48 protein-coding genes, 17 tRNA genes, 3 rRNA genes and 1 riboswitch (1 of these 69 cut by a window edge) are annotated in these 57,564 nt (G+C 42.9%); of the genes, 11 read left to right on the top strand and 57 right to left on the bottom strand.

Annotated features, from left to right (window positions below; all coding sequences use genetic code 11):
* Together MKY20_RS27560 and proC are read right to left on the bottom strand one after the other, a co-directional pair.
* The coding region (locus MKY20_RS27560; RefSeq protein ID WP_341004434.1) for an L-cystine transporter at positions 1-1,382 on the bottom strand (1,382 nt) is incomplete at its 3' end.
* 219 nt (positions 1,383-1,601) lie between these two features.
* Positions 1,602-2,417 carry a pyrroline-5-carboxylate reductase gene (gene proC / locus MKY20_RS27555; protein WP_009331542.1) on the bottom strand — a complete coding sequence of 272 codons (816 nt, stop codon included), beginning with the start codon at positions 2,415-2,417 and terminating at the stop codon, positions 1,602-1,604.
* A gap of 132 nt (positions 2,418-2,549) precedes the next feature.
* Here proC and MKY20_RS27550 point away from each other — a divergent pair, with 132 nt between their 5' ends.
* Complete coding sequence (locus MKY20_RS27550; protein ID WP_019381371.1) at positions 2,550-3,155, top strand: DNA-3-methyladenine glycosylase; 606 nt, start codon at positions 2,550-2,552, stop codon at positions 3,153-3,155.
* A gap of 77 nt (positions 3,156-3,232) precedes the next feature.
* On the opposite strand, the gene MKY20_RS27545 is transcribed toward MKY20_RS27550, so the two are convergent.
* Positions 3,233-4,375: a cation:proton antiporter gene (locus MKY20_RS27545; protein WP_019381370.1), complete on the bottom strand. Its 1,143-nt coding sequence runs from the start codon at positions 4,373-4,375 to the stop codon at positions 3,233-3,235.
* 293 nt (positions 4,376-4,668) lie between these two features.
* Here MKY20_RS27545 and MKY20_RS27540 point away from each other — a divergent pair, with 293 nt between their 5' ends.
* Entirely contained in the window at positions 4,669-4,902 is a 234-nt protein-coding gene (locus MKY20_RS27540; protein WP_019381369.1) for a hypothetical protein, read from the top strand.
* A 406-nt stretch (positions 4,903-5,308) separates the two neighbouring features.
* Here the strand turns inward: MKY20_RS27540 and MKY20_RS27535 are convergent, their stop codons facing one another.
* Complete coding sequence (locus MKY20_RS27535; RefSeq protein ID WP_009331550.1) at positions 5,309-6,523, bottom strand: homoserine dehydrogenase; 1,215 nt, start codon at positions 6,521-6,523, stop codon at positions 5,309-5,311.
* Between the two features lie 112 nt (positions 6,524-6,635).
* Positions 6,636-6,737, bottom strand: a riboswitch (SAM riboswitch).
* A gap of 75 nt (positions 6,738-6,812) precedes the next feature.
* Entirely contained in the window at positions 6,813-7,451 is a 639-nt protein-coding gene (locus tag MKY20_RS27530) for an NUDIX hydrolase (protein WP_019381367.1), read from the bottom strand.
* Between the two features lie 203 nt (positions 7,452-7,654).
* On the opposite strand from MKY20_RS27530, the gene MKY20_RS27525 reads away from it, so the two are divergent.
* Positions 7,655-8,269, top strand: a complete 615-nt coding sequence (locus MKY20_RS27525; protein ID WP_019381366.1) for a general stress protein — start codon at positions 7,655-7,657, stop codon at positions 8,267-8,269.
* A 58-nt stretch (positions 8,270-8,327) separates the two neighbouring features.
* On the opposite strand, the gene yhbH is transcribed toward MKY20_RS27525, so the two are convergent.
* Positions 8,328-9,500 (bottom strand): sporulation protein YhbH, encoded by a 1,173-nt coding sequence (gene yhbH, locus MKY20_RS27520; protein ID WP_019381365.1) that lies wholly within the window; start codon positions 9,498-9,500, stop codon positions 8,328-8,330.
* Positions 9,501-9,804: 304 nt separating this feature from the next.
* A complete protein-coding gene (locus MKY20_RS27515) occupies positions 9,805-9,990 on the bottom strand; it encodes a hypothetical protein (protein ID WP_009331558.1) in 186 nt (61 codons plus the stop codon).
* 118 nt (positions 9,991-10,108) lie between these two features.
* Between MKY20_RS27515 and MKY20_RS27510 the strand changes: the two genes are divergently transcribed.
* Positions 10,109-10,249 carry a hypothetical protein gene (locus MKY20_RS27510; protein ID WP_019381364.1) on the top strand — a complete coding sequence of 47 codons (141 nt, stop codon included), beginning with the start codon at positions 10,109-10,111 and terminating at the stop codon, positions 10,247-10,249.
* 401 nt (positions 10,250-10,650) lie between these two features.
* On the opposite strand, the gene MKY20_RS27505 is transcribed toward MKY20_RS27510, so the two are convergent.
* The 5 genes from MKY20_RS27505 to queG all read right to left on the bottom strand — a co-directional run bounded on the left by MKY20_RS27505 (position 10,651) and on the right by queG (position 16,551).
* Complete coding sequence (locus tag MKY20_RS27505; RefSeq protein WP_009331560.1) at positions 10,651-12,546, bottom strand: PrkA family serine protein kinase; 1,896 nt, start codon at positions 12,544-12,546, stop codon at positions 10,651-10,653.
* Between the two features lie 409 nt (positions 12,547-12,955).
* Entirely contained in the window at positions 12,956-13,705 is a 750-nt protein-coding gene (gene nfsA, locus MKY20_RS27500) for an oxygen-insensitive NADPH nitroreductase (protein ID WP_019381360.1), read from the bottom strand.
* Between the two features lie 97 nt (positions 13,706-13,802).
* Positions 13,803-14,276 (bottom strand): tRNA (uridine(34)/cytosine(34)/5-carboxymethylaminomethyluridine(34)-2'-O)-methyltransferase TrmL, encoded by a 474-nt coding sequence (trmL, locus tag MKY20_RS27495; protein ID WP_019381359.1) that lies wholly within the window; start codon positions 14,274-14,276, stop codon positions 13,803-13,805.
* 62 nt (positions 14,277-14,338) lie between these two features.
* On the bottom strand, positions 14,339-15,217 hold the full coding sequence (locus tag MKY20_RS27490; protein WP_019381358.1) for an amidase domain-containing protein: 879 nt from the start codon (positions 15,215-15,217) through the stop codon (positions 14,339-14,341).
* A gap of 200 nt (positions 15,218-15,417) precedes the next feature.
* Complete coding sequence (queG, locus tag MKY20_RS27485) at positions 15,418-16,551, bottom strand: tRNA epoxyqueuosine(34) reductase QueG (RefSeq protein ID WP_019381357.1); 1,134 nt, start codon at positions 16,549-16,551, stop codon at positions 15,418-15,420.
* A 107-nt stretch (positions 16,552-16,658) separates the two neighbouring features.
* Between queG and MKY20_RS27480 the strand changes: the two genes are divergently transcribed.
* Positions 16,659-17,327 carry a B3/B4 domain-containing protein gene (locus MKY20_RS27480; protein ID WP_019381356.1) on the top strand — a complete coding sequence of 223 codons (669 nt, stop codon included), beginning with the start codon at positions 16,659-16,661 and terminating at the stop codon, positions 17,325-17,327.
* Between the two features lie 124 nt (positions 17,328-17,451).
* Here the strand turns inward: MKY20_RS27480 and MKY20_RS27475 are convergent.
* The 10 genes from MKY20_RS27475 to MKY20_RS27430 all read right to left on the bottom strand — a co-directional run bounded on the left by MKY20_RS27475 (position 17,452) and on the right by MKY20_RS27430 (position 27,490).
* Positions 17,452-17,525: transfer RNA gene (locus MKY20_RS27475), tRNA-Gly, on the bottom strand.
* A 347-nt stretch (positions 17,526-17,872) separates the two neighbouring features.
* Positions 17,873-18,841, bottom strand: coding sequence for a sugar phosphate isomerase/epimerase family protein (locus MKY20_RS27470; protein WP_019381355.1), 969 nt, complete (start codon positions 18,839-18,841; stop codon positions 17,873-17,875).
* 18 nt (positions 18,842-18,859) lie between these two features.
* Positions 18,860-19,897 carry a Gfo/Idh/MocA family protein gene (locus MKY20_RS27465; RefSeq protein ID WP_251157548.1) on the bottom strand — a complete coding sequence of 346 codons (1,038 nt, stop codon included), beginning with the start codon at positions 19,895-19,897 and terminating at the stop codon, positions 18,860-18,862.
* A 13-nt stretch (positions 19,898-19,910) separates the two neighbouring features.
* Entirely contained in the window at positions 19,911-20,939 is a 1,029-nt protein-coding gene (locus MKY20_RS27460; RefSeq protein ID WP_251157549.1) for a Gfo/Idh/MocA family protein, read from the bottom strand.
* A gap of 1 nt (position 20,940) precedes the next feature.
* Positions 20,941-21,681: a ThuA domain-containing protein gene (locus MKY20_RS27455; RefSeq protein WP_251157550.1), complete on the bottom strand. Its 741-nt coding sequence runs from the start codon at positions 21,679-21,681 to the stop codon at positions 20,941-20,943.
* A 16-nt stretch (positions 21,682-21,697) separates the two neighbouring features.
* Positions 21,698-22,426, bottom strand: a complete 729-nt coding sequence (locus tag MKY20_RS27450) for a response regulator transcription factor (protein WP_009331570.1) — start codon at positions 22,424-22,426, stop codon at positions 21,698-21,700.
* Between the two features lies 1 nt (position 22,427).
* Positions 22,428-24,218 carry a sensor histidine kinase gene (locus MKY20_RS27445; protein ID WP_251157551.1) on the bottom strand — a complete coding sequence of 597 codons (1,791 nt, stop codon included), beginning with the start codon at positions 24,216-24,218 and terminating at the stop codon, positions 22,428-22,430.
* A 147-nt stretch (positions 24,219-24,365) separates the two neighbouring features.
* Complete coding sequence (locus tag MKY20_RS27440; protein ID WP_009331572.1) at positions 24,366-25,652, bottom strand: ABC transporter substrate-binding protein; 1,287 nt, start codon at positions 25,650-25,652, stop codon at positions 24,366-24,368.
* 69 nt (positions 25,653-25,721) lie between these two features.
* Positions 25,722-26,549, bottom strand: coding sequence for a carbohydrate ABC transporter permease (locus MKY20_RS27435; RefSeq protein ID WP_019381349.1), 828 nt, complete (start codon positions 26,547-26,549; stop codon positions 25,722-25,724).
* Positions 26,549-27,490 (bottom strand): carbohydrate ABC transporter permease, encoded by a 942-nt coding sequence (locus MKY20_RS27430; protein ID WP_009331574.1) that lies wholly within the window; start codon positions 27,488-27,490, stop codon positions 26,549-26,551. The genes MKY20_RS27435 and MKY20_RS27430 overlap by 1 nt, the downstream gene beginning before the upstream one ends.
* Positions 27,491-27,674: 184 nt before the next feature.
* On the opposite strand from MKY20_RS27430, the gene MKY20_RS27425 reads away from it, so the two are divergent.
* A complete protein-coding gene (locus MKY20_RS27425) occupies positions 27,675-28,583 on the top strand; it encodes a nuclease-related domain-containing protein (protein WP_341004433.1) in 909 nt (302 codons plus the stop codon).
* 721 nt (positions 28,584-29,304) lie between these two features.
* Here MKY20_RS27425 and MKY20_RS27420 read toward each other — a convergent pair.
* The 20 genes from MKY20_RS27420 to MKY20_RS27325 form a co-directional block, all read right to left on the bottom strand.
* A tRNA-Leu gene (locus MKY20_RS27420) sits at positions 29,305-29,386 on the bottom strand.
* A gap of 23 nt (positions 29,387-29,409) precedes the next feature.
* A tRNA-Leu gene (locus tag MKY20_RS27415) sits at positions 29,410-29,498 on the bottom strand.
* Positions 29,499-29,526: 28 nt separating this feature from the next.
* Positions 29,527-29,600 (bottom strand) — tRNA-Cys (locus MKY20_RS27410).
* A gap of 18 nt (positions 29,601-29,618) precedes the next feature.
* Positions 29,619-29,693 (bottom strand) — tRNA-Gly (locus MKY20_RS27405).
* 4 nt (positions 29,694-29,697) lie between these two features.
* Positions 29,698-29,772: transfer RNA gene (locus MKY20_RS27400), tRNA-Gln, on the bottom strand.
* A gap of 58 nt (positions 29,773-29,830) precedes the next feature.
* Positions 29,831-29,906, bottom strand: a tRNA-His gene (locus MKY20_RS27395).
* Between the two features lie 11 nt (positions 29,907-29,917).
* A tRNA-Trp gene (locus tag MKY20_RS27390) sits at positions 29,918-29,991 on the bottom strand.
* 7 nt (positions 29,992-29,998) lie between these two features.
* Positions 29,999-30,082 (bottom strand) — tRNA-Tyr (locus MKY20_RS27385).
* A gap of 17 nt (positions 30,083-30,099) precedes the next feature.
* Positions 30,100-30,175 (bottom strand) — tRNA-Thr (locus MKY20_RS27380).
* A gap of 18 nt (positions 30,176-30,193) precedes the next feature.
* Positions 30,194-30,266 (bottom strand) — tRNA-Phe (locus MKY20_RS27375).
* 23 nt (positions 30,267-30,289) lie between these two features.
* Positions 30,290-30,366: transfer RNA gene (locus MKY20_RS27370), tRNA-Asp, on the bottom strand.
* A 3-nt stretch (positions 30,367-30,369) separates the two neighbouring features.
* Positions 30,370-30,443, bottom strand: a tRNA-Met gene (locus tag MKY20_RS27365).
* A gap of 9 nt (positions 30,444-30,452) precedes the next feature.
* Positions 30,453-30,528: transfer RNA gene (locus MKY20_RS27360), tRNA-Val, on the bottom strand.
* 4 nt (positions 30,529-30,532) lie between these two features.
* Positions 30,533-30,607: transfer RNA gene (locus tag MKY20_RS27355), tRNA-Glu, on the bottom strand.
* Between the two features lie 16 nt (positions 30,608-30,623).
* Positions 30,624-30,714 (bottom strand) — tRNA-Ser (locus MKY20_RS27350).
* Between the two features lie 3 nt (positions 30,715-30,717).
* A tRNA-Asn gene (locus tag MKY20_RS27345) sits at positions 30,718-30,792 on the bottom strand.
* 20 nt (positions 30,793-30,812) lie between these two features.
* Positions 30,813-30,929, bottom strand: a 5S ribosomal RNA gene (rrf, locus tag MKY20_RS27340).
* Between the two features lie 186 nt (positions 30,930-31,115).
* Positions 31,116-34,051 (bottom strand): 23S ribosomal RNA (locus MKY20_RS27335).
* Positions 34,052-34,352: 301 nt separating this feature from the next.
* Positions 34,353-35,902: ribosomal RNA gene (locus tag MKY20_RS27330) — 16S ribosomal RNA — on the bottom strand.
* The 16S, 23S and 5S rRNA genes sit together here with 16 tRNA genes alongside, the layout of an rRNA operon.
* A gap of 277 nt (positions 35,903-36,179) precedes the next feature.
* Positions 36,180-37,055, bottom strand: coding sequence for a nucleotidyltransferase-like protein (locus MKY20_RS27325; RefSeq protein WP_019383518.1), 876 nt, complete (start codon positions 37,053-37,055; stop codon positions 36,180-36,182).
* Between the two features lie 150 nt (positions 37,056-37,205).
* On the opposite strand from MKY20_RS27325, the gene MKY20_RS27320 reads away from it, so the two are divergent.
* Positions 37,206-37,562 (top strand): YgzB family protein, encoded by a 357-nt coding sequence (locus tag MKY20_RS27320; protein ID WP_009335859.1) that lies wholly within the window; start codon positions 37,206-37,208, stop codon positions 37,560-37,562.
* Between the two features lie 113 nt (positions 37,563-37,675).
* Here the strand turns inward: MKY20_RS27320 and perR are convergent, their stop codons facing one another.
* The 3 genes from perR to MKY20_RS27305 all read right to left on the bottom strand — a co-directional run bounded on the left by perR (position 37,676) and on the right by MKY20_RS27305 (position 39,068).
* Positions 37,676-38,113 (bottom strand): peroxide-responsive transcriptional repressor PerR, encoded by a 438-nt coding sequence (perR, locus tag MKY20_RS27315; protein ID WP_162272000.1) that lies wholly within the window; start codon positions 38,111-38,113, stop codon positions 37,676-37,678.
* Between the two features lie 108 nt (positions 38,114-38,221).
* Positions 38,222-38,779 (bottom strand): cob(I)yrinic acid a,c-diamide adenosyltransferase, encoded by a 558-nt coding sequence (locus MKY20_RS27310; RefSeq protein ID WP_217025724.1) that lies wholly within the window; start codon positions 38,777-38,779, stop codon positions 38,222-38,224.
* A 118-nt stretch (positions 38,780-38,897) separates the two neighbouring features.
* A complete protein-coding gene (locus MKY20_RS27305; RefSeq protein ID WP_009335856.1) occupies positions 38,898-39,068 on the bottom strand; it encodes a hypothetical protein in 171 nt (56 codons plus the stop codon).
* A 97-nt stretch (positions 39,069-39,165) separates the two neighbouring features.
* Between MKY20_RS27305 and MKY20_RS27300 the strand changes: the two genes are divergently transcribed.
* Positions 39,166-39,366 carry a hypothetical protein gene (locus MKY20_RS27300; protein ID WP_139266800.1) on the top strand — a complete coding sequence of 67 codons (201 nt, stop codon included), beginning with the start codon at positions 39,166-39,168 and terminating at the stop codon, positions 39,364-39,366.
* A 22-nt stretch (positions 39,367-39,388) separates the two neighbouring features.
* Here the strand turns inward: MKY20_RS27300 and bcp are convergent, their stop codons facing one another.
* From bcp to MKY20_RS27275, 5 genes are all read right to left on the bottom strand, one after another.
* Positions 39,389-39,859 (bottom strand): thioredoxin-dependent thiol peroxidase, encoded by a 471-nt coding sequence (gene bcp / locus MKY20_RS27295; protein WP_019383514.1) that lies wholly within the window; start codon positions 39,857-39,859, stop codon positions 39,389-39,391.
* A gap of 73 nt (positions 39,860-39,932) precedes the next feature.
* Positions 39,933-40,346, bottom strand: a complete 414-nt coding sequence (locus tag MKY20_RS27290) for a potassium channel family protein (RefSeq protein WP_009335854.1) — start codon at positions 40,344-40,346, stop codon at positions 39,933-39,935.
* A gap of 139 nt (positions 40,347-40,485) precedes the next feature.
* Positions 40,486-41,271: an ABC transporter permease gene (locus tag MKY20_RS27285; RefSeq protein ID WP_009335853.1), complete on the bottom strand. Its 786-nt coding sequence runs from the start codon at positions 41,269-41,271 to the stop codon at positions 40,486-40,488.
* Positions 41,272-41,274: 3 nt separating this feature from the next.
* Positions 41,275-42,066: an ABC transporter permease gene (locus MKY20_RS27280; protein WP_341004432.1), complete on the bottom strand. Its 792-nt coding sequence runs from the start codon at positions 42,064-42,066 to the stop codon at positions 41,275-41,277.
* Between the two features lie 33 nt (positions 42,067-42,099).
* Positions 42,100-43,107 (bottom strand): ABC transporter ATP-binding protein, encoded by a 1,008-nt coding sequence (locus tag MKY20_RS27275; RefSeq protein ID WP_009335851.1) that lies wholly within the window; start codon positions 43,105-43,107, stop codon positions 42,100-42,102.
* A 193-nt stretch (positions 43,108-43,300) separates the two neighbouring features.
* On the opposite strand from MKY20_RS27275, the gene MKY20_RS27270 reads away from it, so the two are divergent.
* Both MKY20_RS27270 and MKY20_RS27265 read left to right on the top strand, forming a co-directional pair.
* Entirely contained in the window at positions 43,301-44,593 is a 1,293-nt protein-coding gene (locus MKY20_RS27270) for a glutamate-1-semialdehyde 2,1-aminomutase (protein ID WP_284951415.1), read from the top strand.
* 414 nt (positions 44,594-45,007) lie between these two features.
* The gene (locus MKY20_RS27265; RefSeq protein ID WP_341004431.1) at positions 45,008-49,480 is read left to right on the top strand and encodes a glutamate synthase-related protein; all 4,473 of its coding nucleotides are present in this window, start codon (positions 45,008-45,010) and stop codon (positions 49,478-49,480) included.
* Positions 49,481-49,599: 119 nt separating this feature from the next.
* On the opposite strand, the gene MKY20_RS27260 is transcribed toward MKY20_RS27265, so the two are convergent.
* Positions 49,600-49,776 carry a hypothetical protein gene (locus MKY20_RS27260; RefSeq protein ID WP_009335848.1) on the bottom strand — a complete coding sequence of 59 codons (177 nt, stop codon included), beginning with the start codon at positions 49,774-49,776 and terminating at the stop codon, positions 49,600-49,602.
* Positions 49,777-49,994: 218 nt separating this feature from the next.
* On the opposite strand from MKY20_RS27260, the gene MKY20_RS27255 reads away from it, so the two are divergent.
* On the top strand, positions 49,995-51,074 hold the full coding sequence (locus MKY20_RS27255; protein WP_009335847.1) for an FUSC family protein: 1,080 nt from the start codon (positions 49,995-49,997) through the stop codon (positions 51,072-51,074).
* Between the two features lie 59 nt (positions 51,075-51,133).
* Here MKY20_RS27255 and nikC read toward each other — a convergent pair whose 3' ends face one another.
* The 6 genes from nikC to MKY20_RS27225 form a co-directional block, all read right to left on the bottom strand.
* Positions 51,134-51,994, bottom strand: a complete 861-nt coding sequence (gene nikC / locus MKY20_RS27250) for a nickel transporter permease (protein ID WP_050807843.1) — start codon at positions 51,992-51,994, stop codon at positions 51,134-51,136.
* Between the two features lie 54 nt (positions 51,995-52,048).
* A complete protein-coding gene (locus MKY20_RS27245) occupies positions 52,049-53,053 on the bottom strand; it encodes an ABC transporter permease (RefSeq protein ID WP_009335845.1) in 1,005 nt (334 codons plus the stop codon).
* Positions 53,054-53,172: 119 nt separating this feature from the next.
* Positions 53,173-54,783 carry an ABC transporter substrate-binding protein gene (locus tag MKY20_RS27240; RefSeq protein WP_341004430.1) on the bottom strand — a complete coding sequence of 537 codons (1,611 nt, stop codon included), beginning with the start codon at positions 54,781-54,783 and terminating at the stop codon, positions 53,173-53,175.
* A 78-nt stretch (positions 54,784-54,861) separates the two neighbouring features.
* A complete protein-coding gene (locus tag MKY20_RS27235; protein ID WP_009335843.1) occupies positions 54,862-55,830 on the bottom strand; it encodes an ABC transporter ATP-binding protein in 969 nt (322 codons plus the stop codon).
* Positions 55,805-56,821: an ABC transporter ATP-binding protein gene (locus MKY20_RS27230; protein WP_009335842.1), complete on the bottom strand. Its 1,017-nt coding sequence runs from the start codon at positions 56,819-56,821 to the stop codon at positions 55,805-55,807. Before MKY20_RS27230 ends, MKY20_RS27235 begins: the two co-directional genes overlap by 26 nt.
* A gap of 320 nt (positions 56,822-57,141) precedes the next feature.
* Positions 57,142-57,564, bottom strand: partial view of an ABC transporter ATP-binding protein gene (locus MKY20_RS27225; protein WP_009335841.1) — the final stretch only. The gene runs 1,326 nt beyond the window's last position; 423 of the gene's 1,749 nt are visible here — the last part of the coding sequence; the start codon falls outside the window, past its right edge; it ends in the stop codon at positions 57,142-57,144.

Genomic DNA, 57,564 nt, shown 5'->3' with positions numbered 1-57,564 from the left:
TCTGCTTCTATTTTTTCATTCATGTCGCTATAAAGATTTCCATCAATTTCACCGGTGATACGGCTCGTTAAGATGCCGGAGGTCATGGATCCGCTGACGTTAACAGCTGTGCGTCCCATGTCTATCAGCGGTTCAATTGAGATCAGCAAGCCGGCCAGTGCAACTGGCAGGTCAAGGGCAGATAATACCAGGATCGCTGCGAACGTCGCACCGCCGCCGACCCCTGCCACACCAAAGGAGCTGATCGCTACAATGAGAATGACGGTAAAAATAAATCCTGGTGACAGCGGGTTAATGCCCACAGTTGGAGCAATCATTACCGCCAGCATTGCCGGATAGATTCCAGCACATCCATTTTGGCCGATGGAAAGACCAAATGACCCTGCAAAGTTGGCAATTCCTTCAGGAACACCCAGTGACTTTTGTGTTTTAATGTTCAATGGCAATGCACCGGCACTTGTTCTAGATGTAAAGGCAAATGTTAATACAGGAAATGCTTTTTTCATATAGGTAATTGGATTTAAACCGCTCAATGTTAAAAGCAGCAGGTGAATCAGGAACATAATGGCAAGTGCCACATAAGAAGCTATAACAAATTTCCCTAAGTTTAAAATGGAGTCGAAATCACTCATGGCCACTGTTTTCGTCATGATGGCCAACACTCCGTACGGAGTCAAGCGCAGAATTAATGTTACAACACGCATAATAATTGCATAGAACGCATCCACAATTTTTGCGAAAAGCTCAGCCTGCTCGGGTGATTTCCGTCTGACACCCAGGTATGCAATTCCTAAAAAGGCTGCAAATATTACAACTGAAATGGTGGATGTAGGTCTTGCTCCTGTAAAATCAAGAAATGGGTTTGCCGGAAGAAGATCAAGCATCTGCTGTGGGAATGTTCTTCCTTCAATACCCTGATAGGTTTCTTCCAGCTGTTCGCCGCGGGCTGTCTCTGCATCGCCTCCGCTGATTTGGACTGCCTCCAAGTCGAAACCGACAGCTGTTGCAATCCCTATAGCGGCAGCAACTGCAGTTGTACCTACAAGCAGACCAAGGATAAGCACACTGATTTTCCCTATATTATTTGTTAATTTAAGCTTAGTAAAAGCTCCTAAAATGGAAATGAAGACTAATGGCATTACGATCATTTGCAGGAATTTGACATAACCCCCGCCTATTAAATTGAACCAGTCTGCAGATTTGGCAATGATCTCAGCACCCGGTCCGTAAATCAGCTGAAGGGCGAAACCAAACAAAATCCCTAATCCAAGCGCTGTAAACACACGCTTTGAGAATGAAATATGCTTTTTTTGCATAAAGAATAATACGCCTACAAGCAGAAGCATAATGGCAATATTTAAAACTAATAGTCCTGTACTCATCGGACTGAATCCTCCCCAAAAGATGTTCTCATAATGACTTACTATAATACATGTATTCCTATGAGTCAAGTCGGAATTAAAATTTAAATTTTCTTATTATATATTCCATTCTGCCATGAAATGTTCAGTATTTTTCCTTTTGATTTGCGCCTAAATTTCACGAACCATTAGATAACCCGGCAGTTGTATAACTGCCGGGTTTAGGTTAATAAATCTTGTTTAATTGTTTTTCCCTGAAAGAGCCTTTGTTTTTTCAAAACATTGATCCATTGCACTCATTACCGCTGCACGGAACCCTTTTCTCTCCAGCTCGGCAACTGCTTCAATCGTTGCCCCACCTGGAGTACAGACCTCATCCTTTAATTCCGCTGGATGCAGACCTGTTTCCAGCACCATCTTGGCAGCCCCCAAAACAGCCTGTGCTGCGAGCTGATAAGACTGTTCACGGGGCAATCCTGCTTTTACACCGCCATCTGCCAATGCTTCAATGAACATATAGACGTAAGCTGGAGAAGAACCGCTTATAGCAGGAATCGCATCCATCATCTTTTCTTCCATAAAAGCTGCTCTTCCAATGCATGAAAATATTTTTTCCACTTCCTCCATATCATCTGGAGATACTGATTCATTAGCTGAAAGGACGCTCATTCCTTCTCCTACTAATGATGGCGTATTAGGCATGATTCGAATTGCTCTAACTTTCCGGCCAAATGACTGTTCCAGAAAGGTTAGACTAATGCCGGCCGCAATGGTTATAATGATGGCATCGGAACGGACGCTATCTTTAATCTCATCAATAACTTCCCCATGTGCATCAGGCTCAATAGCCAAAAACACTATATCCGCTTCTTCCGCTGCTCCAATATTGGAAAGGCGTGTTTGTATATTCCACCTGCTTTTTACATCGTCAAGCGTCTTCTCCGTTCTTGCTGAAGCAATAATCTGGCTTGGATTTACCAGATTGGATTTGAGTATTCCTCCAATTATGGCCTGAGCCATTTTTCCACATCCGATAAAACCGATATTTTTATTCATCAATGCCCACATCCTGTATAGTATTTCCCTTTGCTATTATACTGCAGGTATGGTTATGAAAAAATAGCAGAGGGTAAAAACATAAGACACGATGCTGCAACACTAATAACATACTGTTTGGAGAGATTGATCTTGAAAGATATAAAACCATATGCCCCACTGCCAGAAGACTTCTTTCAGCAGCCGACACTACTATTGGCGGAAGCACTGCTGGGCTGCTTATTGATCAAAGAAACGGAAGAGGGCATCGCCTCAGGCTATATCGTTGAGACAGAAGCATATATGGGCCCGGAAGACAGGGCAGCTCACAGCTTTGGGAACAGGAGAACAAAGCGGACCGAAATCATGTTCAATGAACCCGGATTTGTCTACACGTATGTGATTCATACCCATTGTTTGGTTAATGTTGTGAGCGGCCCAAAGGAAAAGCCTGAAGCTGTATTGATCAGGGGAATTGAACCTGTAGACGGCCTTGATTTAATGAAGAAAAGACGAAAAATGGATGATCTTAAGAACCTAACTAATGGACCTGGTAAATTAACCAAAGCTCTCAATATTACAATAGATGATTATGGGCGGCGTTTTACAAGCCCTCCTCTTATGATTGCTAAAGGAATTCCTCCCGGGAAAGTCACACGCGGAAAACGAATCGGAATTGATAATTCCGGTGATGCGCGGAATTATCCCTGGAGATTTTGGATTGCTGAAAATCCTTATGTTTCACGGAACAGGAAGTAAGAGGAAGGAAGAAATTAATAAACAGCAAACCGGAAAAACTCTTCAAAAGAAGAGATTTTCCGGAAATTTTTATGCTATTAACCGGAATTCTTCTGCACCCGTGAATGGATCCAGGATGATAACTGAAACAGCAACATGCCGACCAAAGCTGCAATCAGGATATAAGCCCCTGCAAATACTTTAAGGCCTCCTGTGGCCAATCCGGCAATAATTACAGAGAATTCTCCCCTTGATGATAATGATAATCCCGCCTTTAGAGCTTCCTGTTTCGATAGGCCATACCATTGCCCTCCAAAATATCCTGCAGCAAGCTTGTGAATGATGGACCAGGTAACAATAATAACCAGAAGACCCAGAGAAGGAATTTCTTCATTAAACTCAAGCGAAAGCCCGAAATTCAAGAAGAAAAATGGGAGAAACAGATTCCTGACGGGAAGTACAACTTCCTCTGTTTTTTCTTTCACCTCCGTTCCGGCAAGTATGATGCCGGCAAGAAATGCGCCAATAACCTCTGATAGCCCCAGAAATACTGCAAATCCTCCATAGGTAATCGCAACTCCAAGAACAAGAATCAAAAAGGAATCTTCATGAGCAACTTTCTTCATCCAATGCTGGGCTTTATGAAGAACTATTCTGCTCATCCAAACTGCAGCGCCAGCAAGGAGAGATACCTTCAGAAAAATAAACAGAAAGTCTGCAGCGGAGAAACTATTTCCACCGCTCAGCCCAATCAGAACGGTCACAAGAATCGGGGCAGCGAGGTCTTCAAAAATCAGAAGAGATAGAATATATTCAGAGTCTTTATCTTCAAGGCGATTCTTTGATTCCAGCAGCTTAACAGTAATTGAAGAACTGGTTGCATATACGATTCCGCCTATCAATAAAGAGACAAACATATTTTGACCTGCTGCATAGGCAATTCCCGCAGTCACTCCCACTCCCAAAAAAACATCCAATAGCCCGGATTTCCAGACCTTCCTTCCGTTATTCCTTAATTCTCGCACAGAGAATTTTGTGCCAAGCAGAAAGAATAGCAGAATTAAGCCAATTTCACCTGCAGCTTCAATTACTTTCGCCTCTTTGTAAAATCCAAAAATACCGATGCCTGCTCCTAAAATAATATAAATAACGATATCGGGAATTCTTAAGATTTTAATCCCGATTATTGCAGTTATATAAAGGGCAATAAAAATGAGCCCAATTGCAAGAGGCATATTCATATTCCGTTATTCATCCTTTTCTGAAACTGTATTTTTACGGACTATTAATACCCTCTTTGTCTGAATTTCACTCCTGTCAGTTAGATCCAAAATCGGATAGCACAAATTGTTTTATTCCCTCCATGGATTGTTTTTTAGGCTGTATTTAATTTCGGAAATGAATACTTAATTATTTATATAAAGAAAATTCGACAGGTACCTGGCACCAATAAAATTTGTCGATAAAAAAACGAGCTATATTACTGGACTTTTTTTATTAAAGCGTTTATTTTACTATAAAAAGGCAATATTCTATGTATAAGTTCAATAAAACCGAATGGGATGGTGTTACGATGGCAGATAAGAAAAATGTTAAAACTCCCAACAAAGATCTAAATATTGGTGCAAATGTTTCACTAAACGGCCTGGTAACAGCTGTTTTTGATAATATGGTCCATGTCCAGATTGGCGCTAAGATTGTAACGGTCCATGTAAAAGACCTTTATTCTGGATTAAATAATCCTTTGTTAAAAAACCAGCAGGCATAAAGTGAAACTTCAATCAGCGGGGGGGCTTTATAGCCCACTGATTGTAAGTTGAGGCCCACAGGACAAGGAAGGCTTCGTCTGCATGAGCATCGCACGACCAAATGCGACAGCTTTTGGGCGGAAGTATGTTACAAAGACATTGCCACAGGACAAGAAAAGCGACGGCAGCGATACATCGCACGACCGAAAGCGCAGCTTTTGGGAGGACGTGGCGTTTTTAGTCTTTGTTCTGCTGTCGGGCCTTTATGGGCAGTGGACTCCCACTTATCCTCTTTCGATTCCTCTGAGTCTTGAAGAAGGAGGCTTACTGCCCCTTAGACTGCGATAACATCCACCATCTCTAAACATACTTCAGGAGGGGCAGCTCATAAGCTTGCCCCTCCTGTTTTTTCATTATGTTTTCAGGTTATACCGTCTGTACTTGTTTATTTTCCTTTACAGCCGGAGCATAGTCTCCAAGCACCTGATAAGCTTTCAAATCTGATGTATCTAATAATGACACAGCTTCCAATGATGCCTTAAAGATGAAGACATCTTTTGACACTTTACTGATTATTTCACATCCCTCAGGCAATCCTGCATTAGCATCACCCCAAATAATCCAAACTGGCTCGTCAAGAACAGTCCATTCCGACTTGCCTTCCTCAAAGACTGAAGGAATATCTGTTCTGCCTACATGAATCAAATCTTCAATAATTGCGCTGGCTGTCGGAAACATGCCGGCTCCAGGACCCTGCAGGCTGATATTCCCGACTATATCCGCATCAATTGAAACTGCATTTTGCACTCCTTCTACTCTGTACAAGGGATGTGCCTCCGCTGTCAGGACCGGTTTTACAGTACAGCGGATAGCATCTTTTTCCCTCTCAATCGATGCTACATGTTTAAATTTCAGTCCCAGGGAGTCAGCCATACGGATTTGTTCAATTGTAATGTCAGTAATGCCTTCTCTAACAGATGTTTCCTGCGCCGGTGCTTTCCCGAACACCAGCTCACTCAGAACAACCGCTTTGAAAAAAGCGTCATATCCCTCGATATCGTTTTTGGGATCGGCTTCTGCATATCCTTTTTCCTGAGCTATTTTCAGTGCTTCTTCAAATGATAAGTTCTCTTCGCGCATACTTGTCAAAATGAAATTGGACGTGCCATTTAATATACCTTCGATCCGTTCAATCTTGTTCGCATTCAGCAGCTGCTTGATAGTCTGAATTATTGGGATTCCGCCTCCGACTGTTGCTTCAAATCCTAATGATACATTATGTTCTTTTGCGAGCCTCGCAAGCTCACTTCCATGGAATGCAAACATCTCCTTATTTGCAGTAATGACATGGCATCCTCTCAATATTGCCTGGCGCAAATACGTATAGCCTGGCTCCCTGCCAACAATGGCATCAATTACGACATCAAGCTTGGGAAGCTCAATAATTTCTTGAAAATCATCAGTTAAAAGCACGTCATCATCAGGCACAGAATGCTTACTCACATTTTTGACAAGGATGGCGGAGACCTTCACTTCTTTCCCGAATATCGCCTGAAGCCTTCCCTGATGTTTGCTGATCGTTTCATACACTCCTTTTCCAACTGTTCCAAACCCCAATAGCCCAATCGTTAACGCTGACATTTCTCATTCCCCCTGGTTAATATTTAAAGAGCAGATACCTATAAAAACAAAAAACCCCTTCCGTCTATTACAGACAAGAAGGGGTTTGAATTTACATTCCGTTCATTCCGCCTTCTTATCTTCGGAAAATGTATTCCTCTGAATTTGGCACCGTGCATAAATGCTGGTTGCCGAGGCTTCATAGGGTCAGTCCCTCCGCCTCTCTTGATAAGAAGTTTCTAAGTATTCAATTTATATGAATCATAAACATTTATAAGGACTTCGTCAACCTTTTTTGAAATTTTTTTCTTCAACCGCTTTCATTTTCCTCGAAATCTTCAATAATGATTTCAAGAAAATGCTTAAGAATTCTGGCAGTGAGCCCCCAAATAACCTTATCCTCAAAAAAGTAAAATACTTCTTCTACTTTCCTTGTCTGCCAATTGTAATTTTCACCTCCGGCAATCAAGTCAAAAGGAAAATTTTCTTCGGGCTCTACTTTAAAATTCACGTGATACGTTTCCGGCTTTACTCTTTTTAGAAAGGAAAGAGGCACGGTAAAAACTTCTTCTACTTCGTCAGGGTTTGGCACGATCTGGTCAGGATTATGGATAATGCCTGCATAAGGGTAAATAATTTGTCCGAAGGAAATCATGTAATCCAGCGGGGACACATCTGTGATGCTGTCTTCGTTTACACCAAGTTCCTCTGAGGTCTCACGGATAGCCGTATGCTCCTCATCCCTGTCTTCCGGATCTATTCTTCCCCCGGGGAAACAGACCTCCCCAGGCTGCCTTCTCATTGTAAGTGAACGCACCTCAAAAAGGACATGTGTTTCCTTATTTATCTCAACAAGCGGAAGCAAAATAGCGAATTTCGAAAATCGCTCACTCCCTAAAATGACTGGGGTCCTGTTACTTAACCTTTTAGCCAGTTTTTCAATCTCCATATACCCCCACCTCCAGCAGAAATTCCAATTTATTGGCTACATCTTTATCATACTGTATTTACTGTGTTTTATTAATTCATACGGCTTGTACCATGTAATGATACAGGACAGTCTAACTGTCCGCCCTTCAAAAGAAAAAGAAAGTTTCTCCTCCTGCAAATCAGGGGAAATAGAAAATATAATATGACATGAGGAGTGAAAATATGAAGAAAAATATATTAATAGGCGGGTATGCTACACAGGAAGAGCTACGAGAAGCTATTGAAGGGGCAGAGTCAAACGGGTATCAGAAAGACAACCTGGTGATTGTTTCAAAAGATGGAGCGAATCTTGAAAGCTTTGCAGACAATCATGGAGTGAACTTACGAATAGTCGGATCCCAGGAGCTCGGCAATCAGCGCTTTCTTGATTCAGTGAAAGCCCTTTTTATGGGAGAAGATCCAGCCACAAGTTCAGGAATGGATCCTGATAAAAAAGATGGTATACGGTTTGATGAACATGACCTGGATAAATACGCAAGTATGGTGTTTGATGGAAAATATGTCTTAATCGCGGATTACTACGGAAACTATCCCACTACCCAGAAAGGCAATCAGAGGGTCAGTGCTGAAGACTCAGAAGGGTACCTCGAAAGCGCTTCAGCACGGGAAGTTGTCCATGAAACAGATATCAAAACACTGGCAGATAAATCCGGTAGCTCATGTGCTGCCGATAATCAGGAATTTACTCGTGTTCATGTTTCACCAAAGTCTGAAGTTGTGAAAACCAGTGCTGAATTAAACTGGGATAATCGGCTTACAAAGGAAAGGCACAAATAGCAAAGGGCCCCCCGTGTGGGGTCTTTTTTCCCGAATAAAAAAGAGAGGTTCCCCTCTCTTAAGCATACTTCTTCTTATCTTCCTCCTGTTTGAAGAAACTCTTCATCGCATGGAATACATCTGCTTTTTGCTTAAGGATATAATAGCGGAAATCCTCATTTTTAATATTTTTATAGGCTGACATCAAGGTCGAGTGGCGGTTATACTGGTTGACCTCACCGTACCCGAACATATTGGACACCTTCATAAGATCTTCCACCAGCTTAACACAGCGGGCATTGTCAGAGGTCAGGTTATCACCGTCTGAGAAGTGGAAAGGGTAAATGTTATATTTGCGCGGGTCGTATTTGACATCAATCAGTTCAAGCGCTTTACGGTAGGCAGATGAACAAATGGTTCCCCCGCTTTCTCCTTTTGAGAAGAAGTCCTCTTCTGAGACCACCTTTGCTTCAGTATGATGGGCAATAAATTCTATCTCGACTGTCTCATATTTGGTCCTCAGGAACCGGGTCATCCAGAAGAAAAAGCTTCTGGCCATATACTTTTCCCAAATCCCCATCGATCCGCTCGTATCCATCATTGCAAGCACGACAGCCTTTGAATCAGGCTTTACAATTTCATTCCAGGTCTTGAACTTCAAATCTTCCTTATAAATTGGGTGGAAAGCTGCCTTTCCATTCATTGCATTCCGCTTGAATGCCGACATCATGGTCCGTTTCTTATCAATATTGCCCATTAATCCAGTCTTTCTGATATCATTAAATTCAATGTCCTCTACCAGATTTTCATCCTGCTCTTTTCTTTTTAAATTAGGCAATTCCAATTGTTTAAATAAAGCTTCTTCAATTTCCATCAATGATACTTCTGCTTCAAAATAATCCTCGCCTGCCTGGTCGCCTGCCCCTTGCCCTTTTCCGGGTCCTTTCTGGCTGCCGGATCCGTCACGTGCCACTACATCTCCAATCTGGCTATCTCCATCGCCTTGGCCGACATGTTTGTTTTTATCATAGTTATAACGGATTTTGTATTCATCCAAAGAGCGAATTGGAATCTTCACTACTTCCCGCCCATTCGACATTACAATGTTTTCTTCCGTTATTAAATCAGGCAAATTGTTGCGGATTGCTTCCTGGACTTTATCCTGATGACGCTGCTGGTCATCATAGCCTTTGCGATGGAGGGACCAATCTTCTTGGGAAATCACAAACTGATGGTTATTGACATTCGTCATGTTAACCCCTCCTTTTAAATTAAATTTCACACATTACAGCTTTCCAACATACAATATCGCGAGTGTCAAAAAATGATGAAACATCCCCAATTCAGCAGTCTGCCTTCTTTTCATAGACTCATTTCCTGGCAGCAAATTTATTATTAATGCACCAATACAAAGAAATGTTTATTACTCTATCATATGCGAGAAGACAAAATAATTTACAAATAATTTTGACAATAAGACATTCGCATCATCTTTTAGACAAGCCCATTTTTTAATATGGGGATTTGCCTAATTAAACAAAAATGAACCTCCGCTTTTAGCGAAGGTTCTTGTCCTTGTTTTTATGCTGAATGGGATCGGGATATTTATCATAATCCTCTTTTAATTCTTTATTGGTCCGCAAATTTTCCATCTGCTTTCCCAGGTTTTCCATTTCTTCAATATTTTCTGCCATTGAGCTGTTTCTCGGTGTATAATTCTTATCTAATTCTTTCTTTTTCATGAATATCACCTCTGCTGTATTTATACCCCCAATTGGGCGTATCTAAACTTTTAGGCAGAATCTGCTGCATAAAAATGGCCAAGCGAAAATAGGATTATACTAAAGGGGGGGGATTTTTATGAGCGAAATCCTTTGCTGCGGCTGGTGTGGTGAATTATCACTGTATGATCGGACAGTTTATCTTGAAAACAAGCCAATTTGTCCTGAATGCCAGAAAAAAAAGAAAGAAGCTGCACAAAATATAGAGAAAAATAGATGAAGGGGCTTTCGGGCCTCTTTTTTTATATGGGGTATTTTTACCTGGAATCTATCATTTTTAATACATTTGGCGGTTTGCTTTCCGATTCTGACTTTTTCTTGATTGCGACGCTTCTTCAATTATTTGCGCTGATACATTTGATTTTTGCGCTGTAACCCGTGTTATTTGCGCCTTCCTCATTCTTTATTGCCTCTAGTATCATAATTACGCCGATATCCAGCTGATTTGCGCTGCCCATTTTGATTTTTGCGCTGTAACCCATGTCATTACGCCTTCCCTATTCTTTATCGCGTTCTCTTCTGCCATGATTGCTCCTGAACTCCACTTATTTGCGCCCCTCCTAATTCAGCTCTTTATTCATCCGCAAAAAAAGCCTGGCAGCTATCCTGCCAGGCTTTTTTTTAACGATTCAGCAAGCTTCCAACATAGCGGAGCAGTTCGTTTGCTGATGTTGAGTTATAGCCATGTTCGTCAATTAATCTTGCTACAACTTCATTCACCTTCTTCAGCTGCTGCTCATCAGGCGTTTTTGAAGATGTGGTGATCTTCACGACATCTTTCAGGTCAGCGAAAAGCTTCTTCTGGATAGCTTCACGCAGACGGTCATGCGAATTATAGTCAAAGCGCTTGCCTTTTCTTGCGTAAGCTGAGATGCGGATGAGGATTTCCTCCCTGAATGCTTTCTTCGCATTCTCGGAGATGCCGATCTGCTCTTCGATTGAGCGCATCAGTTTTTCATCCGGACTGATTTCCTCACCGGTTAATGGGTCGCGAAGCTTCGCTTTATTGCAGTATGCTTCAACATTATCAAGATAGTTTTCCATAAGCGTTTTTGCAGATTCTTCATAAGAGTAAACAAATGCCTTTTGTACTTCTTTCTTCGCAATATCATCATATTCTTTGCGGGCCAGAGAAATAAAGTTCAGGTATCTTTCCTTCAGTTCTGGAGTAATGGATGGATGCTGATCCAACCCTTCTTTAAGCGACCGTAATACATCCAGCGCATTGATGCTCGTAATATTTTTACGGATGATTGTAGAAGAGATCCTGTTGATAACATAACGCGGGTCAATACCGCTCATGCCTTCATCTGCATGCTCTTTTTTCAATTCCTCCACATCAGCCCTGTTATAGCCTTCAACGCTCTCTCCATCATACAAACGCATTTTCTTAACTAAATCTATATCGCCTTTTTTCGGATCCTTCATGCGGGTTAAAATCGTAAACATCGCTGCAACCCTCAGGGTATGAGGTGCAATGTGCACATTGGAAACATCGCTTTCTCGGATCATTTTATCGTAAATCTTCTCTTCCTCTGAAACCTTTAAATTATATGGGATTGGCATAACGATAATCCTTGAGTGCAGAGCTTCATTCTTTTTATTAGAAATGAATGAACGGTACTCTGTTTCATTCGTGTGAGCAACAATTAGCTCATCCGCTGATATCAAGGCGAAGCGCCCTGCTTTAAAGTTGCCTTCCTGAGTCAGGGACAATAAATGCCATAAAAATTTCTCGTCGCACTTCAGCATTTCTTGGAATTCCATCATCCCTCGGTTTGCTTTATTTAGTTCCCCATCGAAACGATAGGCACGAGGATCTGATTCTGAACCATATTCAGCAATGGTTGAAAAGTCAATGCTTCCAGTCAGATCAGCAATATCCTGGGATTTTGGATCTGATGGGCTGAAAGTTCCAATTCCCACCCTGCGGTCTTCTGAGAAAATGATTCTTTCAATTAAAACATCTTCTATACGGCCGCCATACTCCTGTTCGAGACGCATACTATTCAATGGCGAGAGGTTTCCTTCAATTCTTATTCCATATTCATCATGAAAGTCTTTACGGAGGTGATGCGGGATTAAATGAAGCGGATCTTCATGCATTGGACAGCCCTTAATAGCATAGACCGCTCCCCTATCAGCGTGAGAATATTGCTCTAAACCTCTCTTTAGCATTGTCACTAAAGTTGATTTACCGCCGCTGACCGGCCCCATTAATAAAAGAATCCTTTTGCGGACATCGAGGCGTTTGGCAGCAGGATGGAAATACTCTTCTACCAGCCTTTCCAATGCTTCTTCTAATCCAAAGAGCTGATTGCTGAAAAATTGATATCTTTTTTGCCCCTTCACTTCTTCGACACCGGCATCCTTAATCATATTATATACCCGTGAATGTGCTGACTGGGCAACCCATGGCTTCTCTTTAACAATTTCTAAATACTCTCCAAAAGTCCCTTCCCATTTAAGCTTTTCTTCCTCGTGTCTGTACATCTCAATTTTTTTTAGAATATCCATAAGGACCTCCCCCTGTCGCATTATCAGAGACGATTAATATACTCTATGCGCCCCGGCAATCGAACATGCGTAAACTATTGAGAGTTTGGTTTGTACTTTTTATGGGGATTAATTATAAGGAACACTTTGCTGCGGGATCTAACTGTAAAAAAAACTCCATACTTTTCATTCACAGTTATTCATTTTTGGGCTATAATAAGCTTATATTTACAAGCTTGCCTATTGATATACCGCTAAAGGAGGATTACATATACATGGGTACAATTATTATTATCGGTGTAATGGTTGCTTTCCTTGCTGCTATTTTCGCTGCTGGTTATGATGACAAGCCAGGCGTAAGCAAAAAATAAGCTGCTGATCATTCAGCAGCTTTTCTCTTATTTCGGAACACAGGCTCTTTTTTATAGCCCTACCTCAAATCCATCTTTTTTTTCTGTACAAAACCCTTCATATACATTCGTGTCTGCTTTTCAAGCATGCCGGCGATTTGACCAGTCCACGTGTCATTCCGCTTGCCGCCCGTACGCTCATCATAGTACTCGGAAATGATTTTATTATACACTTCCAGCTCTTCGCGGTAGGCAGTTTCATCCTGCTTATATTCATTTTCATGGTATATGTGCTGAAGAGGAAGCCTTGGCTTTTTATCGTTCTTTTTGGAAGGATAGCCAACAGCCAGTCCAAACAAAGGAATTACGCGATCCGGTGTTTTTAAAAGTTCAGCTACACCTTCAAGATTGTTTCTTATTCCGCCAATATAGCATATTCCCAATCCCAGCGATTCAGCAGCAACCGCAGCATTCTGTGCAGCCAATGCTGCATCAATGACAGCCACCATAAATTTCTCTGTGCTTTCAATGGAGGGAATTACATTAATATTTTCCATTTGTCCCATTACTTCATGACGATGCAGATCAGCGCAAAATACGAAAAAGTGGCCATTTTCTGCTACATAATTCTGGTTGCCTGCAAATTCAGCAAGTTTCGCTTTCTTCACTTTATCGGTAATACCGATTATTGAATAGGCTTGAACAAAACTTGAGGTGGACGCAGCTTGAGCAGAAAGTACAATCGTTTCTATCTGTTCTTTGGACAGAGGCCTATCTTCAAAATTCCGCACGGAGCGATGGTCCATCAGCAAATTGATCACTTCATTCATCACAACTCATCCTTTCCATATATACTTTTTCATTTTACCCAGAAAGGAAAGTATTCTCCAAAGGAAAAGGCCCGAAAAATACCAGGCCAGCTGTTTCCTATTTTAAATGCAAGTAATCCTGCTGCCGCAGTGCTTCATAAACAAGAATGGCTGCAGTGTTGGATAAGTTAAGCGAACGGACTTTATCGTTCATTGGAACCCTTAATGCGCGTTCTTTGTTGATTTCAATGATATTCTTCGGAAGGCCCGTCGTTTCTTTGCCGAAAATAAAATAATAATCCTTCCCGACATTGCTGTAATCGAAAGTGGAATGCGGCTTGGTGCCATACTTCGTTAAGTAGAAGTATTCACCGCCTTCGCTGCTATTAAAGAAATCGTCCAATGATTCATGATAGACGATCTTTACAAATTGCCAATAATCCAAGCCTGCACGCTTCAGCATTTTATCATCTGTCGAGAAGCCAAGCGGCCGGATCAGATGCAATGTCGTATCAGTAGCCGCACAAGTACGGGCTATATTACCAGTGTTGGCCGGAATTTCCGGCTGATATAATACTACATGCAATCCCACTTTTTTCACCTCTGAATTAAATCTGCATGTGTTATTATATCATTTTGAAATCACCTTACAAATTACTGGTCATCAGTTATAGACAAAAATTTATATTTAATATTCGGTGTATAGGCTGTTGAATCTTCATAAGCCCAATAACGCATTCGGCTGTTATAAGTATGGGCATTGACCAGGGGCATTCCTGAGGCATCTTTTCCCGTCACGATGGTTGTATGGTCAAATCGCCCGTCTCCCTGAAAATCATAGCAAATAACATCTCCAATTAAGAGCTGATCCGGACTGGAGACTTCCTCCGCTCTTAACCCCGAATTCGAACTCGGCAGATACCATCGCAATGAATTCGCTACCGTCCAGCTGTAGCTCCAATTTCCGCTTCTCATCCACCATCCTTTTCCGCGGTTAGGATACCCTCTCATCGGGCCGCCGCCTACATGAAGGCACTGTGAAATATAATTGGTGCAATCCACTTCAAATTTTTTATAAGCCGGATTATAGCTGTTCCACCATTTTTCTGCATACTGCACTGCTTTCATGCGGTCATACTCATATACAAGCCTTTCTTCCTCTCCATATTCATGGTCTGGAGACGCTTCATCTTTTTGAATCTCATTAAAAGGGTTTTTCTCCCGATCCTCGACGAACACTCCTTTATAAAAGTCGGCTGTTCGCTCTTCAATTTCTTCTTCCATATAGAACACGCCTTTTTGCTTAATTAAATATCTAAAGTGAACTCTGTATTCAACCTGCTTCACGTCATCCTTCTCCCCGCCGACCTTGATCACTTTTCCGGTTGCCTGGGCTTTAACAATCTCACCGGACCGGGCGGTAAGAGATTCTTTCTTCTTTTCAATCTTAGGGCAGGTATGAATTGAACTTCTTGAATGGGAAACGCACTGCTGCACTCTTTTTATTAACAGCTCCTGAAGCTGGTCCCTCACGCATCTCACTCCTCTCCTATTCAATACATATGAGAGAAAGCAGAGGACTTTGCTTAATTTTTCGTGCAATATAACAGTAAGTCAGCCGGACTGAACAGTTTCTCTGCATTTGAATTTTACTCTTTGCATATTGTTGGACTGAGGAAAAATTAGAATTTTTCATAAAAATGGCATAGAAAAAGAGGGAGATTCCTCCCTCATCATTTCTCAATAAAACTTAAACCTTTTTCAATCTCAGCAATAGCCTCTCCGTCTTTTTCCTGCTGCAAAGCCTTTTCCAGGGCAGCTAATGATTTCTCACCGCCAATTTTCCCAAGTGCCCAGGCAGCCGTTCCACGGATCACCGGCCGAGGATCTTCTGTCATGACTTTAATCAGATCTTCTACAGCTGTTTCGTCTTTGTAGTGAGCCAAGGCGATAATGGCATTTCGCTGGATCGGCTTTTTCCCTCTCCAGGAGCCTGAAACCGGACCATATTTTTCTTTAAATTCACGGTTGCTGATAAATAAAAGCGGCCTTAAAAGCGGCTTTGCCACTTCCGGATCCGGCTCCATCTCTTCGTGCAGATGAAAATCCTTGCCTTTATTTTCAGGGCATACGGTTTGACAGGTATCACACCCATAAAGTCTGTTACCCAGTTTTTCTCTATACGGCTCAGCAAGAAAGCCTTTTGTCTGTGTCAGAAACGCGATGCACTTCTGTGCATCAAGCTGACCTCCCTGAATTAAAGCACCAGTCGGACAGACGTCTACACATTTATTGCAGCTGCCGCATCTGTCTTCCATTGGTTTATCCGGCTCAAATGGCAGATTCGTAATCATTTCTCCTAGATAGACATACGATCCGAATTCCGGTGTAATGATGGAACAGTTTTTTCCGCTCCAGCCAATTCCGGCACGCTGCGCTACGGCCCGATCCACAAGCTCACCTGTATCCACCATGGATTTGCATAACGCCTCAGGTATTCTTGACTGAATGAATCCCTCAAGTTTCTGTAGACGTTCCCTCAAGATATGATGATAGTCTTTACCCCATGAAGCGCGGCAGAAAATGCCTCTTCTCTCACCTCTTTTGCTGACCACTCTGACCTTCATTTTGGAAGGGTAAGCAACAGCTATTGAGATAATGGATTTGGGCTTGTCCAATAGGAGGCTGGGATTCACTCTCTTCTCAATATCGGGCTCTTCAAATCCAGATTGATATTGAAGTTCCTGCTGGCGAATCAGTCTATTTTTCATCTCATCAAAAGTGCTGGCTGCTGTAAAACCGATTTTATCTATGCCAATTGTTTTGCTGTATTCAATCACTTCCTGCTTGAATTGGGCAAAATCCATTGTATAACCTCCTTTCATGAAAAATTGATTTATATGAAAGTCTTTAATTTATTGAATCACCGCTTATTATGATAAACTATTTTAAAGTAATTTTGGAGGTGGAAAGCTTGGAAATTACGTTTGCTCCCGAGTTGTGCAGGTTAATTCCCCAATTTAAAATTGGATTCATTACATATAAAAATATAGAAGTCGGACAATCTCCTCAAATGGTAAAGGGCAGACTCCAATTATTTCAGGAATCAATTTATTTTGACTTAGAGGACAAGAGTGTTACAGAATATGAAGGGATCAAAGAATGGAGACAGATTTTCAAAACAGCAGGCAAGGATCCAAATCGGTACCGCCACTCTGCAGAAGCACTGTACCGAAGAATTAAGAAACAAAATTATCTGCAGCCGGTCAACAGCTCCATAGATATTAACAACTTCTTTTCCCTCGAATATCAAATACCGATTGGCGTGTATGACGCAGATAAGCTTTCAGGCAATCTGACTATCAGGTTAGGCAAAGAAGGCGAAGAATATAACGGTCTAAACGGAAGACCCAACTCACTTGCCAATTTAATTATTAGTGAAGATGCGGCAGGGCCATTTGGCAGTCCGTTTGTCGACTCTGAAAGGACAGCGGTGACGGAACAGACTAAAAATGCCGTTCAAATCGTTTATTTGCGCCCTTCTCTGGAAATGGAAAAGGCTGAAAAAATGGTTGAGTCCCTAATGAACATGTACTCTCAAGTGCATGGTGGAGAAGGAACCTTTAAGGTAATTGGATGTTAAACAAGTTTATTAAAAATCGAGTGGAATCCGCGGATGCCACCCGATTTTTTTGCTCAATAGCCAAAGAACATGAAAAAACGCAATACCTCGTTCTTTTTGAACGAAACACTGCGTTGGCTATGTATGGAGCGGGTGAAGGGAATCGAACCCTCATCATCAGCTTGGAAGGCTGAGGTTTTACCACTAAACTACACCCGCATTTATATGAAGTTACTGACTACTGTTTTTTTCCCGTACTTGCATGCCTCTTCCTCTAAAAGCTTTTTCATGGAAGCCTATGCGTCGAGGCAACTCGGAGATGATTCATGGATGTGTTGGCTCGTGGCTGAGGTTTTACCACTAAACTACACCCGCATTTGTGTACTTATATTTAATCAGTAATGAGATTATGACAAAATCCAATGTCGATTTTTATCAACAGCAAAATAAACATTGTGTCGAATCAACTATTTAATAATACTAAATTCAGCCGGAATGGTCAACCCCAATTGAGAAATTTGTCGAAAATACAGGAAAGGATTTAAAATCCTTCCCTGCTAAGAATGTTACACCCACCACATTTCTGAAGGCTGCTCTTCAATTAAGATCGATTTAAGGTTCCTGACTGCCCTTGTAAATCCTTCTTCTATAGACATAAGCGGATCTTCATGCTCAATGCTGACAACATAATCATACCCAAATGTTCGCAAAGCGCTCATCATATCCGACCATTCCTGCAGGCCGTGTCCGCACCCGACTGACCTGAATGTCCACGCTCTGGTCTGGACATTTCCATACCGCTGCATATCTGTTAAACCGTACATATTAACATTTTCCTGGTCAATATAGGTATCTTTTGCATGAAAATGATGAATGGCATTTTCTTTTCCCAAAATCTTTATTGCTGCCACAGGGTCGATTCCCTGCCACCATAAATGGCTTGGGTCCAGATTGGCACCAATGGCATCACAGGTTTCTTCCCTTAATTTTAGAAGTGTATAAGGAGTATGCACAAGGAATCCGCCATGAAGTTCAAGACCAATTTTCACATTGTGGTCTTTTGCAAATTGCCCGGCTTTCTTCCAGTAAGGAATGAGTTTCTCCTCCCATTGCCATTTCAGCACTTCTCCATACTCATTCGGCCATGGAGCAACCGGCCAATTCGGATGCTCGGCCCCTTCCCCATCACCTGCAGTGCCTGAAAAACAGTTAACAACCGGAACATTCATTAAGCTGGCTAACCTAATCGTGTCATATAACACGCGGTCCGATTCCTCTGCAAATGCTCTATCAGGGGAAATCGGATTGCCATGGCAGCTGAATGCGCTGATTTCAAGACCTCTTGATAAAATCTTTTTCAGATAATCAGCCCGAAGTTCTTTACTTTCTAATAGCTCGTTCAGGCTGCAGTGAGCGTTTCCGGGATAAGCCCCCGTTCCGATTTCAACAGCCTTAAGACCTGCAGATGCCACATGATCAAGCATTTCTTCAAAATTCTTCTCAGCAAATAAAACGGTAAATACGCCGAGCTTCATAAAATCCCCTCCTCGCTTCTAAAGTATTTCTCTTCTGCCCATTTCACTGCTTTTATAAATCGCATCAATAATTCTGGTTGTCTGCAGTGCTTCTTCTGCTTTAACTATGAATTCTTCCCTCCCCAAACAGCTGTCAATAAAGTTCCGTGCCTGCGCCAAAGCATAGTCATCCTCCCCCGGCAGCCATTCTGAGCGTGTATTAAGGAGCATTCCATGTTTGGATTGGTTCAAACTGAATGGGAATAAATCAATTCCTCCACCCTGCCCTGAAAGGCTGAGGCTTTCATCATCCCGTTCGATATTGGCCGACCATGAGGTTTCAAAAAGCAGGGATGCCCCATTGGCAAATTTTATATAAGCTGTCACATGGTCATCGACATTAAAGGATTGATGGTCAAAACCTCCCCATAGATTCACCTGCTCTGGCATTCTGCTCAATGTATTATAAGCTGTACCGGAAACCCCGGTTTCCTCCGGGTTTCCCAGAAGCCAAAGCGAGAGGTCAAGCAAGTGGCATCCATAATCAATCAAACTTCCTCCGCCCTGAAGTTCCTTATTGGTGAAAACACCCCATCCCGGCACCTTTCTTCTTCTCATCGCCCGTGCTCTGGCAGCAAATGGAAGACCAATTTCATCTTCTGAAATGAGTTTTTTGGCAGCCTGAGCCTCTTTCATAAACCGGTAGTGGTAGGCAATGGCCAAAACCTTTCCCGACCTGTCTCTGGCTTCTATCATTTTCCTGCATTCTTCTGCTGTCATGGCCATCGGCTTCTCACACAACACATGCAGCCCGGCATCCAGTGCAGCAGCCGTAATCTCAGCATGAAACTTATTCGGTGTACAAATAACTACGGCATCTGTTTCACTGAATACTTCTTTATAATCCGTAAAAACGCTGCTAATTCCAAACTTCCTTGCAGCCAATTTTGCAGTATCCTCATTCACATCGCAAATAGCTGTTATGGAAGCACTATCCGATAATTTTAGTAAAACGGGAATATGCCTGGACTGGGCTATTCCGCCAGCACCAATAATCCCCATCCGAAGTTTCTTCATTGATGCATGCACCTCACTTAATTCTGACAATCTGCTTTGTTTCGCTCGACTCCAGCGCAGCAAGTATCACTTGGAGCGACTTCATTCCCTCAGAACCAGGAATCGCAGGCTCCTGTTCATTTAAGATGCTTTCAAGAAAATGATCAATGACGCCTGAATTCTTTTGTCCTCCTTCTTCATTTGTCTGAATCCCGCCAAGTTCGTACTTCACTGTTTCACCGTTTGCATACTGAACAATGAGAGAATTCACCGGATCATCTTCTAATCTCAAAATTGCCTTTTCTCCATAAATAATTGTGGAATTGTCTTCTTTTGAGACATAAGACCAGCTTGCAGCCAATGTACCGATTACACCGCTTTCCGTTTTTAAAACGCATACCGCTGTATCATCGACATCAGCACTCATCTTGGCACTTGTCTCTACGAATGCTCCTGCCTCAGCAAACTCTTCTCCCAGCAGATAACGCAGCAAGTCGGTCTTATGTACACCAAGGTCGCCCATGGCGCCAATAAAAGCCTGATCTTTTTTGAAGAACCAGCTTTCTTTGCCATCTGCACTCCATCCCTCTGGCCCGCCGTGGCCAAAAGCCGTCCGGAAACTATAGATTTTTCCAGCTTCACCTTTTGCAATCAATTCCTTTGCTTTTTTATGAGATGGAACAAAGCGCTGATTATGAGCAATCATTAATTTCTTTCTATTCTTACTGGCTGCTTCAATCATGTCCTGTGCCTCTTCCATAGAAGTTGCCATAGGCTTTTCACATAGTACATGCTTGCCGGCATTTAATGCTGCAGCTGATATGGGAGCATGCAGATAATTCGGGGTGCAGACACTCACTGCATCTATATCCTTATTAGCCAGCAATTCTCTATAATCGGTGTACACCTGCGCCCCGTACAACCCGGCAAACACATTTGCACGCTCTTCATCAATATCACATACCGCTGCAATGACAGCCCCGCTGCTTGCATGATATTCAGGCATATGCCGATGCTTGGCTATACTTCCACAGCCAATTATTCCAATTTTGAGTTTTTTCATCTTAATTCTCCACTCCTTCTTGACTCACTCTGATTCTCTCCAATGGCTTCGCATTTCCATAGACCGGTACGGGAAGATCAGTTGGTTTAGCCCACTTAACAGCATTTTTAATAACCTGCTGAACGTCCTTATGATAATAAGTTGGATACGTTTCATGTCCTGGGCGAAAATAAAAGATTTTCCCTTTTCCGCGCCTGTATGTACAGCCGCTCCGGAAAACTTCCCCGCCTTCAAACCAGCTCACCATTACAAGTTCATCCGGTGCAGGGATATCAAAATGTTCCCCATACATTTCTTCTTTTTCAAGTTCAATATATTCTCCAAGTCCTTCTGCAATGGGATGGCTCGGGTCTACAATCCAAATCCGTTCCTTTTCATCCGCTTCTCTCCACTTTAAATCACAGGATGTTCCCATCAATGCTTTAAAAATCTTAGAAAAATGGCCGGAATGCAGGACAATCAGCCCCATTCCATCCAGCACTCTTTGTTTTACTTTTTCAGCGATTGCATCCTCAACTTCCCCATGCGCGAGATGCCCCCACCAGACCAAAACGTCTGTTTCCTGTAAAACAGCATCACTAAGTCCATGCTGAGGCTCATCCAATGTAGCTGTCTTTACTTTATAATCTTCTTCATTTAAAAAGTCTGCAATGGCACCGTGAATACCATCCGGATAGACAGACCTTACCTTTTCATCCTTTTGTTCATGACGATTCTCATTCCAGACAAGCACGTTGATCATAATCTTCCTCCTTCTGTTAATTCATGCTTCGATATTCATTTGGGGAAATCCCCTCTGTCTTTTTAAAGACTTTGCTAAAGTACTTTTCATCCTGATAGCCGACCTGGAAAGCAATTTCATAGATTTTCAGTTTAGGGTTCTGCAGAAGCTCTTTTGCCTTGTTCATTCGGACATTCGTAATAAAATCCGTTATGGTAGCCTGATATTCATGTTTAAACTTCCTGGAAATGTACTCCCTGCTTAAATAAAATCTGTCTGCAATTTCCTGCAGGTTAATATCCTTGTTATAGCTTTCCAGCAAAAACTGTTCTATTTGCTGAATCACATTCATCTCCCCGCCATGCTCCTTCTGGCATTCCTCTGGAGGACTCTGCTGTTTCCATTCATTTATGGCTTTCTCCAGGGTTTCATTCAATATTTCAGGATCAATAGGCTTCAAGATATAATCAAAGCTTTTATAACAGATGGCATTCCTCATATAGTCAAAATCATCATATCCGCTGACGACAATCGTCTTGCTGGATAGATCCGAAGAATGAATCCATTTTAAAAGGCTTATGCCATCTCTCTTTGGCATGCTCATATCAGTGAATATGATTTCCGGGCGATGCTCTTTAATCAGCTTTATGGCCTCATTTCCATCTACCGCCTCCAGGATTGTGTCAATTCCAAAGCGGCTCCAATCCGCAAGAAGCAACAAGCCTTCCCTCACATGTTTTTCATCATCCACAATAATTGCTTTCATCTTATCCACCTTCCATCCTTTTTGGAAGTTTAATAGAAACAAGCAGCCCGCCGCGCTCAAGATTCTTAAGCTGCAGGTATGCACGATTGCCATAATAGAGTTTTAACCGGGTGTAAACATTCTTCAGTCCGATATTCGTTAACTCAACCTTTTGCCCTATCCTTTCATTCATCAAATGCAATCGGATTTCCTCCAGCCTGCTCTCAGAAACGCCGCTGCCATTATCCCCGATCAGAATATCCAGATAAAATTCATCCTGTCTGCAGGTGATACTAACCTCTCCTGTTTTTTCCCGTGCATCAAAGCCATGCTTAAAATAATTCTCCACTATGGGCTGTAAAATCATTTTCGGCACAGGAAACCCCAATGCTTCTTCATCAAGCTGAAAACTGAACTGAAGCTGGTCACCGAACCGCTCTTTTTGCAGCAGGAGATAGGACTTGGTATGTTCGATCTCTTTTTGAAGAGGAACCATATCCTCCTCCATATTCATGCTGTACCGCATGATTTTAGAAAGGCGGGTAACAGACGAATAAATCTGCGGACCCTGATTTTTTAATGCCGCTGTTCCGATGGACTGCAATGCGTTATATAAAAAATGCGGATTAACCTGGGACTGCAGAACCTTTAGCTGATTGGTCTTGTTCTCAAGCTGAAGTTTATACTCCCGATTGATCAAATCATTTATTTTATCGATCATTTGTTTAAATCGATCACCGAGATAGCCAATCTCATCATTGCCAAAAGATTGAAAACGGACATTAAGGTTTCCTTTTTCAACCTGATCAATATATTTCAGCAGGATTCTGATTGGTGAAGTGATTCTAACAGAGATAAATAGAGTGGCAAGAATAACCAGGATGAGTCCGATTACGCCAAACATGATATTGATTTTCGCCACGCTGAATGCACTTTCATATAAAGTGGTATATGGGACACGCTTAACAAGATACCAGCCGCCAGAATTTTGCGATAATTGATCGTATATCATGACGCCGTTGAATGAACCTTCTTTCCATTCAACCGTGCCATTAACTTTATTTGTACTCATTACCCAATCTATCCAATCAGTCGTTTTAGTATCTTCATCAGTTTCATCAGTTGAATGGTAGATCAATTCCCCTTCAGGAGATATAATATAGAATTCTTCATTTTCCTCCGAGTAAAGATTACGGCTGATATTGGTTATTTGATCTGGTGAGAACTCCAGTGAGATATATGCCAATACATCATCTGATGGAATATTGATTAAAGATCTGTGAAGCGTTATTACATTTTTAGGCTTTTTGTCCTCAGGCTCCTTTATCTTATGAATAGGCTCAAGATACATATTGCTTGGACTTTCTTTTGCTTTTAGGTAAAATTCCTGATTGGCATTTGTCAGCTTCTTTGAAAAAATAACTGTAGAGCGCCTGGAAGCTGTTATAAGACGATCTTCCTTTGCAACAGCAATGTTGACCCTTTTAATATTTTCTTCTGCATACAGTATGGTAGAAATTACATTTCTTACAGCTTCCACTGCCTGATAATTATTTTCCTTTTGGGGATCTTTTAAAAAGTTTATTAAACCTGGATTATTGTAAAGGGATAGTGTTAATCCATCCAGCTCATTTATGTAACCCTCCAGGTTCACTTTTCCTTGATATAATAGGTTGCTATTTTCCTTGATGGCCTGGTCTTTCAATGATTCCGCTGTATGATAATAAGTGATGATTATAGACGCCCCAAATGGAACGATCGTTGCTACCATCAATAGAACAATCAGTTTATTCCTAATGCTCTTTTTGAACATGTACATCCCCCGCTGCTTTGTCTTTTACAATAGTATAAAGTGAACTTCCCTTTTTGGGGATGCCTTTTTGCTATGGGGTTTTGCTTATCATTAAAATATAAAACAGAAAGCATATCTTCCGCAGACATGCTTCCTGTTTAACCAAATTTATTTCAAATTATCCCAGGATGCCTGGAAGCGTTCAACGAGCGTATCATAGTCGATCTTTCCTGCAGCGTATTCCTGGATTGTTGCAGCAAACTCTTTATTTGCACCATCAGGCCATCTGAACCATGTCCAAGGAACAGTTTTCTCTTCCTTAGAATACTCAAGAATATGCTGGCCAAGAGGCCCTAAACCGGTTGGCTCTATATTGTCGAAGGCAGGAATGAACGCAAACTCTTCTGTGATATAACGCTTTCCTGTTTCAGAAGAAACCATCCAGTCAAGGAATAATTTTGCTTCTTCAAGATGTTCTGAATTTTTATTAAGAACCCAGTTGTTCGGAACGCCTACTGGTAAACGGTCTGCTTCAGCTTCATCATCAGTCAGCGGAATTGGAAGGAATCCCATGTTAATTTCAGGGTCGATTTCAAGAATCATGTTTTCTGTCCAGTTTCCCTGCTGAAGCATAGCCGTTTTGCCGGAAGCAAATAGAGTCACTTGCGTATTGTAATCTGTTGTTAATGGATTTTCATTTCCGAAGTTTATTTCAGTATCAAGCACTTCTTTGAACTCTTTAAATTTATCATTGCCAATAATCTTTTCAGATCCGCTGTATAGGCCCTCAATAAATGCCACTGGATCTTCCTGCTGTGCAAATGGAATATTTAATAAATGCTGACCAATTACCCACCACTCTCCGTAACCGGCAGAGAAAGGAGTAATTCCTTTATCCTTTAGTTTTTCAGCAGCATCCTTCAATTCAGAAATCGTATTAGGCGGTTCAGTAATGCCTGCTTCTTCAAATAAATCCTTATTATAAATGAAACCGTATCCTTCAAGGTTTACAGGCATTCCATAAAGTTTTCCGTCTGTATCAGTCATTGGTACTTTTCCAATTGGAAGCACATGCTCTGCCCAAGGCTCATTTGAAAGATCTGCAAGATGCTCCTTCCAAAGCTCCAATTCTTTAAATCCGCCATTGTTAAAAATGTCAGGCTGTTCGCCGGATGCAAACTTTGCTTTTAATGCGGCACCATAATCAGCACCGCCGCCGACTGATTCAAGCTTTACTTTAATATTCGGATGCTCTTTTTCGAATTCACCGATCATTTCCTGAAGCTGATCGGCAATCTCCACTTTAAACTGGAACAAATTTAATGTTACCACTTCATCCTCATTCTTTGAATCATCCTTAGGCTTTTCGTCCCCTGAAGAGCTGGAAGAAGAACAGCCTGCCATAATGCCCGCCATCAGAACCAATGACAGCAGTAATAAAGCAAAGCGTTTCATTTTGTTTCCCCCCTGAATAATTTTTTATATAAACTTTAACAGCCCATATGGCCGCAAAAGTCTCTATAACTACTTGATGGAGCCTTGTGCAATGCCTTTAATAATATGCCTCTGCAGGAACAGGAAGAAAATAACGACCGGTGTAATGCCCATTACAAGGGCGGCCAGTCCCATGTCCCATTGCTTTGTATATTGTGCAAAGAATGAACTTGTGGCCAAAGGAATCGTCCTAAGTTCTGCATCCTGAAGCACAAGAAGCGGCAGCAGATAATCATTCCAGATCCATAATGTATTTAAAATAACAACCGTTACAGTGATTGGTTTTAGAAGCGGAAAAACAATTCTCCAAAAGACCCCAAACTGGCTGCACCCATCAATTCGGGCCGATTCTTCTATCTCTATTGGAACTGTTTTAATAAATCCGTGATACAGGAAAAGCGATAATGGTACACCAAAGCCAAAATACATAATGATGAGACCTGGTATGCTGTTTGTCAGATTCAGCGTGCCTCCCAGCTTCATCAGCGGTATCATGACCGTCTGGAATGGAATAACCATCGCAGAAACAAATAGGGCAAATAGGATTTTGCTGAATTTTCCCGGGGTTCGGACCATCTTCCAGGCAGCCATGGAACTAATGACAACAAGTCCAATATTGCTGATCACCGTAATTATAAGCGAGTTCCAGAAGGCCCGCGGGAAATTAATAATATCCCATACCTTCAAGTAATTGGAGAATAAAAACTCCTGCGGCCACGCTGCAGCATCAATCAAAATATCTGCAAAACCTTTTACAGAATTGATGATCACGAAATAAAAAGGTATGAGGAAAATGACTCCTAATACGATTCCGATAATCTCGAGCAGAAACGTAACCTTCGTATATCTGGGATTCATTATGCCTCAACCTCCCTTTTCTTGGTCATCATAACCTGAACCGTTGTAAAAATAGCCACAACAAGGAAGAACAGAATGGATTTCGCGGTACCAAGACCATACCGGTTATTTTGGAATGCTTCCTGATAAATATTAATCGCTACAGATTGTGTTGAATTAAAAGGACCTCCGCCTGTCAGTGAAATATTCAGATCGAAAATCTTAAAGGCCATTGAAATAGTTAAAAAGAAACAAATCGTAAACGCCGGCAAAATAAGTGGAATAATAATTTTCGTCAGAAGTGTCCAGCTTGATGCCCCATCGATCCTGGCAGCCTCCAGCAATGTCTGGTCAACCCCCTGCAGCGCTGCAATATAAATAACCATCATATATCCGCTGATCTGCCAGGCAAACACAATTACAATCCCCCAGAATGCTGTTGTCTCATCCCCAAGCCATGGGAGCTTAAAAACGGACAGGTCTGTAAGATTTCCAATTGCCGCAAACCCTTTTACAAAAATAAACTGCCAGATGAACCCAAGCAATAATCCCCCGATAACATTAGGAATGAAAAACACAGTCCGCAATAAGTTCCTGGACTTCAATGCTGCGTTCAATAATAACGCAAGCCCAAAACCTAGTAAATTACTAATAATAACCGAAGCTAACATAAACTTGGTAGTAAAAATAAAGGAATCAAAAAACTTAGGATCATTCTTAAAGATCTTTAAATAATTTTCAAGTCCTACCCACTCAACCACAGAACTGACACCATTCCAGGAAGTAAAGGAATAATAAATACCCATCAAAAAAGGAATGATTTGAATCACCAGGAAAAAAATCAATGCCGGTCCTACAAAAGCACTGTATGTTAGCATTTTTTTCAGATTTGCTTTTTTCCTGGATACTGTTTTAACCTCTGAATTGACTGCTGCTTCCCCGACCTCAATCTTTGTCTCCAAATCTTTTCACCGCCCCCTTATCTCTTGCAAACGCTTTCCTACATTATATTTGAAACCGTTTGCATATATAGGTGACTGGATTGACTAAAAAGGTGCAATATTTTGACTTGTTTAAAAGGTTTAACTTGTGTTAATCGAATACATTGCATAGAATGAAGCTATCTTGAATATAGGGATGTGGGCTATGATATTAAAATATCGTTATGAACCGGAAGAATTAAAATTGCTTCAGTGTTTACATGGAAGAATGCGGCTTTCCCCAAAAGATTACAGCCTCTTTCTTAATTTAGAAAAAGGTTTTTCAGGTGAGAAGAAATTTGATGAACTACTAGAACATTCGCCTGAGGAATGGATTATTCTTAATGATTTATTGTTCGATTACAGTAACACCCTTTTCCAAATAGATTCACTATTATTCACTGGAGGCTGTATCTATCTTTTTGAAGTTAAGAATTATGAGGGAGACTTTTATATCGAACAAAACAGATGGTATACAGTACCAGCAAATACTGAAGTTAAAAATCCTCTTCTGCAGCTTCAGCGAAGTGAATCCCTCCTGAGAAGACTTCTGCAGAAATTGGGAGTAGAAACCCCTCTTAAGGCTCTTCTTATTTTTATTAACCCCGAATTTCAATTGTATCAAGCCACAATGAATCTTCCTGCTATATTTCCAGCACAAATTAACCGATTTATAGACAAATTAAAATTGAAATCTCAACCGGCAAATAAGAACCATTTAATGCTGGCAGACAAGTTACTGTCTTTGCGTTTGGAGGATATTCCTTATGGAAGGCGATTTGAGTATACATTTGAGGGATTGGAGAAGGGGGTTAAGTGTGCTTCTTGCCAGCACTTTATGGATCGATTGCACAGAGCTGCTTTAGTATGTAAGAATTGCGGATACAAAGAAGATGTCGAATTGGCAATCGTTAGAAGTGTTAAAGAGTTTAGAGTTATGTTTCCCGATATGATGCTAACAACCAATATTGTGCATGAATGGTGTTCTGATATTATTTCAAAGAAAAAAATCCGGAAAATCCTATCAAACAACTTTAATCATATCATTCATGGCAAGACTTCTTACTTTGAATAAAACACAATTATGTTGAGTAGTTTATTTTTAACAGTATGGCATGTCCCCTTCGGCTATCCTCACACGATTCATGAATAAGCAAACATCATTAGATTCTTTTAGATCACACTATCGATACTGAAGGGCTCTATTCAGAATTATTAGTTCCATTCACTGAGGTTATCGAACCTTAATGGCTTTATTCTGCTGCATTAGTTCCGCTCACTTGACATCATGAAACTGAACGGCACTATTCACTTGCATTAGTTCCATTCACGTGACATCTTTGAAACTGAACGGCACTATTCTCTTGCATTAGTACCATTCACATGACATCTTTGAAACTGAACGGCACTATTCTGCTTCATTAGTTCCGTTCACATAAAGTCATCGAATCTTTCTGGCTCTATTTTGGTGCATAAGTTCCGTTCACATAACATCTTCGAAATTTAGAGATTCTTTTTCGCCTCTTCAGTTATTAGTTCCGCTCAATTCACAACATTAGGACACATCGTTTTTTTTCCTCCTGCTAAGTCAATAATTATGTCCTTTTGAATTACTTCCGAACAGTTCAGAACCCCATTTCGAAACCACCCTCTGAATCGTTCGGAACCCTGCATTGAAACAACTTGCATCACAATCAGCAGAAGGGCTGCATTGATATTTGCTTTCCGCTTTAAAATTTGCACAGATTTTAATTAACAACAAAAAAGGTTTCCCTATTAGGAAACCTTTTTTTAGATACCGGTGGTCGGGGTCGAACCGACACTCCAGAAGGAACACGATTTTGAGTCGTGCGCGTCTGCCAATTCCGCCACACCGGCATATTAAAATGTAGTAAATCTTGTGGTGCCGAGGACCGGAATCGAACCGGTACGGTAGTCACCTACCGCAGGATTTTAAGTCCTGTGCGTCTGCCAGTTCCGCCACCCCGGCGTATATCAGCGAATCAAGATTTAGATTATGGAGGCGGCAACCGGATTCGAACCGGTGGTAAAGGTTTTGCAGACCTCTGCCTTACCACTTGGCTATGCCGCCATAAATTGAAGTTTATTCTGGAGCGGAAGACGGGATTCGAACCCGCGACCCCCACCTTGGCAAGGTGATGTTCTACCACTGAACTACTTCCGCAAAATGGCTGGGCTAGCAGGATTCGAACCTGCGAGTGACGGAGTCAAAGTCCGGTGCCTTACCGCTTGGCTATAGCCCATTGATCGTTCATATTACATTTATATGAGAGTTATACTCGTACTGTTACTTTAAAATTATGGGGCGACTGATGGGAATCGAACCCACGAGTGTCGGAGCCACAATCCGATGCGTTAACCACTTCGCCACAGCCGCCATTATAAAATTGGCAGGGGTAGTAGGAATCGAACCCACATCAAAGGTTTTGGAGACCTTCGTTTTACCATTAAACTATACCCCTATATAAATGGTGGAGGGGGGCAGATTCGAACTGCCGAACCCGAAGGAGCGGATTTACAGTCCGCCGCGTTTAGCCACTTCGCTACCCCTCCATATTAACATAAAAAAATGGTGCCGGCGAGAGGACTTGAACCCCCAACCTACTGATTACAAGTCAGTTGCTCTACCAATTGAGCTACACCGGCAAATCAATTCAGTAAAGGTGGCTCAGGACGGAATCGAACCGCCGACACAAGGATTTTCAGTCCTTTGCTCTACCGACTGAGCTACTGAGCCAAATATTATTAATATTGTAAAAATGGCGGTCCGGACGGGACTCGAACCCGCGACCTCCTGCGTGACAGGCAGGCATTCTAACCAACTGAACTACCGGACCAAATTGCGGGGGCAGGATTTGAACCTGCGACCTTCGGGTTATGAGCCCGACGAGCTACCGGACTGCTCCACCCCGCGACAATAATATGGTGGAGGATGACGGGATCGAACCGCCGACCCTCTGCTTGTAAGGCAGATGCTCTCCCAGCTGAGCTAATCCTCCATTATGGTGACCCCTACGGGATTCGAACCCGTGTTACCGCCGTGAAAGGGCGGTGTCTTAACCGCTTGACCAAGGGGCCAATATAGAATTAATAATGGCGGAGAGCAAGGGATTTGAACCCTTGATACGCGGTTAGCGTATACACGATTTCCAATCGTGCTCCTTCGGCCACTCGGACAGCTCTCCATTTGGCTCCGCAGGTAGGATTCGAACCTACGACCGTTCGGTTAACAGCCGAATGCTCTACCACTGAGCTACTGCGGAATAGTGATATTTGTAAAACAGCCCGGCAGCGTCCTACTCTCACAAGGGGACAGCCCCTAACTACCATTGGCGCTGAGAAGCTTAACTTCCGTGTTCGGTATGGGAACGGGTGTGACCTTCTCGCTATCGCCACCAGACTATTTTTCAAAGACAAGTATTATTATACCGTCTTTTTATCATTTTTCAAGAGGAAATTTACTATTTTTCGTTCCCTCAAAACTAGATAATGTATGAAGAAGAATTTGCCGAGTATTCACCAATAACTTGTCTAGCTTCGGCTCCTAACTTCTCTCGAAGTTGAACAGTCGCCTCCGCTTTTCGTTTTGGTTAAGTCCTCGATCGATTAGTATCAGTCAGCTCCACATGTCGCCACGCTTCCACCTCTGACCTATCAACCTGATCATCTTTCAGGGATCTTACTAGCTTGACGCTATGGGAAATCTCATCTCGAGGGGGGCTTCATGCTTAGATGCTTTCAGCACTTATCCCTTCCGCACATAGCTACCCAGCGATGCCTTTGGCAAGACAACTGGTACACCAGCGGTGCGTCCATCCCGGTCCTCTCGTACTAAGGACAGCTCCTCTCAAATTTCCTGCGCCCACGACGGATAGGGACCGAACTGTCTCACGACGTTCTGAACCCAGCTCGCGTACCGCTTTAATGGGCGAACAGCCCAACCCTTGGGACCGACTACAGCCCCAGGATGCGATGAGCCGACATCGAGGTGCCAAACCTCCCCGTCGATGTGGACTCTTGGGGGAGATAAGCCTGTTATCCCCGGGGTAGCTTTTATCCGTTGAGCGATGGCCCTTCCATGCGGAACCACCGGATCACTAAGCCCGACTTTCGTCCCTGCTCGACTTGTAGGTCTCGCAGTCAAGCTCCCTTGTGCCTTTACACTCTGCGAATGATTTCCAACCATTCTGAGGGAACCTTTGGGCGCCTCCGTTACTTTTTAGGAGGCGACCGCCCCAGTCAAACTGCCCACCTGACACTGTCTCCCGCCCCGATAAGGGGCGCGGGTTAGAATTTCAATACAGCCAGGGTAGTATCCCACCGACGCCTCCACCGAAGCTGGCGCTCCGGCTTCTCAGGCTCCTACCTATCCTGTACAAGCTGTACCAAAATTCAATATCAGGCTACAGTAAAGCTCCACGGGGTCTTTCCGTCCTGTCGCGGGTAACCTGCATCTTCACAGGTACTATAATTTCACCGAGTCTCTCGTTGAGACAGTGCCCAGATCGTTACGCCTTTCGTGCGGGTCGGAACTTACCCGACAAGGAATTTCGCTACCTTAGGACCGTTATAGTTACGGCCGCCGTTTACTGGGGCTTCGATTCAAAGCTTCGCTTGCGCTAACCTCTCCTCTTAACCTTCCAGCACCGGGCAGGCGTCAGCCCCTATACTTCGCCTTGCGGCTTCGCAGAGACCTGTGTTTTTGCTAAACAGTCGCCTGGGCCTATTCACTGCGGCTCATCAGGGCTATTCACCCTAATGAGCACCCCTTCTCCCGAAGTTACGGGGTCATTTTGCCGAGTTCCTTAACGAGAGTTCTCTCGCTCACCTTAGGATTCTCTCCTCGCCTACCTGTGTCGGTTTGCGGTACGGGCACCTTTTCCCTCGCTAGAGGCTTTTCTTGGCAGTGTGGAATCAGGAACTTCGGTACTAAATTTCCCTCGCCGTCACAGCTCAGCCTGTGTGGTAACGGGATTTGCCTCGTTACCGGCCTAACTGCTTGGACGCGCTAATCCAGCAGCGCGCTTACCCTATCCTCCTGCGTCCCCCCATTGCTCAAACGGTAAAGAGGTGGTACAGGAATATCAACCTGTTGTCCATCGCCTACGCTTTTCAGCCTCGGCTTAGGTCCCGACTAACCCTGAGCGGACGAGCCTTCCTCAGGAAACCTTAGGCATTCGGTGGATGGGATTCTCACCCATCTTTCGCTACTCATACCGGCATTCTCACTTCTAAGCGCTCCACCAGTCCTTGCGGTCTGGCTTCAACGCCCTTAGAACGCTCTCCTACCACTGACATCGTAAGATGTCAATCCACAGCTTCGGTGATACGTTTAGCCCCGGTACATTTTCGGCGCGGAGTCACTCGACCAGTGAGCTATTACGCACTCTTTAAATGGTGGCTGCTTCTAAGCCAACATCCTGGTTGTCTAAGCAACTCCACATCCTTTTCCACTTAACGTATACTTTGGGACCTTAGCTGGTGGTCTGGGCTGTTTCCCTCTTGACTACGGATCTTATCACTCGCAGTCTGACTCCCATGGATAAGTCTTTGGCATTCGGAGTTTGTCTGAATTCGGTAACCCGATGGGGGCCCCTAGTCCAAACAGTGCTCTACCTCCAAGACTCTTACTACATGAGGCTAGCCCTAAAGCTATTTCGGAGAGAACCAGCTATCTCCAAGTTCGATTGGAATTTCTCCGCTACCCACACCTCATCCCCGCACTTTTCAACGTGCGTGGGTTCGGGCCTCCATCCAGTGTTACCTGGACTTCACCCTGGACATGGGTAGATCACCTGGTTTCGGGTCTACGACCACATACTCATTCGCCCTATTCAGACTCGCTTTCGCTGCGGCTCCGTCTCATCAACTTAACCTCGCATGTAATCGTAACTCGCCGGTTCATTCTACAAAAGGCACGCTATCACCCATTAACGGGCTCTAACTACTTGTAGGCACACGGTTTCAGGATCTCTTTCACTCCCCTTCCGGGGTGCTTTTCACCTTTCCCTCACGGTACTGGTTCACTATCGGTCACTAGGGAGTATTTAGCCTTGGGAGATGGTCCTCCCTGCTTCCGACGGGATTTCTCGTGTCCCGCCGTACTCAGGATCCACTCTGGAGGGAACGAAGTTTCAACTACAGGGCTTTTACCTTCTCTGGCCGGCCTTTCCAGACCTGTTCATTTACCTCGTTCCTTTGTAACTCCGTGTAGAGTGTCCTACAACCCCAAGAGGCAAGCCTCTTGGTTTGGGCTAATCCCGTTTCGCTCGCCGCTACTCAGGGAATCGCGTTTGCTTTCTCTTCCTCCGGGTACTTAGATGTTTCAGTTCCCCGGGTCTGCCTTCTATACCCTATGTATTCAGGTAAAGATCCTATCCCATTACGGATAGGGGGTTTCCCCATTCGGAAATCTCCGGATCAAAGCTTACTTACAGCTCCCCGAAGCATATCGGTGTTAGTACCGTCCTTCATCGGCTCCTAGTGCCAAGGCATTCACCGTGCGCCCTTTCTAACTTAACCTACTTCGGCCGCTGATCGACTGCGGATCTCTGCGTCAGCTCTCTCGCTCCGCTCCTCACGTACTGAAGTACGCTCCGGTGCTCACTCGGTCGCTTCCTTGATCTCCTTGCCGCTCATCGTCCTCATGGTTTGTGCTCTTACTTATTTTCAAAATCAGAGAAAAAAACTAAGATGGCGATTACTCGGTTATTGCTTCTTCATTAACATTATCTAGTTTTCAAAGAACGAATCTTTCATTGAGAGATTGAACTCTCAAAACTGAACGAACAAAACACGTCACGTTTCATGTAAATATCCTTAGAAAGGAGGTGATCCAGCCGCACCTTCCGATACGGCTACCTTGTTACGACTTCACCCCAATCATCTGTCCCACCTTAGGCGGCTGGCTCCAAAAGGTTACCCCACCGACTTCGGGTGTTACAAACTCTCGTGGTGTGACGGGCGGTGTGTACAAGGCCCGGGAACGTATTCACCGCGGCATGCTGATCCGCGATTACTAGCGATTCCGGCTTCATGCAGGCGAGTTGCAGCCTGCAATCCGAACTGAGAATGGTTTTATGGGATTCGCTTAACCTCGCGGTCTCGCAGCCCTTTGTACCATCCATTGTAGCACGTGTGTAGCCCAGGTCATAAGGGGCATGATGATTTGACGTCATCCCCACCTTCCTCCGGTTTGTCACCGGCAGTCACCTTAGAGTGCCCAACTGAATGCTGGCAACTAAGATCAAGGGTTGCGCTCGTTGCGGGACTTAACCCAACATCTCACGACACGAGCTGACGACAACCATGCACCACCTGTCATCCTGTCCCCCGAAGGGGAACGCCCTATCTCTAGGGTTGTCAGGAGATGTCAAGACCTGGTAAGGTTCTTCGCGTTGCTTCGAATTAAACCACATGCTCCACCGCTTGTGCGGGCCCCCGTCAATTCCTTTGAGTTTCAGCCTTGCGGCCGTACTCCCCAGGCGGAGTGCTTAATGCGTTTGCTGCAGCACTAAAGGGCGGAAACCCTCTAACACTTAGCACTCATCGTTTACGGCGTGGACTACCAGGGTATCTAATCCTGTTTGCTCCCCACGCTTTCGCGCCTCAGCGTCAGTTACAGACCAAAGAGTCGCCTTCGCCACTGGTGTTCCTCCACATCTCTACGCATTTCACCGCTACACGTGGAATTCCACTCTTCTCTTCTGCACTCAAGTTCCCCAGTTTCCAATGACCCTCCCCGGTTGAGCCGGGGGCTTTCACATCAGACTTAAGGAACCGCCTGCGCGCGCTTTACGCCCAATAATTCCGGACAACGCTTGCCACCTACGTATTACCGCGGCTGCTGGCACGTAGTTAGCCGTGGCTTTCTGGTTAGGTACCGTCAAGGTACCGGCAGTTACTCCGGTACTTGTTCTTCCCTAACAACAGAGTTTTACGATCCGAAAACCTTCATCACTCACGCGGCGTTGCTCCGTCAGACTTTCGTCCATTGCGGAAGATTCCCTACTGCTGCCTCCCGTAGGAGTCTGGGCCGTGTCTCAGTCCCAGTGTGGCCGATCACCCTCTCAGGTCGGCTACGCATCGTTGCCTTGGTGAGCCGTTACCTCACCAACTAGCTAATGCGCCGCGGGCCCATCTGTAAGTGATAGCCGAAACCATCTTTCAGCTTTCCCTCATGTGAGGGAAAGAATTATCCGGTATTAGCCCCGGTTTCCCGGAGTTATCCCAGTCTTACAGGCAGGTTGCCCACGTGTTACTCACCCGTCCGCCGCTGACTTCAGGGAGCAAGCTCCCATCTGTCCGCTCGACTTGCATGTATTAGGCACGCCGCCAGCGTTCGTCCTGAGCCAGGATCAAACTCTCCATATAAGAGTTGATTAAGCTCATAAATTGTCTTTTCAAAAAAGACTAAAGAATTAACGTTGACGTTTTTGTTCGTTCAGTTTTCAAAGATCAATTTTTCTTTGTTATATTTTACCTAATCGCTCAGAAGCGACTTTATCAATATAACATGTGTTGAATTTAGTTGTCAACACTTTTTTTATAAGTTATCCGTCGTCTGTGAAAATGTTTTTCGTTCATATCGCAGCGACGGATATAAATATAACAAGGATTTAAATAAAGGTCAATAACTTTTAAAGTTTTTTTACGATAATTTTTTTTTGAGTTTGTAATACCTGTGATAAATTCCTTGCCCTTTTGTTTCAACATTTACTGTTTCGATAAAATGCTTATCAATCAAATACTCAAGAAGCATGCTTAAGTCAACTGCATATAGATAAAGCTCTTCATGGTTCATAATATCGTGGATGGACCATTCATCTTTCTCAGCAAGCACATCTGCAAGATGGCTGATTCCTTGCTTAGTTCTTGAATGAATTAAAAATTCACTTGCAAGAAACAGAAGCTCCAGTCTTTTTTCAAGAGGCTCCTGGCTATTCACCAATTCTTCATATAGCTTCATTATTTCAGGTTCAATTTGCTTTACCTGGTTCCAGACAGTTACCTCAGGATGGAATCCATTTTCAATAACAGCCAGCCTGGCCAGGTGATGAAGGGAATGAACAATATGGTTATAGGCATCAAAATAATGGCGATTTTCAAAAAAGGCTTTGCCATCCATATATCTTCTGATCAGCTTGGCAAACTCAAGACCCATTTTTAATTTTCGCCCATAGAACGGAAATTCTCTTAATTCCACCTTCAGGTTATAAATATATTCATTTCGATCGAATAAAACTTTCCCATTATAGAGCCAATCAAAGATCTTTCGGTTCGACCCCAGCAGGATCCATTCGCGAAGCTGCTTGTCTGTCACAATATGAAGAGCAGCTTTTTTATCTTTATATGTGTAATGTTTAACAAACACAGGTTCATCTGCTTCCTCTACAAGGATCAGCAGTACAGCATCAAATGTATCAGTAGCAGGAATAGCTTTTTGCAGTTTTTCGGTCATAATCACGCCAAGAGTGTTCGTCTGGCTTGCCCGTTCTTGATATATAGGACGGAGAATATCTTCCATCATAATTCCTCCATTTTATTGATAGCGTATATCTTCGACAATTATAAATGAAATCCTTCCTAAATGTGAGACATTTTTCGACACCATTCTATATTAATATTTATTTACGCAAAAGGAGTATGGTATAGTTAGTTTTTAGGAGGGAGCAGAATGGCTAAGTACTCAAATAAAATCAATAAGATTCGTACATTTGCCCTTAGTTTAATTTTTATCGGATTTATCGTTATGTATCTCGGAATATTCTTTAGGAATTCCGCTCTTCTCATGACAATATTTATGCTTCTTGGAATGCTCTGCATTCTTGCTAGCACCGGTGTATATTTTTGGATCGGCATGCTTTCAACAAAAACCGTGCAGGTGGTTTGCCCAAATTGCGGAAAACATACAAAGATGCTTGGCCGAGTTGATATGTGCATGTACTGTAATGAACCTTTAACGCTCGATCCAAAACTTGAGGGCGTTGAATTTGATGAAAAATACAACAAAAAAAATACGAAGCAGAGCTGATTTATCTCTTGCTTCATATTCAAGTTTTAAGAATGACCGGCTAACTGAAAGCCGGTTTTTTTATGGAAAAATAAAAAGCTGACAGCACACAGCCGGCAGCTTTAAATAATTTATTAGTGAGCTTCTTTACTTGCACAATCCGGACACGTTCCGTAAATCTCCATTCTATGATGGCTGATTTTAAAACCTGTAACATGTGAAGCAAGGTGCTCTACTTCATCAAGACCAGGATAGTGGAAGTCTACAATCTTGCCGCAGCTTTCACAAATGACATGATAATGATGAGTGGTTACAAAATCGAAGCGGCTAGATGCGTCACCATATGTCAGTTCCTTTACCAGGCCAACCTCACGGAATACTCGTAAATTATTGTAAACTGTTGCCACACTCATATTTGGAAATTTACCCTCTAATGCTTTGTATATATCGTCAGCAGTAGGGTGTGACATGGAGTTTATTAAATATTCAAGTATCGCATGACGCTGCGGAGTGATACGGACTCCAGTATCTTTTAAAGTATCCAGCGCCTCTTTTAATTCCATATGCGCCACCGCCATGCACCTCTTTTCCAACAAATATTCTTACTTTATAATCTTTATAAATAGTGTACTAATTTTTTACCACATTTGTCAATATTACAAACTCCTTAATAGAGGGAATCAACTCTTTTCAGCGTGAAGCGATTGCTCACCGGAGCCTAAATGGTGATTGACAAACCGGGCAGCAACAAACAGCAGATCTGACAATCGGTTCAGATAAACTAAAACGATCGGATTCACTTCTTCACCGAGCGAGACCGCACATCGTTCCGCTCTTCTCACCACCGTTCTAGCTACATGGAATGCAGCTCCCGAAGGGTGACCGCCGGGTAATATAAAGTTATTAAGCGCTCCAAGGTCAGCTTCCCACTCATCAATTTGCTTTTCCATGAAGGTGATATCCTCTTGCTTTATCGTCCATTTAACTTCTTTTCCTGCAGGCGTTGCCAGCTCTGCTCCTGCATGAAACAGGTCTGTCTGCACTTTATGAAACACCTGCTCCACTTTTTCTTTCCCGCTGAAATACTCACTTCTTAAATGGCTTAAGGCCATTCCAATCATAGAATTAGCCTCATCACATGAACCGTATGCCTCAACGCGAATGTCATTTTTACTGACTCTCTGCCCGTATATTAATGACGTTGTCCCCTTATCTCCCGTTTTTGTATAAATCCTCATCTTAATACCCTCTTTCAAAATCGATCGCATTAATAATCTTTGTTATTTTATATATATGTATGAAGGTTATGCTTAAAAATTTAACCAGACTTGGACCTTTTCATTTTCAGCCGGCAGTTTATTTAACATGCCCTAACAAAGTACCAAGCGTAAACTCAGCCATAAGAATTTCATTCCCATTGCATGTTTTGAAATGCATTTCATCTATTCCTGCTGACATCACCATAATCCACTTTAATTTTTTTATCTTATTAATTCTTACCCATGTGTAATAAATACTTAGCATCATAAAGGATTCCCCGCAGCTTCGAATCTGTCAATAAATAGAAAATCCCCTTAAGGAAAATCCAGTATTGCCTCTTCCTGCAGCTCTTGGGGGAGGCAAAATGGAAGAAACAATTTTCATAACTACCACTCCATCTTATTTTAATTCACCGTTTCACCCCATGCCGCTTGGCAAAAATAATAAACATAAAAAAAACGAACCTGTTCAGGTCCGTTTCGAAAAAGTATCTGAGGAGGTATGCCCTAATAAAATGATATGCAAAACTTGTTCTTCGGAATGGACAAAAGCCTTGTTCCGTTAAAAAATAGGCAACCCATTTGCGGCTAGGACAAATTCTCCTTTATATATTCCAGTGTCTCCTCGACATGCCCTTTTACCTTAACCTTGCGCCACTCTTTAACCAGTTTGCCTTCCTTGTCAATAATAAAAGTGGAACGTTCAATTCCCATGTATTCTTTCCCGAAGTTCTTTTTCAGTTTCCAGACATCATAGGCATCTGCCGCTTTATGTTCCTCATCCGCAAGCAGCAGGAAAGGCAATCCATGCTTTTCAATAAACTTCTCATGCCTGCTGAGCGGATCGGGGCTTATTCCTAAAACGACAGCATTCACATCTGCAAAATTATCATGATTGTCCCTGAAATCACATGCCTGGGTTGTGCAGCCAGGCGTCATGTCTTTCGGGTAAAAATAAAGAACAATATTTTTCCCGAGGTAATCTGATAACTTTACCTTTTCACCATTACTGGCCTCAAGCTCAAAATCCGGAGCTGCTTTACCGATTTCAATTGCCATTTTAATTCCTCCTGTTGAATAGGTTTCTTACTCTAAGCCTATCCAACTTTGTGGTCAAAAACAACTGATAGCATTATGAAACCCGGTCACCTGCATCAAATACTACCCTGGCAACAAATGCTGCCGGGATCACATAACCGATTAACGCTTCCAGTACGGCAATAAGCCTGCCTATACCAACAGGACTGATATCTCCATACCCAACTGAAAAAAGTGTTACCGCACTAAAATAGAAACCCGTCTCCAGTCTCTCGAGGAAACCAGTTTCCATATAGTCAGTGCCGTCCATTAAAACCACCAGCCCATGTAAATCAAGCCATATATATATAAGGCCAAACCCAATCATAATCGTTGCATACAAACTTATCAGATAAAGGAAATTCTCCACAGAAACCCATCTTCCCTTTATCTTGGCGGATGAGAAAAGAGTCTGCAGACTCATGATCATACACAGCACGATTAAAATCAGCGATAAATAAAATGCCATACTGCACCTCATTTCGAAATGCTTATCAATTCATTTATACGCTTATGGCCAGTCCTGTATGACAGCCTGTCTCTGAAACGTCTTTCTGCTTATACTCAGAATTTCCTCCCATAAAAAAAGCCAGGGATTTAACCCGTCTTTAATTGCCCGCACCGCGATAGCGCTTAACACCTGAATTCCAAGCCAGAATCGAAATGCTAAAGAATACTATACCGATTACAGGCGTTAAAAAGGAATACAAAAACCATTCCTCTTTCCCCAAAAAGTATGAAGCTGGATATACACCAACAAAGGCAAACGGAAGCACCCAGGTTAGGACGAAGCGTATGACACTATTATAAATATCAACCGGATACCTGCCATAATTCCCGATGTTGTACATCATCGGCATGATTGATGTTCTGGCATCCGCCCAAAAGCTGATGCAGGCAATCATGACAAAGATGCCACCGTACACAAGCATTCCACCTATCACAAATAAGAAGAATAAGAATGGATCTGTCCAGGATATCTCTAAACCAAGACTGTTTCCGGCGTAAATCATAACCGCAATTCCAGTAACAGCCCCAAAAAGAGATTCAAGTTCCATCCGTTCTAAAACGATTTGGAACAGACTATGGATCGGCCGGGTCAAAATCCTATCGAGTTCTCCTTTTACAATATATCTCTCATTAAAATCCCAAATATTAAAGAATGATGAAAACAGTGCATAGGGCACAAGGAAAAATCCGTAAATAAAGATAATTTCATCCCTTGTCCAGCCCCCAAGGAGAGTTGTATGGCCAAAGACGACTAAGATAAAAATTAAATTGACTGCCTGAAATAATAGATCTGAAAGGATCTCTACAAATAAATCTGCACGGTACTGCATTCTTGTTTTCATATATTGGGCGACATATTGAAAGAAAATGGCTATATAAAACATCTGTCACCCTCCTTGAATAATGAGCTGTTTTTTCGCTATGATCCACAGAACCTGAATTGGCATTATCAGAATAAGAACCCAGATCCCCTGCATAATGATAGCTTGTATAGCTTCGTTATTTGAAAAGCTATTTGTAAAGATCATGCTCGGCACATAGCTAATACCCTGAAAGGGCAGAAATCTTAATATATCCTGTGCCCAGACCGGAAAAAAGCTGATAGGAATCAGAAGACCGGAAAAGAGATCAATCACAACTCTTTTCGCCCGGATAAGCCCAGTATTATTAAATAAGAAGAAAGTGGTAATACCTGTCAATAAATTAATTTGCGTATTTATAAGAAAACTTAATAAAATCGATACCGCAAAGAAAATCCAGGTAGTCCAATCCGCAGAAAATTGGAGCGGAAAAATGAACGAGACAATTGCCATTCCCGGAACCGAGAAAAAGAAGAGACGGAATATCCCTTCACCCAATCCCTGCATCGTTTTCATGCCCAAATAATTATATGGGCGGATCAGTTCCACCGCTACTTTTCCTTCTTTAATCTCAGCAGCCATTTCCCTGTCTATATTATTAAAGTAAAATGCCCTTGCCATCCACGCTACAGCCACATATGTCGACATCTGGATCACAGACATTCCCTCAATCGCATCTTTTTCTTCATAAATGGCGCTCCACAGGAAATAGTAAGCGCCAATATTAATACTGTATATCAGAATGCCTGTATAGTAATTCGTCCGGTAGGCAAGCATCATCAAAAAGCGGATCCGAATCATTTCTATATATTTATCCACAGGAACACCCCCGGTTATAAATAAATCCTTTCATTAAGAGATCCCCCGGTCATAAATATTTCTAATTATTTCCTCTGTTGAAGTTTCTTTAATATTGATGTCTTTCACTTTCAAATCCGCCACGACTTTAGCGATAAGCAGGGAAATCAGTTCATCATTATCCTCCACAAAGGCGGTAAAGATCGCTTCTTTCTCATCCTTTTCCCATTTTACTTCAGATGATGCCGTAATCTTGTTTAAATCAGCAAGGCCCACTTCTTCAAGAAATTGAAATTCTATTTCCTTCCCTTCTCCCCATTTTTCCTTCAGGCTTTTTAATGCTCCATCATAAATGATTTTACCGTCATCTAACATAACAACTCGTTCGCATAACGCCTCAATATCCGAAAGATCATGAGTGGTCAGGAGAATAGTTGTATTATATTTTTCATTTATTTCCTTTAAGAACTCCCTGATTTTCAATTTTACAAGCACATCTAGCCCAATAGTGGGCTCGTCTAAAAACAGCAGCGGAGGATTATGGATGAGTGCTGCTGCCAGCTCACACCTCATTCTCTGCCCGAGTGAGAGCTTCCGGACCGGTTTATCGAGCAGAGGTTCAATATCTAAGGTTTTGATAACATGCGCCATATGGCTGTCGTATTGCTCATCAGTAACCTTGTACACCTTCTTGAGCAGCCTGAAGGATTCCTGTACAGCAATATCCCACCAAAGCTGAGATCTCTGGCCGAAGACAACTCCAATCGTGCTGACGAATTTTTCACGGTCTTTATGAGGGTTCATTCCATTCACAATCACTTCACCGCTGGTTGGGGTTAGAATCCCTGTCAGCATTTTTATGGTGGTTGATTTCCCCGCCCCATTTTCACCAATATACCCAACCATCTCCCCTTGCTTTACATTAAAACTGATATTGTTAACCGCTGGCACAATCTTATAATTCCTTGTAAGCAAATCACGGAAAGCACCTTTTAATCCTGAGCGGCTTGAATATGCTTTAAACTCCTTCTTTAAGTTGCGTACTGTTATTGCATCATTCATCATTACTCCTCCTGCCAATTAATGCCCTAATGAAATAGTTTAGACAAACAGCGCATTCTTCACAACTAGATTGCTCCATTTCCGCTTTCTAAAATACAGAATAGTCCGCCTTCCCCTTAGATTGGACGAAGCCCCTTCCAAACATGTTAAAATAATGATGAACGTATAATTGGATTTTATCAGGAGGATTAACATGCAATTTACTAATTCTGAACGGCTGCATAAACAGGCTTTAGAACATATTGTCGGCGGGGTGAACAGTCCTTCCCGCTCCTATAAAGCAGTTGGAGGCGGCTCGCCGGTTGCAATGGAACGTGCACAGGGCGCTTATTTCTGGGATGTGGACGGAAATCAATATATTGATTATCTGGCTGCATACGGTCCCATCATTACCGGGCATGCCCACCCCCATATTACAGAAGCAATAAAAACAGCAGCTGAGCGCGGAGTATTATATGGAACTCCTACACCACATGAAGTGAAATTCGCAGAAATGCTAAAGGAAGCAATGCCTAATTTGGATAAAGTCCGCTTTGTGAACTCAGGAACTGAAGCGGTCATGACCACGATCCGTGTTGCAAGAGCCTATACGGGCAGGGACAAAATCATTAAGTTTGCAGGCTGCTATCACGGCCATTCCGATCTTGTACTGGTTGCTGCAGGGTCAGGGCCGTCAACACTTGGAACTCCTGACTCTGCCGGGGTTCCAAAGAGCATTGCCCAGGAAGTGATCACAGTTCCTTTCAATGAAATCGAACCATATAAGGAAGCGCTGGAAAAATGGGGCGACCAAATCGCTGCCGTCCTGGTGGAACCGATTGTCGGCAACTTTGGAATTGTTGAACCCAAACCAGGTTTTTTGGAACAGGTTAATGAATTAACACATGCAGCCGGGGCACTAGTCATTTATGATGAAGTCATCACAGCATTCCGGTTTATGTATGGCGGTGCCCAAGACCTGCTAGGGGTAAAACCAGACTTGACAGCTATGGGGAAAATCATAGGCGGCGGCCTTCCAATCGGTGCGTATGGCGGGAAGAAGGAAATCATGGAAACAGTAGCTCCGTTAGGTCCTGCATATCAAGCAGGTACAATGGCTGGTAATCCAGCTTCGATTCTGTCAGGAATTGCATGTCTCGAAGTATTGAAACAGCCTGGTGTCTATGAATATCTGGACCGGCTTGGCGAATTGCTTGAAAAAGGCATTAGTGCAGCTGCTGAAGAACATAACATTCCCATAACAATTAACCGATTAAAAGGCGCCCTGACAATCTACTTTACGGAAGAAAAAGTTGTGAATTATGAACAGGCGGAAAATACAGATGGAGAAATGTTTGCAAAATTCTTCAAGCTGATGCTCAATCAGGGAATAAACCTGGCTCCATCAAAATATGAAGCATGGTTTATGACAATTGCGCATACCGAGGAAGATATCCACGCAACAATTCATGCGGTTCAAAACGCATTTCAGCAATTAAAAGGCTAATAAATATTCATATTTTTATACATTAACGGGAGCAGAAATGCTTCCGTTTTCTTTAACTTCAGTAATGAAAACGTTTACAAACAAGGCGATTTTTTATACACAAACTAATGTCCCCCTTCTAATCATATCCAACTTTTTGTATAAATAATTGATTTCTGAAAATTCATATGATATGATGGGAGAAATCTTTTGTGTAAGAGCGGATTACGCTGGCATAAAGAGTTTAATATATTATTAGACTGTCCCGAATAATCGAACAATTCATTTAATAAATGCCTATGCATTTATCCTTTCAAAACAAGATTAACTTTGCAGCAGCCTCATTTAAAACCCGTAAACACTAAATTTTTATAGATTACTATTTTTCAGGAGGTGAACGGCTTTAAGGCACAGCCTTATTTTCAGCCGAATTTTATGACATTACAGCAATGGAGTCCTTCACTTTTTAAAGAGTTTCACCGCCAGGAGCACGATGCGTGCGGCATTGTTTCTGCAATGGAGAAAAAGAAAGTCCCAACCCGCGAGAATATTTTCAGCTGTATCAATGCACTCGTTACGATGAATCACCGTGCCGGTTTTATAAATGGAGAAGGCGACGGCGTAGGGATTCATATTGATATCCCAAGAGAGCTATGGAAAGAAAAGTTAAAACAAGCAGGAGCTGATCCTAAAGCAGCAGAAAAGGAAGGATTTGTCGTTGGACATGTGTTCATGTCCAGAAAGCAGGATACTGAATCACTTAAAGCCATTTTGCTGCAAAAGCTTGCTGACGCAAATCTAATGGTTATTTATGCATCTGATGAAGTAACCGAGTCCTCAGCTTTAGGTCCCATTGCCATTCAGGAGAATCCTGTATTCTGGCAGTTTGCCTGTTTAGCAGAGGAGACTGGCGGAGAGCTTTCCAAGAAGCTCTTTGAATTGATTGTTGACTTTGAAGAAGACGAACATGTTCATGTCGCTTCCCTTAGCCAGCATCATGCTGTATACAAAGTAATGGGAGCGGGAGACATTCTGCCTAAATACTATCATGATTTAGCAAGCCCGCTTGTTGCTTCAACAATGACGCTTGGGCACAATCGCTATTCCACTAACACATTATCAAGCTTTTTCCGCGTGCAGCCTTTTAGTGTGTTAGGACATAACGGAGAAATCAACACGATTGCCAAGCTTAGGGATGAAGCCAAAATGGTTGGCGTTCCACTTGTAAAAGACGGCAGTGATTCTCAGGATTTGAGCAGAACACTTGAAACATTTATCTGCAGGGATGGATTTACCCTGTTTGAAGCAATGGATGTTATGTTCCCGCCTATCGTGAATGAAATCAAATCATACCCTGATCACCTTCAGGATATGTACGCCTATATCCGTGAAGCATGGGGACATTTTGCTCAAGGTCCAGCAGGAATTATTTCCCGTTTTGCCGATGAAGCTGTTTTCAGTGTCGATGCGCTGGGTCTCCGCCCGCTTTGGATGCTGGAAACTGAAAGTTCTTATCTGTTCTCTTCTGAGCCTGGTATCATCCCATCCAGTGAATATGTAAATGAACCTAAGCCGCTTTCACCGGGTGAAAAGGTTGGTTTAAAATGGGACGGAGATACACTTGCAGTATACGAACACAGCCATTATCAGGCTGAAGTTTTTGACAGATTTTCAAAGCGTGTGAACACTGATAACTTCCGGATTCGCCTGCAATCTCCTAAACTGGAGAAAACCGTCTCTGTAAACTATCCGGATAAGATTCATAACGGGCAGTATAAAGCTTTCGGCTGGGAGAGAGACCATGTCCAGCTGGTAGAGCAAATGGCAGAAAAAGGAGCGGAGCCAATTCGTTCTCTTGGACACGACTCCCCTTTAGCAGCACTAAATCCTCAGCGGAAAAACATCGCAGATTTTATTAAGGAAAGTGTTGCTGTCGTTACAAACCCTGCCATTGACCGTGACCGGGAAACTGAGCATTTCTCAACCCGCACGATTATCGGCCAGCGTCCTTCTTTATTTGAAAAACAGGAGCCAGGGGCCGTAATTGAATTGCAGACTCCTATTTTAATAGAAGGCAAAGCAGGCTTTGAATGTTCCGTTGAACTTAATCAGCCGAGCTACGATCAGGTAACCTGCTTCTATCAGGAACAAAAGCTGATATCTTATTTGTCTACCACATTTACGAAAGATGAAACGGTAAAAGAAGCTTTAGACCGTTTATCTGCAGAAGCAGTTGATGCTGTCAAAAATGGCAAAACCCTGCTTGTACTAGACGACGCCAATGCTCATCAGGAGGACGCTTACTGGATTGATCCGCACCTTGCGCTCTCTGCGATCGATCAAGCTCTTGTAAAAGAGGCTGTGCGCCGTGAATGTTCCCTATTGCTGCGCTCAGCTTCAATCAGATCGCTTCATGATATCATCACAGCATTCGGTTTAGGCGCTGATATTATAAGTCCTTACTATATGTTTATGACAGTTCTTGGCGAATCTGAAACACCGCTGAAGAATTTATATTCAGCTCTGACTAAAGGACTGGAAAAAGTCATTTCAACAATCGGCATTCATGAATTAAGAGGCTATGGACGTTTATTCTCTGCCATTGGTCTTCACGAAGAATTAGCCGAATACCTGAATATAGTGAATTTCTTCGGATCTAAGGAGCTTTCATTTAGCTTTAGCGCTTTAAAGGAAGATGCATTTGCAAGAGCAGAAGATTACCAGAATGAAAAAGAACGGATCGGAAAAACATTCAGCCTTTTCCCCCGAATCTGGAAAGCGATCGGCGAAGTTGCCTCAACTGGTGACTACAATGCATATAAGGAAAAAATCACAGAACAGGAAGACCAGAATCCAACAACAATCCGTCATTTAACCGGATTTAAGGAAACTGCTTCTCATTTAAATCCTGAGGATATCAGCCTGCATGTGGGCGAGCATGACCTGCCATTTGTCATTTCCTCCATGTCATTTGGATCTCAGAATGAAACAGCCTTCAGAGCCTATGCTGAAGGTGCTGACCGCTTGAACATGGTCAGCCTGAATGGCGAAGGCGGAGAAATCAAGGATATGCTTGGAAAATATCCGAGAACCCGCGGACAACAAGTGGCATCAGGACGCTTCGGTGTTAATGCCGAGCTCCTTAATTCATCCAACCTGCTGGAAATAAAAATAGGGCAGGGTGCAAAGCCTGGTGAAGGAGGTCACCTTCCTGGATCCAAGGTAACTGCAAAAATTGCCGAGGCACGTAATGCAACAATTGGATCGGATTTGATTTCACCTTCCAACAATCATGACATCTACTCGATTGAAGATTTGGCACAGATGATTCACGAGCTTAAAACAGCCAATGACAAAGCTAAAGTTGCGGTAAAGGTGCCAGTTGTGCCGAATATTGGAACCATTGCAGTCGGGATTGCAAAAGCTGGTGCCGATATAATCACACTGAGCGGTTTTGACGGAGGTACAGGGGCAGCAAGAATTCATGCCTTGCAGCATGTAGGCCTTCCGGTTGAAATTGGTGTTAAGGCAGCCCACAATGCCCTTCTGGAGGCAGGAATCCGCGATAATGTGGAGCTTTGGGCTGATGGCGGAATCAAGAGTGCAGCAGACGTATTGAAGGTTATGCTGCTAGGTGCTAACCGTGTAGGCTTTGGTACACTTTCCATGCTTGCTATCGGCTGTACAACATGCCGCGGCTGCCATCTTGATACTTGCCATGTTGGTATTGCAACACAAATTGATTCAGAAGCACAGGCGAAGGAACATGGTTTAAGAAGGTTTGTTCCTCGTCAATTCGACCTTGCTGTCCAAGGCATCATGAACCTGTTTACTGCTTTTGGCAACGAACTGAAAGCACTGGCAGCTTCAATTGGTGTAAAAAACCTGCAGGATGCAGTTGGACGTTCTGACCTGCTTGTACAGATTAAGGGCCAGGATCAGCTTGATCTGACTCACCTTCTGAAAACACTTGAAATCGGCCAATTCTCAGTCCAGGAAACACCTGAAGCACTAAAGGAAGCCCAGCTGCAGGTGGCTGTTGGAGCAGAGTATCTGGATGCAAGTGTGGAAGAATTACATCAGTCACGTGAGTTCCATAGCATCACTTCCGAGCAGCGAGTACTGGGAAGCCGAGTATCCTGCCACCGTGTAAGAGACAGACTCGACGGTTCTTATAAAACTCTTCCGCAAGTTGATTTGAAATACAAAGGCGGATCCATCCCGGGCAATGGCCTTGGAGCTTACAACAGTTTCGGCATCAACATCGAGGTTGCTGGAGGAGCACAGGATGGCATCGGAAAAACTTCTTTCGGCGGACAAATTAAAATCTTTAAAGCAAAAGGCAAGAATGGCAAGTTTTATAATGGCTCTGTTGGTAAAGGCTTTGGTTATGGCGCTCAGCAAGGTTTGCTTGTGGCACAAGGAAATGCTGACGCCCGTGCCGGAATCAGATTATCTGGAGCAGACATGATTATCGGCGGCCAGCTGCAAAAGCCGCTGCCTGAAAAGGAATACGGCAATATCGGTTCAAATGCAAATATTAAAGGGTTTGCCTTTGAGTATATGACTAATGGCCGAGGCCTGGTTCTGGGTGATGCTGGTCCATGGATCTGCGCAGGAATGACAGGCGGTGTTGTTTACCTAAGACACCAGCCGGAAATGGGCTTAACAAAAGAAGCCATCCAGCGCAGAATTGCCAAGGGAGCAAAAGTCTCTGTTACTCCTCTTTCCGATAAAGGAAAGGAAGATGTAAAAGACCTGCTTGGCCAATACGTTGCACTGTTGAACGATCAAGGCCAGGAAGAAGAAGCCTCAAAGCTTGCTTCCCTTCTTAATCATCCGGAAGACCACTTCGTTCAAGTCATTCCGGTCAAAGAACAGGCAGATCCTTCTGTTTCCACAGAGTGATGACCAACCAAGCCCCATCCGTTTCAGCGGATGGGGCTTTTAGTCTTAGTTTGGCTTTTTTATTCTGTTTTGGCACAACTCCCAGTTTCTTTCACTGCTTCTGTGCTTCGTCCAGCGCACTATTCCGCTCCTTGAGTTCCTTTCGCTACTTCCCCACTTCGCCAAGCGGCACTATTACGCTCCTTGAGTTCCGCTGTTTCAGTGCTCCCCCAGCGGCAATATTCCACCACATGATTTCCATCACTGTTTCCGTGCTTCGCCAGCCGCACTATTCTCCGTTCTCTTAAACTTTTCACATCGTTTAGGCACCTTTATCTTTTTTACAACTTTTAATAAAAATTTCATGAAAATGCCCCTTGAACTTCTTTCCATATCCCTGTATAGTACAATATTGTTTAATAATGAGCAAAACCGTTTAAAGTATGTATAATTACTGTAATTACGGTTTAATTCAACTTGCTTTTTAATGAACCACAAGATAAAAAATCTTAAAGAAAGAAAGGACATTTATTGTATGAAACTTGGCGCCCGCATACTTAAGACGGGAATCGCAATCATTCTAGCTCTTTTATTATCGGAACTCTTTCATCTGCCTGCTCCAATCTTTGCAGGAATTGCAGCTATTTTTGCTGTTCAGCCGACTATTTACAGATCTTATCTATCTATTGTTGAACAGATCCAGGGTAATGCGATCGGTGCAGTAATTGCCGTGATTTTCGTGCTATTATTCGGCAACGATGTCTTCATTATAGGTCTGGCAGCTATTATTGTTATCACGATTAATCTAAAGCTTAAAATCGAAAACACGATTGGACTGTCACTTGTAACCCTGATTGCCATTATGGAAACACCTGGCGATACCTTTTTGCAGTTTGCACTTATTCGTTTTTCAACCATTATGCTTGGTGTATTATCGGCTTTTATCGTTAACCTTGTATTTCTTCCTCCTAAATACGAAAATAAACTTTACTTTAAAATATCCAATAGCACGGAGGAAATTACCAAATGGATCAGGCTAAATATACGGCATGCGTCTGAACACAAACTGCTCAAAAACGATATTGATAAAATGAAAGAAAGCAATGTGAAGCTTGATCAGCTGTACTTAATGTATAAAGAGGAAAGAAATTATTTTAAACGCAATGATCAGGTTAAATCCAGAAAACTCGTTATATATAGGCAAATGATCTCGACTGTTAAACGCTCACTGGAAACGTTAAAAAAGCTTCACCGCTATGAAAATGATCTGCTGCAAATGCCAGAAGAATTTCAGCATGCAGTTCAGCAGCAGCTTGATATCCTTATCCATTATCATGAACACGTCATGCTTAAATTTATTGGAAAAGTCCGGCCGAATGTAGTTTTTGAGGAAGGCGACTTCAGCCTGAGCAGAAAGGAACTGGTGAACCTTTTCCTGGCTCAGCATAAAGAGTATGAGCATGATGAAGAGTCCATTCTCCCTCATATCATGCAAGTTGTATCAGCTATTGTTGATTATGATGAACATGTGGAACACCTTGATAAGCTTATTTCCAGTTTTCAGGCATATCATAAAGAGGAAAATGAGGTTTCAATACCGGAGAACTCCGAATAGCCGGGGGATATAAACTAACAATCATAGGAAAAAGCAGCTGATTTCAGCTGCTTTTTTTGTTAGTTCTTCATTCTTGGGTCAAGTGCATCCCTTAATCCATCACCCATTAAGTTAAAACCTAGAACCGTAAGCATAATCGCAAGCCCGGGGAAAATCATCGTCCATGGAGCCTGTATTAGATATGCCTTAGCATCAGAAAGCATTTTTCCCCATTCAGGATTTGGCGCCTCTGCACCAAGGCCAAGAAATCCAAGGGCAGCACATTCAATGATTGCTGTTGCGATGGCAAGTGTTCCCTGTACAATAATCGGAGCCATGCTATTTGGGAGCACATGCCTGAAGAGAATCCGGCTGTTGCTCATTCCGATCGCTTTTGCGGCCATTATATATTCTTCCTGTTTTACACTCAGCACCCTTGAACGAATAAGTCTGCCAAAGTTAGGAATATTGATTACCGCAATGGCAATCAGGGCATTTCTCAATGATGGGCCAAGCACTGCCACAATCGCAATGGCCAGCAAGATGCTTGGGAAAGCCAGCATGATATCGAAAATGCGGGAGATAATTGTATCAACCCATTTGCCATAATACCCTGCTACTACACCTAAAAGGCAGCCAACTACAATAGATCCGATTACGGCCAGAAACCCTACCCATAAGGAGATCCTTGCCCCATAAACAACTCTTGAGAAGATATCCCTGCCGAAGTCATCCGTTCCAAACCAATGCTCGCCTGATGGTGCCTGAAGCCTTTTTGACAGCATTTGCTCATTAATTCCCTGCGGCGCAATAAGCGGTGCAAATACAGCCAGAAGAATAAAAAATAATACAATAATGGTGCCAATTAAAGCCAGTTTATTTTTTCTAAAGCTCCTCCATGCTTCCACCCAGGGGGAAACTGCTTTTTCTTCAGCTGGCATAATAGGCGGCTGAAGGTCTTTTTGTGTTGAAAGTTCCAAGTCCGTTCCCCCTCCTTAATTATATTTAATGCGCGGATCGATTGCTGCATACAGCAAGTCCACAATTAGATTGATCATGACAAAGATAAATGCAATGACAAGTATGCCTGACTGGATAACAGGATAGTCGCGATAATTGATAGCCTCATAAATATAACGTCCGATACCCGGCCAGCTGAAAATCGTCTCTGTTAAAATCGCTCCTCCAAGCAATAGTCCCATTTGAAGACCGATAATTGTAAGAACTGGAATGATGGCATTCTTTAACGAGTGCTTATAAACGACCCAGAACATTCTTAAGCCTTTTGCCCTCGCCGTCCTGACAAAATCAGATCTCATTACTTCAAGCATCGTAGAACGTGTAATTCTCGCAATGATCGCCATTGGAATTGTCGCCAGGGCAAATGCCGGCAGAATCAAGTGTCTGATAACATCCCAGAATTGATCCATTCTTCCCTGCAGGAGGGTATCAATCATATATATGTTCGTAATGGCCGTAATCGGATTTCTTACTTCTTCCCTTCCTGAGGTAGGAAGCCAGTCCAGCTTAATGGCAAATGCCCACTGCTCCATTAAACCAAGCCAGAAGATTGGCATGGAAACACCAATAAGTGCAAGCACCATTGCCACATAATCAAACCAGGAATTCTGATACCATGCACTGATGATTCCGGCATTCACACCGATAAAAACAGCAATTAACATGGCAACGAATGTAAGTTCAATTGTTGCAGCCAGATACGGCCAAATTTCCTGGCTAATTTCTGTTTTCGTACGGAGTGATTCTCCAAGGTCCCCCGTGAAGAGCCCGCCAAGGTATGTAAAATATTGAAGGTACCAAGGCTGATCAAGCCCCAGCTGCTTCGTTAATTCCTCTACTGCTTCTTTTGTTGCCAATTGTCCCAAGATAATCTGTGCCGGATTACCAGGAATTGCCCGAATCATAAAAAAGACGATAAGGGAAAGCCCCAGCAAAACTGGAATAAGGGAAAACAAACGTTTAAGTGTATAGGACAGCATTGCCATTTCACCTCTCTTGAAGGTTGTCTAAAATTTGTTGGAATAGAAAAGGGAGCTACAGAACTGTACTCCCTTTTCCTTGAATATAAGAAGTATACCTATCTCACTTGAAAAGCATCTTATTTTAATTCTACAGTTGCCAGTAAATCAGAACCTGTTGGATGCGGCTTGAAGCCTGTGATATCAGCCTTGCCCGCAAGGATTGGCCTTGAGTGGACAAGCGGAATCCATGGAGCATCTTCTTTGATCAGAACCTGAGCCTGTTTGTAAAGCTCTTCACGCTCTGCCTGATCCGCACTAGCCTGAGCCTTTACAAGCAATTCATGCACCTCAGGGTTTTCATAGTAAGTGTAGTTGTTGGAGCCGATGCTGTCCTGGTCAAGAAGCACATATAGGAAGTTATCAGCATCCCCATTGTCGCCAGTCCATCCTAATAGGAATGTATCAGCTTCACCATTCTTGGCTTTATCCAGGTAAGTACCCCACTCATAAGTAACGATTTTTGCTTTAACACCGATTGCATCAAAGTTGGCTTGAAGTGCTTCAGCCACTTTTTGTCCATCCGGCATATATGGTCTAGGAACCGGCATTGCCCATAGTTCCATTTCAAATCCATTTTCATATCCTGCTTCTTTTAAAAGTTCTTTAGCCTTTTCAGGATCGTATTCATAATCTACAACATCATCGTTATAGCCAGCTACAACTGAAGGCATTGGGTTTTTCGCAGGCTCAGCTGCACCAGCATAGAAAGCATCAATTAGCGCTTGCTTATCAACAGCATAGTTCAATGCCTGGCGGACTTTCTTATCTTTTAATGGTCCGCGGGTGCTTGTCAATCCAAGGTAAGCTACGTTTAATGATGGACGTTCAAAAGTTTGAAGGTCCGGGTTTCCTTCGATTTGGCCAACATCACTGAAGTTAACACCATCGATTAAGTCTACTTCACCTGTAGCCAATGCATTTAGACGCGCAGAGTTTTCTGGAATAACACGGAAGATAACCTCATCAAGCTTTGGAAGACCTTCCTGCCAGTATTCTTCATTTTTCACAAGAGTAATGCGATCGTTTGCTTTGTATTCCTTAAATACAAATGGTCCTGTCCCAACCGGGTTGTGAAGGAACTTTTCACCGTGCTTTTCAATAGCAGCCGGGCTGGCAATTCCAAATGGTGACATTGCAAGGTTCTTTAAGAATGGTGCAATTGGCTTATTTAAAGTAAATTCAACTGTGTAATCATCTACAGCTTTTACTTCAGAGATCTTGTCTCCGAACTGAGAGTTATAGTAATAGAACTGTTCAGCGTTTCCAGCTTTCCATCTTTCAAAGTTAAAGACAACCGCTTCGGCATTAAAATCAGTTCCATCGTGGAACTTTACGCCTTCACGAAGCTTTAATGTATGCTTTAGCCCGTCTTCACTTGCTTCCCATTCAGTAGCAAGGCCAGGCTGAATTTCTGTATCCTGCTCACTAAATTCAATCAGAGTTTCATAGATGTTTTTTGTAACTTTAAATGACTCACCTTCTGTTGTGATAGCGGGATCAAGCGAAGTAGAGTCACCGCCTCGGCCAAATACTAATGTGCCGCCTGAAGACGTTTCTTCTGTATCTGTACCTTTCTCTTTATCCTTTTCGTCTTTCGTTCCGCTGCTTGAGTTGCTGCTGCAGCCGGCAAGAGCCAGTGACAGAAGCAAAGCTGCAACAAGAAACCAAATGCCATTGCGCTTTTTCATTGTTTTCCCCCTTTTTTCTTTTGCCGGTATCGGCTATTAACCTATTTATCATCCATGCAGTTCTGCCCTTTTTATAGCTCAGCTATAAAGATGGCAGGCTGCAAAGTGACCTGGTTCTATTTCCTTCAGCTGCGGCCTCTCTGTTTTGCAGATCTCCATGCATTCTTTGCATCTTGTATGGAATGCACATCCTGTTGGCGGATTCTGCGGACTTGGAATGTCCCCAGTCAATAGCTCCCTGTCTTTCTTTAAAGTCGGATCAGGGATGGGAACTGCACCAAGCAAAGCCTTTGTATACGGGTGCAGCGGTTTATCGTAGAGCTGGTCAGATGTTGTGATCTCTACTAATCTTCCAAGATACATAACACCAACTCTATCACTGATATGTTTAACAACCCCGAGATCATGGGCAATGAATATATACGTCAGCTGGAATTCCTTTTGCAGATCTTCCAGCAGGTTGAGCACCTGTGATTGAATGGATACATCGAGAGCTGAAACAGGCTCATCTGCAATGATCAGCTTAGGCTTGGTCATCAATGCTCTTGCAATTCCAATCCTCTGTCTTTGGCCGCCGCTGAATTGATGCGGATAGCGCTTGGCATGGTAGCTGCTGAGGCCGACAACCTCAAGCATCTCCCTTACCCTCCGTTTACGCTCTTCCTTATTGCCGATTCCGTGGACAATGAGAGGCTCCTCCAAAATCTGCTCAACTGTATGGCGCGGATTTAAGGAAGCAAAAGGATCCTGGAATACCATCTGCATTTCCTTTCTCATTTTGCGCATTTCCGCCGAGTTGAGGGCAGTCAGATCCTTGCCTTCAAAAACTACTTTTCCCTCTGTTGGTTCTATCAGGCGCATCAGCATTCTGCCCGTGGTTGATTTGCCGCATCCTGATTCACCGACCAATCCAAGCGTTTCACCTTTATTGACGAAGAAGCTGATATCGTCAACCGCTTTCACATCGCCTTGTTTTCTTCCAAACAGACCGCCGGATACTGGAAAATACTTTTTTAACTGATTAACTTCCAACAGCACTTCGGTCATTAATGACACCCCCAGACTCATGCAGGAAACAGCGCACCGTATGCTGTTCTGCTTTTTCGACATTGTAAAGCGGAGGACTTTCCGTCATGCAGCGGTCATGGACAAATTCACAGCGCGCTGCAAAACGGCATCCAGTCTTGATGGAGCCCGGTTTTGGGACATTTCCCGGTATGGAATATAGACGCTCCTTCTTTTCTCTTACATCAGGCACTGATTGAAGTAGTCCCTGGGTATAAGGGTGCTTTGGGTTTTTGAATATCTCTTCTACCGGAGCCTCTTCCACTATTTTCCCTGCATACATAACAATTACCCGTTCACAGACTTCAGCTACTACCCCTAAATCATGTGTGATCATAATAATAGCTGTATCCAGTTTTTCATTTAGATCCTTCATTAAAGATAGAATCTGGGCCTGGATTGTAACGTCTAAAGCGGTCGTCGGCTCATCCGCGATCAAAAGGCGCGGATGGCAGGACAAAGCCATGGCAATCATTACCCTTTGCCTCATTCCCCCTGAGAGCTGATGGGGGTATTCCTTCATAATCTGCTCTGCCCTTGGCAGTCCAACAAGCTTCAGCATTTCAACTGCCTGCTGGCTCGCGGCTTTCTTTTTTAATTTTTTATGTAATTTGATTCCTTCTACCAGCTGATCTCCAATTGTAAATAAAGGATTTAATGAAGTCATCGGCTCCTGGAAAATCATAGCCACTTCATTGCCTCTTAATTCACGCATTCTTTTTTCTGATGCATTAACAAGATCTTCTCCATCCAAGAGGATTTCGCCGCCCGTAATTTTTCCCGGGGGCTGTGGAATCAGCTTCATAATGGAGAGTGATGTAACACTCTTTCCACAGCCCGATTCACCTACAATTCCAAGAATTTCACCCTTGTTAACCGAGAAGCTGATATCGTCCACGGCGGGAACTTCTCCATCTGAAGAAAAAAAGGAAGTCCTCAGCTGCTTTACATCTAAAACTGGAGCTTGAGTCACACGGATACTCCTTTCTTGAACGTCCTTTTCTATGAAATGGGACATTTTTAACAATATTGGACCTTAGGTCACTATCTTTTTTTCATTCTATAAAAAAAGATTGGTTAAGTCTACTCATTTTTCTAAATTATTTAAATATAGTAAACATTATATATTTTTGGACATGATTTTGTAAGTAATATCCTACTAATATTTATGAAAAAGATGGAGATTAATGACCGTTATTTGCCGGCAGCTGTTTTAACACTATAGTAATTTAACGCATTGCTATAAAAAAGCGCACAATAAAGCCGGCCCTGTAATAGAGCCGGCTTTTAAACCTAATTTTCAAGCTGCTGAACTTGAAAAAGCTTATAATAATTACCTTGTTTTTTCATTAATTCCTCATGGCTTCCAGCTTCAGAAATTTCACCATGCTCTATCAGGATAATTCTATCCGCATGAGTGATGGTGGAAAGGCGATGAGCCACGATAAAAGTCGTGCGGTCTTTAGCCAATTTTTCTAATGCTTCCTGTATCAGATGTTCACTCTCTAAATCAAGGGCTGAAGTGGCTTCATCCAGCACAAGGATCGGCGGGTTTTTCAAAAAAATTCTCGCAATGGCGATCCGCTGCTTTTGCCCTCCCGAGAGCTTCACACCGCGCTCGCCTACCTTGGTATCATAACCTTCAGGCAAATTCATAATAAATTCGTGGGCATTGGCAGCCTTGGCAGCTTCAATTACTTCATCCTCGTTGGCATC

The sequence above is a fragment of the Cytobacillus sp. FSL W8-0315 genome (genome assembly GCF_038002905.1).
GTDB classification, from domain to species: Bacteria; Bacillota; Bacilli; order Bacillales; family Cytobacillaceae; genus Cytobacillus; species Cytobacillus pseudoceanisediminis.
This window is presented reverse-complemented; position numbering and strand designations above follow the sequence as displayed.

Coding starts and splice junctions, on each gene's coding strand:
- proC (WP_009331542.1), bottom strand. CDS start 2,417: ATGAATAAAAATATCGGTTTTATCGGATGTGGAAAAATGGCTCAGGCC.
- MKY20_RS27545 (WP_019381370.1), bottom strand. CDS start 4,375: ATGAATATGCCTCTTGCAATTGGGCTCATTTTTATTGCCCTTTATATA.
- MKY20_RS27540 (WP_019381369.1), top strand. CDS start 4,669: ATGTATAAGTTCAATAAAACCGAATGGGATGGTGTTACGATGGCAGAT.
- MKY20_RS27535 (WP_009331550.1), bottom strand. CDS start 6,523: ATGTCAGCGTTAACGATTGGGCTATTGGGGTTTGGAACAGTTGGAAAA.
- MKY20_RS27530 (WP_019381367.1), bottom strand. CDS start 7,451: ATGGAGATTGAAAAACTGGCTAAAAGGTTAAGTAACAGGACCCCAGTC.
- MKY20_RS27525 (WP_019381366.1), top strand. CDS start 7,655: ATGAAGAAAAATATATTAATAGGCGGGTATGCTACACAGGAAGAGCTA.
- yhbH (WP_019381365.1), bottom strand. CDS start 9,500: ATGACGAATGTCAATAACCATCAGTTTGTGATTTCCCAAGAAGATTGG.
- MKY20_RS27515 (WP_009331558.1), bottom strand. CDS start 9,990: ATGAAAAAGAAAGAATTAGATAAGAATTATACACCGAGAAACAGCTCA.
- MKY20_RS27510 (WP_019381364.1), top strand. CDS start 10,109: ATGAGCGAAATCCTTTGCTGCGGCTGGTGTGGTGAATTATCACTGTAT.
- MKY20_RS27505 (WP_009331560.1), bottom strand. CDS start 12,546: ATGGATATTCTAAAAAAAATTGAGATGTACAGACACGAGGAAGAAAAG.
- nfsA (WP_019381360.1), bottom strand. CDS start 13,705: ATGAATGAAGTGATCAATTTGCTGATGGACCATCGCTCCGTGCGGAAT.
- queG (WP_019381357.1), bottom strand. CDS start 16,551: ATGGATTTTGCCCAATTCAAGCAGGAAGTGATTGAATACAGCAAAACA.
- MKY20_RS27470 (WP_019381355.1), bottom strand. CDS start 18,841: ATGAAGCTCGGCGTATTTACCGTTTTATTTGCTGAGAAGAATTTTGAA.
- MKY20_RS27465 (WP_251157548.1), bottom strand. CDS start 19,897: ATGAAGAAACTTCGGATGGGGATTATTGGTGCTGGCGGAATAGCCCAG.
- MKY20_RS27460 (WP_251157549.1), bottom strand. CDS start 20,939: ATGAAAAAACTCAAAATTGGAATAATTGGCTGTGGAAGTATAGCCAAG.
- MKY20_RS27455 (WP_251157550.1), bottom strand. CDS start 21,681: ATGATCAACGTGCTTGTCTGGAATGAGAATCGTCATGAACAAAAGGAT.
- MKY20_RS27450 (WP_009331570.1), bottom strand. CDS start 22,426: ATGAAAGCAATTATTGTGGATGATGAAAAACATGTGAGGGAAGGCTTG.
- MKY20_RS27445 (WP_251157551.1), bottom strand. CDS start 24,218: ATGTTCAAAAAGAGCATTAGGAATAAACTGATTGTTCTATTGATGGTA.
- MKY20_RS27440 (WP_009331572.1), bottom strand. CDS start 25,652: ATGAAACGCTTTGCTTTATTACTGCTGTCATTGGTTCTGATGGCGGGC.
- MKY20_RS27435 (WP_019381349.1), bottom strand. CDS start 26,549: ATGAATCCCAGATATACGAAGGTTACGTTTCTGCTCGAGATTATCGGA.
- MKY20_RS27425 (WP_341004433.1), top strand. CDS start 27,675: ATGATATTAAAATATCGTTATGAACCGGAAGAATTAAAATTGCTTCAG.
- MKY20_RS27325 (WP_019383518.1), bottom strand. CDS start 37,055: ATGGAAGATATTCTCCGTCCTATATATCAAGAACGGGCAAGCCAGACG.
- MKY20_RS27320 (WP_009335859.1), top strand. CDS start 37,206: ATGGCTAAGTACTCAAATAAAATCAATAAGATTCGTACATTTGCCCTT.
- MKY20_RS27310 (WP_217025724.1), bottom strand. CDS start 38,779: ATGAGGATTTATACAAAAACGGGAGATAAGGGGACAACGTCATTAATA.
- MKY20_RS27305 (WP_009335856.1), bottom strand. CDS start 39,068: ATGATGCTAAGTATTTATTACACATGGGTAAGAATTAATAAGATAAAA.
- MKY20_RS27300 (WP_139266800.1), top strand. CDS start 39,166: ATGGAAGAAACAATTTTCATAACTACCACTCCATCTTATTTTAATTCA.
- bcp (WP_019383514.1), bottom strand. CDS start 39,859: ATGGCAATTGAAATCGGTAAAGCAGCTCCGGATTTTGAGCTTGAGGCC.
- MKY20_RS27290 (WP_009335854.1), bottom strand. CDS start 40,346: ATGGCATTTTATTTATCGCTGATTTTAATCGTGCTGTGTATGATCATG.
- MKY20_RS27285 (WP_009335853.1), bottom strand. CDS start 41,271: ATGTTTTATATAGCCATTTTCTTTCAATATGTCGCCCAATATATGAAA.
- MKY20_RS27275 (WP_009335851.1), bottom strand. CDS start 43,107: ATGAATGATGCAATAACAGTACGCAACTTAAAGAAGGAGTTTAAAGCA.
- MKY20_RS27270 (WP_284951415.1), top strand. CDS start 43,301: ATGCAATTTACTAATTCTGAACGGCTGCATAAACAGGCTTTAGAACAT.
- MKY20_RS27265 (WP_341004431.1), top strand. CDS start 45,008: ATGACATTACAGCAATGGAGTCCTTCACTTTTTAAAGAGTTTCACCGC.
- MKY20_RS27255 (WP_009335847.1), top strand. CDS start 49,995: ATGAAACTTGGCGCCCGCATACTTAAGACGGGAATCGCAATCATTCTA.
- nikC (WP_050807843.1), bottom strand. CDS start 51,994: ATGCCAGCTGAAGAAAAAGCAGTTTCCCCCTGGGTGGAAGCATGGAGG.
- MKY20_RS27245 (WP_009335845.1), bottom strand. CDS start 53,053: ATGCTGTCCTATACACTTAAACGTTTGTTTTCCCTTATTCCAGTTTTG.
- MKY20_RS27240 (WP_341004430.1), bottom strand. CDS start 54,783: ATGAAAAAGCGCAATGGCATTTGGTTTCTTGTTGCAGCTTTGCTTCTG.
- MKY20_RS27235 (WP_009335843.1), bottom strand. CDS start 55,830: ATGACCGAAGTGCTGTTGGAAGTTAATCAGTTAAAAAAGTATTTTCCA.